Below are 57,327 nucleotides of genomic sequence, written 5' to 3' on the forward strand. Positions count from 1 at the left end.
CTGTCCGACTATGCGGGGGTGCCGGACTCCGCAGCTCCTGCCGGATCGCCGATCACCGCGTCGGCCGAGCTGTAGCGGCCTCCCACGATGTTCGGGTGACAGCGCGGGCTCGAGGATCGCTCCGCGGCTATTTCCTGAAGGTGAATGTGAGTCCGCTCTTGCCCGCGAGTTCGCCACCGGTCCCGAGCAGCGAGAGTTGACCTTTCGCGCTCACTTCGACATTCACCTGAACCTCGTGCAGGCTGTACTCGCCCGCAGTGGCGCCGACGCCTGCGATCACCTCACGAATCGAGTCCATGAACTCCACAACGCGCTCACGGAGCAGATCGGTGGGGATTTCGCTTCTGCCATAACGGAAGTCGTCACCCCTCTTGAACAGCGAACGTTCGACACGCCCGTCGGAGTCTTCACGCCCGAAGATGCCGATCGTCTTCGAGGCGTTGCCTTCGGGTGCGCTTCCGGTGGTTTCGGTCACTTGACCTTCCCTTTCGATTCGTTGATTGTCAGGTCGGTATTGCCGTATACGGTGTAGGCGAGGCCGATCGGATTGCCGAAGGCGTCGAGCAGATAGTTCCGCGCGCGATGCACCGCATCGCCGAGAGTGGCGCCGTCGAGCAGTTCTCGATAGAACGTCCGAGAGAACTCGGCTGCTTCTTCGTCGGGAATCGCGATCTCGGTGCCGATACAGCCTCGGTTTCCGTTCTGCATGAACATCTGTGGGAACGACACCGAGCTGAGCGGGTCCACTCGCGATGAGCCGCAGGCATTGAGAACGATCAACGGCATATCCGGGACATCTCGCACTCTGCTGGCACTCAGTCGAACGAGGTGCTCTCCGAGATCCCCCAAGGTGAGGTTGAGATCGCGGCCAGCTCCGCGGAGTTCGAGCTGGTAGTCGAGCGGATCTGTCGTGGTGGTGTCACAGTGGCACGAAAAGTGCTGGATCTGGTCGGCATCGGGATCGTAGATCCGCTCGGCGACATCCACACCGCGCTGTTCGGCATCCGGATACGGACCGAGCACCGACAGTTTCGCGCGGCCGTCGGTGGTGAACCATCGGTACTCGCGTTCGGCACCGACCAGGGACTCGTAGTGCAGGTAGCGCAGCACCACCTTTCCGTCCGGGTCCAGTGCCAGATAATTGCTGCCCGTCGAGAGCGGTATCGGCAGGATGCGCCGCCTCACGACACAGCTGAACCCCACGAAAGAGCGGCATTTCGTGACGAAATCAGCACGCCCTCGGATGTCGTCCGCGCACGCGCCGATATCGAAGAAGGGCAGGTACTCGAGCGGCAGCAAGCGGTCCGTATCGCCGAGACATTCGACGACGGCGGTGTAGTCGGGGTTGCGCCACGCAGGAATCGCGGTTGTCCAGAAAGCCTGCAACTCTTGAATCACGTTGGGCTGGTTGCCGATCAGTGCGAAGATCATGCGCCGTCCCATGCTCCCGAGCGCCTGAGCCAGGGCCGGGAGATCGGCATCGTCGACGCGCACCGCGGAAATCAGCCGTTTGACCTCGGTCAGGCCCTGATCGAGCTGGCGGCGGACAGCGGCGATCCGGCCCAGGTCGGGCAGCGTGAACCGGACGCTGCCGACCTGGCATCCCGGCGCTTCGAACTCGACCCGCAGTCCCCGGCGGGTGTGCACCAGCAGCACTCGGACGGCAGGACCGCGTAAGAAAGTCACTGTTCTCCTCTGGAAGACTGTTCCGACGCGCGGGTGTCGACCGCAATCGCGATAGCCTGCACCAGCCGCCCTGACTGGTACAGCTGCAACCATGCCTCGTGCACAGCTTCGATGTCCGGAAGTTCGAGCTCGACCACACCGCTCTGTTCGCCGTTCAGCCGCAACACTCGAAGGGTCTGGCGCCGCGGCGATGGCGTCATCGTCGCGCTGTCGAGCAGAATGTCGAAATGTGCGAAGGCTTCGGTTTTCCGGCCTTCTATCGTGATCGTCTCGAGAGCGACGAAACTGTGGGAACCGGCCGCGCCACGATCGGGGGCGGAGTTGCGAGCAGCTTGGTCAGCCAGGACCGAAACGGACAATCCGACGGCCGTGCCGGGGGGTGCGCAAATGACTCCCGCCGCGTTGCGACGAACGTTTTTGTCCTCGCCCTCGAGTTCGACCACCACGTAGCCGGTGAATTCGACCAGGGAAGGCCCAGCCATCGCTGCCCGCACGGCCTCGGCAATGGACGCGTCCATGCGCGTTTGCAGTGTCGCCAATGCCTCGGCGACCTGCGTGTCGAGGCGTGTGGCCGGGGCACGGGCCAGTTCTCGCAGTTCGGACTTCACCTCGGCGATGAAGGTTGACGTTAGTTGATCGGTGGCATTCGGTGTCGGGGCGTTGCTCGTGGTATTCGTTCCTCCTGCCGCTGCTCCGCGCCCCACATCGAGCGCCGCAAGCAGCAGACCGGTCGACGAGACACCTTCGAGCAGGTCACCCATCGCTACCAATTCCGCCTGGGTCGCCGGCACCTCCATGTGTAGCGCACGGAGGAGTTCCACCCGGTACACCCCGATCGCCACCGCTCGCTGAGCATAGGCGAGCTCCAGCCTGCTCCGCCCGGCGACCAGTGCGAACGCCAAAAATGTCAGCGACACAGCCGCATACGAGTACAGCGACGCGGCCACGAACGTGAGCGCCGCGGCGGCAGCGCTCGCCACGATGACTCGCGACAAGGCCACACCGCGGTCCAGCCATGCAATCCTTCCACGCACGAACGGCGGGACGACCAATTCGATCCCGGGCCAGATTCGATCTATCACAACGCCGGCGTCACGTGCCGTGGCGAGGTTGACCGCGATCGTCGCGGTACCGACCAAGAGCCGCGACATCCCCAACCCGGATCCCCGACGGATGACCGAGCGCGCCTGCATGTGCTCATCTCGCCGATTCTCTCGCCGTTCATAATCGTGTATCAATGAACGGATCTCGGCTTCACTGCCCAATCGCCCGGTGCGGTGCAACCGCGCCTCGAGTTCGCGGTATTCGGCGGCGGAACAGGTGCGCCGCACACGCTCGAGGAGGTCCTCGGCCGATCGCATCGCGGGTCTACCGTCGTCGGTGCGACGAGACCGTTCCAGGTCGCGAGCTACGGAAGCGGCGAGATCGGCCGCATCTGTTCGCGCATCACGGGCTAGTTCCTCGATGTCGATGACAGACTCGACGGTAGGTCGCAGCGTTCTCACGATAACGGATTGAACGACCCACTGGAGCACGGAAACCAGCGCGATGATCGATACCATCACTTCGGAGCCGGGATTCGGCACACCGAGCCGCTCGGTCAGCGGGCCGGCCGCGACTACCGATGTCGCGACAGCCACAACCGGTCCTATCCATCCGATTTCCATCGGAACGGGGATGCGACTCACCGGCCGCGTAAATGGCCACGACACCCGGTTGAACCAGCCCGGCCTGAACGATTCGAAAATATAGTCTCCGAGCGCGACTACGACCACAGAACCAATTGCTACGACGACACCTCCCCAGATGGCGCGCCCGTTGTCATTGAGCAGGGCCGCTCCGATGCTGCTCCCCGCCGACACCACGAGGATGCCGGACGCTGCGAGGACCAGTCGCACGGTGCCTTCCGGAGGCGACTCGAACCACACGGCCAAGAGTGTGACGACCAGTACCACCGTGCTGAAGATCCATGCGGGTACCACCGCGCCGACCGAGATCAATGCCCAGGGGCTCGTCGCGGCACCCATTATCGTCGGTGCGATCGTTGCCGCACGCCACGCCCGCGGATGTGCGGCGCTGTGACGGGACAGCAGCACCCACAGGGAGACAATGCCAACCAGTCCGGAAACACCGGCACACCACGCAAGCCATGTCAGGGTGGAGCCGGTCAGCAGCACTGCCCCACCCGCGGCCGCCGAACCGATGGCCACCGCCCCGGTCGCCACGGTGACCGGGGTGCTCCGTTCCATCCACCAATGAGATCACGACCGCGTGCCGACCGGAAGGGTGGTCGGCCCACGAATACCGCAGTGCCGCTCGGGTATTCGCTGCTGTCGGGCTCCGAGGGCTGCCGATCGCTACGGGGAGCATTCGAATCTCTCGTAGCGTCGCGATGATTTCTGACCTCCGGGGCCGTCTGATCATCATGGGCACACTCATCTATGGCTTCAACGTCTCGGTGGACGGATACATCGCCGACGCGCAAGGCAGCCTCGACTGGTCGGATCCGAGCGACGAGCTCCTTCAGTACTGGAACGATTTCGAGCGGGAGACCGCCCTGTCGTTCTACGGGCGGCGGCTCTACGAACTGATGTCCGCGTACTGGCCGACCGCTGACGAGGCTCCGGACGCCACCCCTCGGACCGTCGACTTCGCGCGCATCTGGCGCGACATGCCCAAGGTCGTGTTCTCACGCACCCTGGAGTCGGTCGACTGGAACTCCCGCCTGGAGCGCGGAGACCCGGTCGAGGTGGTGAGGAAGCTGAAAGCCGAGACCGACGGTCGACTGGAAGTGGCAGGCGCGACACTGGCCGCACCGATCGTGCGGGCCGGACTGGTGGACGAGTACCGGATCGTGGTCACGCCCACGGCCGTCGGCGGCGGCACGCCGTTCTTCCCGACACTGCCGTCATGGATATCACTGCGGTTGTTGGAGAACCGCACTTTCCCGGGTGGCGCGGTGCTGCTGCGCTACGAGGCGAAGCGCGACTGACGTAGCCGGGACTCGGTGCGCAGCCGGGCATGGACGCGGGCGGTGTCGGCGGGGATCGTCCACGCCGACACCGCGCCGTCGACGCAGTAGACGCGATGGCGTTGACACGCCCGGTCTTCGGCCCATGCGGCAGCGGGGATACTTACTTCGTTGCGCGACGGCGCTCGGTGATCGCGCCGAGCGCCCACGCCGCGACGACGGCGGCCAGGAACGACAGCAGCGACGCGCTCATCCACGGCTGCTTGGTGAAGTGCAGCCATTCCTGCACGCGCACCCAGAATTCGGTCCACACACCGGCGTCGCCGGGGTTGACCACCTGGTAGACCGACAGCCCGATGAGCCAGGCCGCGATCATGCTCCACCGCGACGGCGCGTCGGCGTCGGTGTTCCAGTCGCCGCGGGCGCGCAGGAAGAAGTCGGCCGCGAGCACGCCGAGCAGCGGCACGAACACCGAGCCGATGAGGCCGAGGAAGCCGAAGTAGTCGTCCATGTCCAGCCGCAGCGCGAGCAGCGTGATGAAGACGCCCAGCCCGATCGACAGCACCCGCCGGTCCATCCGCGGCGCCAGGTTCTGGATCGAGACGGCCGTGGAGTAGACGTTGGCGAAGGACTGATCCGCCTCGCGCACGACCAGGATGAGGAAGAACACCGCGCCGAGCGTGACGGTCAGGAAGGGCCCGTAGGTGCCGTCGCCGGTGGCCAGCGCCAGCGCGAACAGGCCGAGGATGTAGGCGAGGATCTGGGTGAGGGCGTAGGCGCCGCTCGCCGCGCCGAAGGCCGCACCTGTGCTGCGCGAATACCGGGTGTAGTCGGCGGCCACCGGCACCCAGGAAATCGACACCGCCAGCGCCGCGTCGGTGGCGATCCAGAACAGGTTCCAGTCGGATCCGAAGGGGCCGGACCCGCCGGGGCCGGGATCGGCGGTCAGATCGGGCAGGCCCGCCCGGAAGAACTGGACGTAGAACCAGATCAGGGCGATCGCGACTCCGATGGTGACGAATCGCCGCAGAATGCGCACGGATCCCAGCGGCCAGATGGTGAGCACCGTGGTCAGCACGCCCGCCAGGACCACATACAGCCAGTGCGGCCCGCCGCCGAACAACTCCTCGGCCGCGTTGCCGATGACGATCAACTCGAAGGTGCCCCACCCGATCAACTGGGCGATGTTCAACACCGTGGGCACATAACTCGGCTTTGCCCCGAACAATCCACGCAGCAGCATCATCGCCGGTTTGCCGGTGCGTGCGCCCGGTATCGCCGACAGCCCCAACATGAGCCCGCCGACCACCGTGCCCACGATCATCGCGACGATCCCCGCCGCGATCGAGATCTGCGCCGCCCCTTCGGCATCCGGCGCGAGCACCGTATACGCGCCGGAGAAGGCGAACAAGCTGACGCCGAGGTTGGCCCAGAACGCGCCCTGATCCCAGAACGACAGCACCCGGGGCGCGGGTTCGTCGAGGGTGAGCGGCGCCTCGTTTACGCCCGCGCCGACAGTGGACGCCATACCGCTACCTACTCCCTACGCCGGCATTACCCGGACAGGTTCTGCGGTCGGCGCGCTCGGGCGCACCCTCTCAGCCCGGCCGTTGTCCGAGCTCCCGCGGTGATCTACCGGGCGAATAGTACACACAAGCCGGCATCGAGGTCGGCGCGAAGTCGGGGCGGTGGCACCGTAGCGATGGAATCGGCCGTACGGTAACGGCCTTCGCCGTAGACAACCATCGAGGAGGCGAGCACCAGTCGACGGCACCGGGCTCGGGTCATGGCGGCGAGCAGCACCGCGGTGCCGAGGTCGTTGTGGCTGGCGTAGGCGGGTGCGTCCTGGGCACTCACGCCCGCGCCGACCACGCCGCCTGGTGGCAGACCGCATCGACGCCGACCAGGCGCGCGTCCAGCGCCTCCGGGTCACGCACGTCCACCAGGTCGACGCCGTCCGGCGGTTCCGCTCCGCGGCCGTGCGCGGCGGCCAGCACGAGATCGATCGCGACCACCTCGTGGCCGCTGTCCTGCAGCGTGCGCCGGATATGGGAGCCGATGAATCCGGCCGCGCCGGTCAGCAGAATACGCATCACAGAGCCGTTGTCGAAGGTGCGTCCATGATCATGATTCTGGTCCGCCACAGCCGGGTTCACAGCCGTTGCGAGCCGTTTCGACGGTTCGTAAGAATTCGGTCATATTTGCCGCGAGCAGTGCAAGCCGGTCATCGAGCGGTCATATTTGCCGGACGGATTCTGGGTGATACCGCCGAGCCGCGCGTGGACGCGCGAATGGTATCCGGATCCGGCCACCGCGCACCTCGACCGAACGTCGCGGGAATCTCGCGGGGCCACCCCGTCGGCGTTCGTCGACACGCCACGCCACTGCCGAACGGATTCCGCTGGGCACATCGCCGCCGCCGTCTCCGACGATCGGCAGATGAGCAGGCACGGGGGCGAATCCGGGCTCTGCGCCGACATCGATCAGCCGCAATACGAGATCACCGCTCTCGAGAAGGTGGCCGAACCGCGGCCAACCCGACGGCCGCGACCGAGAGCCGGCAGAGATCGAAACAGCTCACGCAAATATTCCGCCTCGACAGCGCGCACAATTTCTATCGAAACGTTATTGCAAATTCGACATACTCTTCGTCTGCGCCGACATCGGCGGATTCGCTACACGGAAGGATCCGGTCGTTCCGGCTCGCCAGGTACGTTATCGCAGGTCAGCGCGGTGCAGCCGCCGGGTGCGAAACCGAGACGAAGCGGACGTCGCAGGGGGTGTGGTCGGGAGTCGACCATTGCGGTCGTAGTGCGGAACGGCCGTATAATTCCGTCATGGCGGCTAAAAATTCCTCCACGGAATTGTCCGACTCGCCCGTTCTGGTGGTGCAGACGCGAGAACGCGTCTACCGATTACGCGCCGGGGGCGCATATAATATCGGCCGCGATCCCGACGCCGACATCGTCGTCACCGATCCGCGGGTCTCTTCTTTGCACGCGGTCCTGGAGCGCGGAGCGGATGGTTGGGAAATCGAGGACGCGCACAGCCGCAACGGCACATTTTTCGATGGTCGTCGCGTCGAGCGGATGGTGATCGATCACGACGAGACCTTCCAGCTCGGACACGCTATGGACGGTGAGCAGTTGGCCTGCTCGCTGGAAACTCCACCGGGCCACGAGTCGCAGACGGATGGCGATCGGGGCGGTGACACCATGGTCGTCCCTGATCCCGGTTACGACCTCGATGATGAGGCGACGGTCACCCAGTTCGACCCGGGTCTGCCTCGGCGTGTGTCGCGGTCGTCGCCTCCGGCGGCCCGTCCGAGTGCGGTGGTCCGGATCGTGTCGGGCACGCTGCGGATGGGGCGCGCCGCCGACAACGACATCGTCGTGCCCGATCTCATGGTCTCCCGCCATCACGCCGAACTGCGAGTGATCAGCGAAGGCCGGTACCGGGTGGTCGACCTCGACAGCCACAACGGCACCTACGTCAACGGTTCCCGTGTCGAGGCCGCGGACCTTTCGGAGTCCGACCTGATCGGCATGGGCCACACCAGTTACCGGCTGGTTGGCAACGAGCTGCGGGAGTCCGTCGACACGGGTGACATCTCGGTCTGCGTGCAGGATCTCATCGTGCGGACACCCGAGGGCAAAGTGCTGCTCGATGAGGTGACATTCCCCATTCCGCATCGCTCACTCGTCGGCGTCATCGGACCCAGCGGAGCGGGCAAGTCGACGCTGCTGGGCGCGGTCACGGGACTACGGCCGGCGACCGAGGGCACCGTCCGCTACGACGGACGCGACCTCTACACCGATTACGAAGAACTCCGGCACCGCATCGGACTGGTCCCGCAAGAGGACATCCTGCACAACCAGCTCCCGACCCGGCGCGCCCTGCTGTACGCGGCTGAACTGCGCTTCCCCGGCGACACACGCCCGGAAGAGCGCGAACAGCGAGTCGACGAAGTCCTCGCCGAACTCGGCCTGACCAAGCACGCCGACACCCGCATCGACCAACTGTCCGGCGGGCAACGCAAACGCGTCAGCGTCGCACTGGAGCTGCTGACCAAGCCGTCGCTGCTGTTCCTCGACGAACCGACCTCCGGGCTCGACCCCGGCCTGGACAAGACGGTCATGGAAATGCTGTCCGAACTCGCCCACGACGGACGCACCGTCATCGTCGTCACCCACAGCGTCGCCAATCTCGAGGCCTGCGACCGGCTCCTGGTGCTGGTCCCCGGCGGCCGGCTGGCCTACTACGGGCCGCCCGCGGAGGGATTGCAGCAGTTCGGGCAGCGCACCTGGGCGGAAGTGTTCCAGGCCTTCGACCGCGAGGAAGACCGCGACTGGGCCGGTGAATTCCGGGACTCTCCACGGTTCCAGCACTACGCGGCGGTCGGACCGATCGAGGAAGTCGGCCCGGGGCCGACCCACCGCCCACCGGCACCGCCGCCCGCGCCGCAATCCAAGCACAGCCAGCTCAGCACACTGTGCAGGCGATACCTCGCGGTCATCGCTTCGGATCGAAGCTATTTGGCGCTGCTGGGCGTGATGCCGCTGTTGCTGGGCGGGTTGATCGCCGCAGTGCCTGCGGGCGAAGGGTTCACCGGCGCGCCGGGGACCAACACCGATGCCCCCACCAAACTCATGATCCTGGTATTCGGCGCCTGCTTCGTCGGCACCGGCAACTCGATTCGCGAGATCGTCAAGGAACAGACGATCTACCGCAGAGAACGCGCGGCAGGACTGTCGCCAGGGGTCTATCTGATGTCGAAAGTCCTGGTCTTGGGCGTGATCACCGTCCTCCAGGCGGCGGTGTTGTTCCTGATCGGCACCATCGGCGAGAGCTTTCCGCCGAAAGGGATTTTCACCTCGGTCCAGCTGGAGCTGATCTCGGCGATGGCGCTGCTCGGCGTCGCGTCGCTGGCACTGGGCTTGCTGGTCTCGGTGTCGGTGAACACCTCGGAGAAGACGCTGCCACTGCTGATCGTGCTGTCCATGGCACAACTGGTGCTCACCGGCGGGCTGGTGCGGCTACCCGGCACACTCGTGCTCGAGCAACTGTCCTACCTCTCGCCGTCGCGGTGGGGCTACGGCGCGGGAGCCGCGACACTCGACCTCGACACCCTCTCACCGCACGATGGTGGACCGGACCCGCTGTGGAAACACACCCTCGGCACCTGGCTGCTCGACATGGGAGTCGTCGCCGGTCTCGCGGCCGTCTTCCTCGCGCTGGCCTGGTACCGCCTCTACCAGTTGCGGCCACGGCGGCGCGGTGCCCGACCGGCCAAGATCTGACGCCGACGACAGGCGTAGTTCAGCGGCAGCAGTGCAGGAGTGAGGACGATCCATCATGTTCGATCAAGACGTCCGCATACCGTGCGGCGGTCACGATCAGGAGGTGCTCGAACTCAACCGAGAAGCGGCGCGCACCATGCCCTGCGCGGTCACGGTGACGGTGGTGCCCGGCGCCACCCATCTGTTCAGCGAACCCGGCGCGCTGGAGCAGGTCGCCGAACCGGCCCGCGACTGGCTGGTCGCACAGTTGACTTCTCGGTGAGCGGCGGTGATGGTGACCGTCCGTGGGCACGACCGCCTTCGTGTCTCGGCGCACCACACTGATGCGAGTTCGTTCGGCGGCTGCGCTCCTCGGGCCGGCGTTCGTCGCAGCGATCGCGTATGCCGATCCCGGCAATGTCGCCGCCAATATCAGTGCCGGCGCGCGGTTCGGATACCTGCTGGTGTGGGTCATCGTGGTGGCCGACGCGATGGCGGGGCTGGTGCAGTTCCTGTCCGCGAAGCTGGGGCTGGTGACGGGCCGAACTCTGCCGGAGATGGTCAGGGCGCACACGAACAGACCCATGCGGCTGGCGTACTGGGCTCAAGCCGAAACCGTCGCCATGGCTACAGACCTCGCCGAAGTCGTGGGCGGCGCGATCGCACTGAATATGTTGTTCGGCCTTCCGCTCATCGTGGGCGGCGTTCTCACCGGGATCGCATCGATGTTGCTACTCGCCGTACAGAACAGGTGGGGGCAACAACCGTTCGAACGGTTCGCGATAGGCCTGCTGACCGTCGTCGCCTTGGGTTTTGTCGTCAGTGCGGTCATGGCGCGCCCGTCGATATCCGACGCGGTCGGCGGCACGGTGCCGCGTTTCCAGGGGACGGAGAGCATGCTACTGGCCGCGGCCATCATGGGTGCGACGGTGATGCCGCACGCGGTGTATCTGCATTCCGGTTTGGTCCGTGACCGCCACGGCCATCCGAGTAGTCGCTCGGACCGCACCCGGCTACTACGGGCGACCCGCGGTGATGTCGCTCTGGCCATGCTGCTGGCCGGTGCGGTCAATCTGGCTATGCTGCTGCTGGCTGCCGGTACTTTGCACGGCCACATGGAAGGCGCCTCGCTCGAAGCCGCGCACGCGGGGATCCGTGATGCGCTGGGCCCGGCGGCGGGATTGTTGCTCGCCATCGGCCTGCTCGCCTCGGGTGTGGCCTCGACCTCGGTCGGTGCCTACGCCGGCGCAATGATCATGCAGGGTCTGCTCCACCGGCGCGTCGCGCTGATCACGCGCCGACTGATCACGCTCGTTCCCGCATTCGTGGTTCTTGCCGCCGGCGCCGATCCGACCCAGGCGCTCATCATCTCGCAGGTGATCCTGTCGTTCGGTATACCGTTCGCATTGATCCCACTGGTGTACTTCACCAGCAATCGGACCTTGATGGGTGCCGACGCAAACCATCGGAGCACCACCCTGGTCGCCTGGCTGGTGGCCGCCGTCGTCACCGCTCTCAACGTTGTACTGCTCTCGCTCACGGTGGCCGGAAGCTGAACGTCTCCGACGACGCGTGCGACGAAAGGAGTTGGCGCGCCGGCATGCCGCGGGTGTGGAACCGGTCGACGAGTTCTAGCGGCAAGCGCAGACAGTCCACGCAAGGTTCGAGCGGTCGGGCGAGTATGGGAGCAAGTCAACAGAATTCGCGCTGCGCTCGGGACTCGACGAACGGGTGGCATCCGCGCGGCACGACGTGGCAATGGCGGATCGGGTTCGCAGATCGAGGGATGTGACTGATTCTTCCAGAACTCACCGAGGGAATTAGCCTTGTTGTGGGGCTTCGACGGCCCCGATGAACCGAACTCGAAGCGGGAGGCGACGATGGCGGTACGAGGCCTGAATCACGCGGTGCTGTACGTGTCCGATGTAGCGCGCAGCGTCGACTTCTACACCACGGTGCTCGGATTCGAGAAGCTTCCGATCGACTATCCCGGGGTGGCGTTCCTGCGCGGCGCGAATTCGGCCAACGATCACGATCTCGGTTTGTTCCGGGCGACCGGGGCGCGCGGCGCGGACGGATCGGTGGGGCTCTACCATCTGGCGTGGGAGGTCGAGACGCTGGCGGAGATGGTGGCCACGCGCGACCGTATGACTGCGGCGGGAGCATTGAGCGGTGCTGCGAACCACGCGGCCACGAAGGCGCTGTACGGGCGCGACCCGGACGGCATCGAATTCGAGGTGACCTGGCTGGTTCCGGATCATCTGGTGGAGGCCGAACTCGTCGTTCCGGTGCCGCCGACCCGCCCGCTCGACCTCGATGCCGAGATCGAGCGCTACGGCCTGCACACCCCTGGCGGTCCTCGGACGGACCGGAACCTTTACGCGCGTCTCGCGGCGCTCGTGAAAGGTGAATGAAATTCCCGACGATCCGCGCGCTCGGCTTCGCAGTACCGAGTCGCGCGCCACCCGGAAAACCTGTTGATGCTCCTGTAGTCGGCATGGAGTATCACTGTTGTGAACCAGGTCCTGGACAGCGCGGCGGTCGAGCGCTTCATCACCGATGGCTTCGTGAAGATCCCCGCGGCCTTCGATCGCGAGATCGGACAGCGGTGCGCGGTAGAGCTGTGGGATCGGATCGGTCCGCGCGCCGAGGATCCGGCATCGTGGACCGAGTCGTTGATCTGGGTGCCGGGCATGAGTTCGCCCGCGTTCACCGAGGTGGCCAACACCGATGTGCTGGTGTCGGCCTATGACGCGTTGGTGGGGCCGGGCCGATGGCGGCCGCGGCTCGGTATGGGCACGTTCCCGCTGCGGTTCCCCAGCACCGAACCCCCGGAGGCAGCGGGATGGCATGTCGAGGCGTCCTTTGCCGACGACGAGGGAGTTCCGCGGCTGAGTCTGCATTCGCGTGGTCGCGCGCTGCTGATGTTGTTCCTGTTCTCCGATGTCGGTGAGGACGATGCGCCGACGCTGATTCGTGTCGGGTCGCATCTTGCGGTGCCGTCGTTCCTGGCCGACGCGGGCCCGGAGGGGCGGGCGTGGATGGATGTTTGTACCGACGTCGTGCCTGCCACCGAGGACTATCGGGTGGTCTCGGCGACCGGCCGGATCGGCGACGTCTTCCTGTGCCATCCGTTTCTCGTGCATTCCGCGCAGGCTCATCGTGGTCGGGTGCCGCGTTTCATGGCGCAGCCGCCGCTGGAGCCGGTCGGCGAGCTCGAGCTCGACGGTGATCGGCTGACGCCGGTGGCGGAGGCAGTTCGGCGGGGTTCGACCGCGGTCGATCACTGACCCGACGGGTCGTGCTCGTGTGGTCTGGCGATCTCATCCATGGATAGGTTGGGTCGAATCGTGTCCGGGTAGCACTCTCAGGCGTCGCCGGCGGTGGGGTTCCGATTTACTCGAACGCTGTCTGCGCCCAGACCCGCGAGCAGGCGAAGCCCGTCTTCGGCGGGGCTGCCGGGGGCCGCGGACAGCACGATCAGCTCCATGCCTGATTCGTCCGGTAGGGCGAAGTTCTCCTGGTGCAGTTCCAGCAGCGCGACCAGTGGGTGCCGGTATACCTTGCGTCCATGCGTACGGGCGCGCACGTCGGCGCGGGCCCAGAGGCGGCGGAAGCGCTCGCTGCCCATCGCCAGTTCGCCGATGAGTGAGGCCAGGCGGGGGTCTTCGGGGTATTTGCCCGCGGCCAACCGCAGGTGCCCGACCACGTCGAGCGTGCATGTCTCCCAGTCCGCGTACAGGCCGCGCTCGGCTTTCTCGAGGAAGATGTGCCGCGCGGTGTTCAGGTCCGGTATCGGGCGGCTGAACAGGAGCTCGGCGAGTCGGTTCCCGGCGAGCACCTCCATGCGGTGGTCCATGATCAGCGCGGGTGCGTCGGCGACCAGGTCCAGGACACGCAGCAGATCCGGTCGGACCCTGCCGTTCGGTGCCTTCGTGCGGCGGCGGCGCTGCCGGGCGAGCCGGTAGAGGTGCTCGTGTTCGGTCTCGTCGAGGCCGAGGACGCGGGCGAGCGCGTCGAGGACTTGCTCGGAGGGTTGGGTCGCGCGGCCCTGCTCCAGGCGTACGTAGTAGTCGACGCTGACTCCGGACAGGTGTGCGACCTCTTCACGGCGTAATCCTTCGACCCGGCGGTGCCTGTCGATGGGGATGTCGACGGCCGCCGGGTCGACCCGGGAACGTCGGGTCCGCAGGAAGCCCGCGAGATCGTCCATGCCCCCAGTATGGCGGCGGTGGTGTCGATGAAGGTGGTCCTGCCGTTACCAGGAAGTCCGGTCCGATGGAAGAAGCGCCCGTGAATACCGGGCGCCGCGGCGTCCAGGATCGAAGGCACCTGATCCGAAGGAGTGCCCATGAAGACGCTGATCGTCTACGCCCACCCGGAGCCGAAGTCGCTCAACAGCTCCCTGAAGGACCTCGCGGTGTCCACCTTGGCGACCGCTGGGCACGAGGTACGGGTGAGCGATCTGTACGCGATGAACTGGAAGGCCGTGATCGATGCCGCGGACTACGGCCCGGATGCCTCGAGTCCGCTGCAGGTCGTCCAGGACTCGGGGCGGGCCTTCGACGCCGGGACACTCACCCCGGAGGTGCGCGCCGAGCAGGAGAAGCTGCTGTGGGCCGACACGATCATCTTCCAGTTCCCGCTGTGGTGGTACTCGATGCCCGCGATCCTGAAAGGCTGGGTGGACCGGGTGTTCACCTACCATTTCGCCTACGGCGTCGGCGAGCACAGCGACACCAGGTATGGCGAGCCGTACGGCGAAGGCACCCTCGCGGGGCGGCGAGCCGTGCTTTCGGTGACCATCGGCGGCCAGGGGTCGCATTACAGCGCTCGCGGAATCAACGGCCCCATCGACGATCTGCTGTTCCCGATCCAGCACGGCATCCTCTTCTACCCCGGCATCGAGGTGCTGCCGCCGTTCGTGGTGTACGGCGCCGACCGGATGACCGGCGAGGACTACCCGGACGTCGCCGAGGCCTGGGAGCAGCGCCTGCTCACCCTGGATTCGACCGAGCCGATTCCGTTCCGGCGGCAGAACTTCGGTGATTATCAGCTCCCCTCGCTGCACCTGAAGGAGGGATTGGAACCCATGGGGCGCACGGGCTTCGGGCTGCACGTGCGCGGCTAGCAGGATCGCCGAAGTGAACCGCCGTGCTCACCGAGGCGGGATCGACGCTTCTGTCGTTCCACCCGCATCCTCACGGCACCGGCGGCGAAGACTCTTGATCTTGACGGTTACGGTCCCGATCAGCGAGGCCGAAGAGCAAGAAAACGTCAAGAAGGTCGAAGCCGAGCCGGGAGAGTGATCCCAGCGAGACCACACGGGCGGAGGTGGCGTGATCTGCTATGTCGCTGCTACGCCCGCTGCGATGCGGGGCCCTTCCGAACTCCCGAGGCGCAGGGCCAGGCGCCTTCTCGGGGCGAACGTCACCTGCGGTGATTACCTTGGCATCTACGCATGTTCTCCGGCGTGGGCGAGGATTCCGGGTGACAGTGGCAATTTCTCGGAGGCGGGCAGTGGCCGCGGTGACTGCCGGGACAGGCGTTCACGATGACGAAATTGAGCCCGCTGGACGCGGGATTCATGGAGGTGGAAGACACCGTTCGCCATGTCGGTCTCGGGATCGGTGTCGTCGCGATCGTCGGGGGAGCGCCACCCACACGAGAGGAATTCCGTGTGGCCGTGGATCGCGGTCTGGAGCGTCACGGGCGACTGCGGCAACGGGTCCGTCGGACACCGCTCGACGTCACCGCGCCCGAATGGGAAGAGGACCCGAATTTCGATCTGGCACACCACATCCGATGGACGGCGTTGCCCGACCCGGGTGACGAGACGGAGCTGCGGGAGCTGGTGGCGACCGAGCTGAGCGAACGACTCGACCGCGACCATCCGCTGTGGAAGGTCGTCGTTGTCGAACATCTGGCCGGCGACCGTTGGGCGATGATCGTGAAGGCGCACCACAGTATGATCGACGGGATTTCCGGGGTCACGCTGTTCAAGAGCTTCTGCGACCCTGATGCCGGGCCGGGCATGGTGCTCGCAGGCGTCGGAGGCCGCGGCCACACGGGCCTGTTCGAATTGGCGGGCCGGGCGGTTCGATTGCCTTACACCATGCCTCGGTTGGCCGTCGGCACTGTGCGGGCTCTGGCTCCGGTGCTGCTGGCGGCGGTCGCGCCGGCGGCCGAGTCTTCGCTGAACGGTCCCATCGGGCAGCAACGCCGCTATGTGGTGGCGCGGGTGTCGTTGCCGGAGGTGCGTGAGATCGGTGCGGCATTCGGCGTGACGGTCAACGACGTCGCTGTCGCCGCCATCGCCGCCGCTTACCGGCGATTGCTGCTGTGCCGAGGCGAGCAGCCCACGGCCGGCAAGATGCGGATCGCGGTGCCGGTGTCGATGCGGACGGCCGAGGCGAAAGATGTGCTGGACAACCGGGTTGCGGCGATGATCGCCGAACTGCCGATCGAGATCGACGAACCGGTCGAACGCCTCATCGCTGTCCACGAGCGGATCGCACGGCATCGGTCCCGCAGCGAACCCGAGGCCGAGAAGTCGCTGCTGTCGCTGGCCACCCGGGTGCCGTCCGCGTTGCTGACGGCGATCTTCCGGATCGCGGCATGGTTCCCCCAGCGGGGGGTCAGCGCCCTGGCGACCAACATTCCCGGGCCGAAGCACCGGCTGACGTTGGGCGGCCGGGAAGTGCTGGAGATCTGGCCGTGCATTCCGATCGCGATGCGGGTGCGCACCACGGTCGCGATCCTCAGCTACGTCGACCAACTGACGTTCGGCATCACCGGCGATTACGACACCACACCCGATATCGAGATTCTCGCCTCGGGCGTCGCGACCGAAATCGCTGTGCTGCTGGCCCATGCGCGCGGACAACCGACGTAGTGCCGCGCGCGGAGGAGGTGTGTGCCATGGTGGACCGGCGCGACGCTGTGGACGACGATCTGGGGCTCACGCCAACCGCGATCGCGGTGCTGGCCGAACGGTGCCTGCGCCGCGATGCGGCCGGGGCGATCTGCGAATCGCCAGGGCAGATGATGGATCGCGTCGCGGTGCACATCGCGGCAGCCGAAGACCGGTATCTGCGGGGCAGTTCGGCCCGTTGGGCCGCGCGTTACTCGGCGCTGCTGCGCGCTCGGGAGTTCCTGCCCAATTCGCCCACCCTGATGAACGCGGGCACACCGTTCGGCGTGCTGTCCGGGTGCTTCGTGTTGCCGATAGCGGACTCACTCGAATCGATCTTCGATACCTTGGGCACCACCGCGCTGCTGCATCAGGCCGGGGCGGGTACCGGGTTCTCCTTCTCGCAACTGCGCAGACGCGGCGATCTCATCGCCTCCAGCGGCGGGCAGGCCAGCGGTCCGGTCTCCTTCATCGAACTGTACGACGCTGCCTCCCGGATAATCCGCCTCGGCGGGCGGCGCCGTGCGGCGAACATGGCAGTGCTCGACGCCCACCATCCCGATATCGAAGACTTCGTCACGGCCAAGGACACGCCTGGCCCGCTACCCACCTTCAATCTCTCGGTCGGTGTCACCGACGACTTCATGCTCGCCGCATCCGAGGACCGGCCGCACCCGCTGATCGACCCACGGACCGGGAAGGTACTGCGGACCATCCCGGCGCGCGCCCTGCTGGATCGGATCGCTGCGTCCGCCTGGCGCGGCGGTGAGCCCGGGCTGCTGTTCCTCGACGCGGTGAACCGCGCCAATCCGGTGCCCGGCCTGGGCAGGCTGGTGGCCACCAACCCTTGCGGCGAGGTGCCGTTGGCGCCCAACGAGTCGTGCAATCTGGGCTCGGTGAACCTCACCGGATTCCTGGCAGGCGACCGGCTCGATGAGCACAGACTGCACGAGACGGTCCGAGCGGCGGTGCGGTTCCTGGACGACGTGATCGACGTCGCCGACTATCCGACCCCCGAGTGCGCCGCCGCGGCCCGGGCGACCCGCAAGATCGGGTTGGGTGTCATGGGTCTGGCCGACACGCTGGCCGCCCTCGGCCTCCCCTACGACAGCGAAGACGCGGTGCGCTTCACCGAGCGGCTGATGACCCGATTCACCCGGTGGGCACACGCGGCCTCATCGGAACTGGCCGTCGAACGCGGCCCGTTCCCACTGTTCACGCGCAGCCGATGGACCACGGGGGTGCCGCTGCGAAACGCGCAGGTGACCTCGATCGCGCCGACCGGAACCATCTCGGTGCTCGCGAACGCCTCCGCGGGTATCGAACCGCTGTACGCCCTCACCTACACCCGGCACATCCTTGGCCGCGACTTCCGTCATGTCGATTCCCGCTTCCGTGCGCGCGCCAGCGAACTGGGCGCCTGGACAGCGGACGTCGAAGCCGAAGTCGCGGCCACCGGAACGATTTCCGCCTGCGCCGGGCTTCCTCAGGAGCTGCGCCGAACCTTCGTCACCGCCCACGAGATCGCCCCCAGCCGGCACATCCGCATGCAGGCCGCCGTGCAGCGGCACATCGACGCCGCCGTCGCCAAGACGATCAACCTACCCGCCGACACCGGCGCCGACGAGGTGCGAAACATTTTCTGGCAAGCCTGGAAAGCGGGTGTCAAAGGCATCACCGTGTACCGATCCGGCAGCAGGCCCGGCCAGGTCCTGCACTGCGTCGATCCCGCCTGCGCCGCGTATCCGGGAGTCGCGGTCGACGGAACTGCCTGATCCTCTGCCGCGGACGACACACCGATCCACGTCGGCCCCGTCTCGGCCGAACACCTCACCACGGAATCCGCCGAACTTCGATCCGTCGATGTCGATGGCGGTTCGTCGTGTTCTGCGACCGCGACGTAGCCGCGGCTGCGAAGGGGTCCAGCCCACACCGAACGAAAGTCCTGATGAGACGGCACCTGGACGATCGGCGACGGCGGCAGCGTGACCGGGTCGCCGCTGACGGGCAGGATACGCAGCGAGGTCAGGGCCTTTCGCCGTTCCTCACGAGTGTGAGTTGGTCGACGAACCAGTCGCGGGCGAGTTCGGCCGCCTTCTGCAGGGCGCCCGGTTCCTCGAACAGATGCGTCGCACCCGGCACCACCGCCAGCGCGGTTTCACACGACAGCGCCTTGGCGGCCTGGCGGTTGAGTTCCAGGACGAGATGGTCGTGACCGCCGACGATGAGCAGTGTCGGCGCCTGGACATGTGCCAGTGCGTCACCAGCCAGATCGGGTCGGCCGCCGCGTGAGACCACCGCGGCGATCCGCACCCGCGGGTCGGCGGCGGCCTGCAGGGCCGCCGCGGCGCCGGTGCTGGCCCCGAAGTATCCGATGCGCAGGCCCGCGACCTGGTCCTGATGGGTCAGCCACCCGGTGACGTCGACCAGCCGCTGTGACAACAGGCCGATGTCGAAGACATTGGCGCGGTGCAGTTCTTCCTCGGGAGTGAGCAGATCGAACAGCAAGGTGCCCAATCCTGCTCGCTCCAGGACCGTGGCGACGTAACGATTGCGGGGGCTGTGCCGGCTACTCCCGCTGCCGTGGGCGAACACCACCACACCGATCGGATCCTCCGGGATGGTGAGATGCCCCGCGAGTTCGACGCCCGCCGCGACCACCCGCACGTCGTCATCACGTAGCGGCGGATCTCCGGCCGCTGCTTGCTTCGCCGCCATCCCGGCCGCGGCGCGCTGCAGCAGGTCGGCCACCTCGTCGTCGGTGGTCTGCTCGAAATTCTCATACCACTGGCCGACCGCGAAGAATTGCTCCGGCGTGTCCAGGCAGATCACCTCGTCGGCGCTCTTCGCCAATGCCGCGAGCGTCTCTCGCGCCCCGACTGGAACGGCCAGCACGACCCGCGCCGCGCCGTGCGCCCGCGCGACCTGGCAGGCGGCACGGGCGGTGGCGCCGGTGGCGATGCCGTCGTCGACGATCACCGCGGTGCGGCCGGCGAGCGAAATCCGTGGCCGAATGCCCCGGAACCGGTCGACCCGCCGCGTAAGCTCCTCGCGCTGGCGGCGTTGCACCGTGGCCATCGCCTCGTCGGTGAGCCCGGCTCGCTCCACGACGATACTGTTGATCACCCGTACGTCGTCCTCACCGATCGCGCCGAACGCCAGCTCCGGCTGGTGCGGCACACCGAGTTTGCGCACCACGATCACATCCAGCGGCGCCTCCAGCGCCCGCGCCACCTCGAACGCGACCGGCACACCACCGCGGGGCAGTCCGAGCACGACCACGTCCCGGCCGCGGAACGGCCGTAACTGCGCCGCCAACCGGCGGCCGGCATCACTGCGATCAGCGAACATCGAATGCCTCCTGACGCGTGTTCTTGTCAGGTTGGTCGATGGCACCGCATCGACAACAGGTCCGATCGTCGCCGGGGCGAGTGCCGTTGGTCCCTGGCCTCGTGCCCGGCTGTGCGACCGACGGTGTGATCGGACGTAATGCCCGTCGTACCGGTGGTAAAGCGCGCTGCGGTCCGGACCGCGGGCGCCGCAGAATACGAATGCCGAAATTCTGCACCGCCGAAGTACCCGGCGGGTGGTGCCGTTCGGCACTGTGGAATCGGTGTACGGGGCCGCATTCTGGACGTTGGTGAGCCGCGATTATCGCGGGTATGCGCGTCGAGCGGCCCGCTGGTGGTCGCTGTGCCCGGCATTTGTCGGCAACTCCGTCAACCACCCCGTTTTCAGATGCCGACCCGGATTCGAGTCGATAGGGAGAAGTTGTGGATGCACTCGTGATTGTTGTCGTAGTGCTCATCGTGGCACTGATCGTGGGGTGGCTGTCGATTCGGGTGGTGACCCAGTACGAGAAGGGAGTGTTGTTCCGTCTCGGGCGGGTGATCGCGGTCAGGGAGCCCGGGCTGCGGTTCATCATTCCGGTGATCGATCAGCTGCGGAAGGTGTCGATGCGTATTATCACCATGCCGATTCAATCTCAAGGCATCATTACCCGCGACAATGTCAGCGTCGATATCTCCGCCGTTGCCTACTTTCGCGTCGTCGACGCCGAGAAATCGGTCGTAGCGATCGAAAACGTCTACGCCGCGATCGACCAGATCGCGCAAACCACGCTCCGTAAAGTCGTCGGGCAGCACACTCTCGACCAAGCTCTGGCCGAGACCGACACGATCAATGCCGATATCCGGCAGATCCTCGACACGACCACCCTCGAATGGGGTGTGGAAGTCACGCTGGTCGAGTTGAAGGACATTCAACTGCCCGAAACCATGAAACGAGCGATGGCTCGCCAGGCCGAAGCCGAACGGGAGAAGCGGGCCAAGATCATTGCCGCCGAAGGCGAGTCCATGGCTGCCGCGGCCCTCGGTGATGCCTCCGACACCATGATGGCCCACCCGCTGGCCCTGCAACTACGCAACCTGCAGACCCTCCTCGAACTGGGCGTCGACAAGAACACCACCGTCGTGTTCCCGGCACCACTGATGAGCGCGATCGGTGACGTCGGCGCCTTCTTCGCCCGCGAAACCACCGCCTCCACGGCCCTGACCCGCACCACCCAGACGTCGCCGACGACCCCGCCCGTGTCGACACCGATACGCCACGGGGCAGCGAGCGCCGCGGCCACAGCGCACACGTCGGACCGACCATGACGGAGGAAGGTACGAACGCGAAACGGTCACCACAGCACCGTTCCACGCGACTGCGGTGGCGGTCGATTCCGGTCGAGGGCCGCACCGCCCGCTACGCGGTCGGCGGGTTCGGTCCCAACGTGCTCTTCCTGCACGGGTGGGGACTGGGCGGGCCGGCCTATGCCCGCCCGCTCGAACAGCTCATCCGAATGGGAATGTGCGTGTACGTCCCGGCGCTTCCCGGGTTCGGCGGCACTGCCGGCCTGCCGGTCGAGCACCGAACCCTCGCCGGATACGCCCGGTGGGTCGGCCACTTCGCCGACGCGATCGGTCTACCCCTACCGGTGACCGTGGTCGGGCATTCCTTCGGCGGCGGCGTCGCGATCAAAACCGCTCACGACCTACCCGACCTCGCCGAGCGGCTCGTACTCGTGAACTCCATCGGCGGCTCGGCGTGGACCGACGGCCGTGGAGCGGTACGCGCGCTGCGCGAACGCCCGCTGTGGGACTGGGGCCTGCACCTGCAGGCCGACCTGCTGCCCCGCCGCCAGCTGACCCGGGTCCTGCCGGTGATCCTGCGCGATGCGGTGCCGAACCTACTGCGGAACCCGACCGCGGTGTGGGAAGTCGCCCACCTCGCCCGAACCGCCAACCTGGCCGACGAACTCGCTGCGCTCGCCGAACGCCGGCTCCCCATTTTCATAGTGTGGAGCAAGCGAGACACGGTCATCCCCGAGTCCACCTCGTTGTCGCTGCAGACCGCCCTGGGTGACCCGCAAACCATCACCGTGCCCGGCGGGCACACCTGGCTCATGCACGACCCCCACACCTTCGGCGAACTCATCACCAACGTGATCCGCGAACCGGTCACCGGCCCCGACGCCACCGACGCCCGACCCGCGGCTGACGACACCGGCAGACTCTGACGACACCGGCAGCAGACACCACAGCACTTCACGGGGCGAGGTCCTCGGCCGCTGGAACAAACGACCCGCGGGGGGAGCGGCGCGACAGCCTCCCGGCGGTCGGCACCGACTTCCTCGACTTCGGCACGCCGGAGAACCGGGAGCCGGCGTGCGCCCGGGAGTTCGAGTCGAATCAGCGCCTCGCACCCGACGTCCGGGATGTCCCGGTCTCCGGCCGCCGTCAGGCGTGGGTGAGCGGCTCGTGCAGCGGCTCATCGTTGTGGAGGCGGGCGATGGTTTCGGCGAGCAGCGGGGCGATCGAGCAGACTTCGATCGGCGCGGCCGCGTCCTGATGTGCGACAGTGTCGGTCACCACGACGCGACGTAGGCCGAGGCCACGGAGGCGCATCGTCGCGTCGGGCGTCAGGGGCCCGTGCGTGGCGGCCACGACGATGTCGCCGGCATGGTGATGCAGCAGTCGCACCGCGGCCTCGATGGTGGCGCCGGTGGAGATCATGTCGTCGACCACCACCGCCTGACGACCGCCGATATCACCGAGGACCTGCACGGCGGTGACGGTCGTGCCACTCTCACGGAACTTGCGCACAAGCGCAACCGAACCCGGTATAGCAGCCGCGTGCTGCTCGGCTAGCTTCGCCGCACCCAGGTCGGGTGCGATGACAACGGTGAGCTCGGATCGTGCTGAGGAAATTCTGCTCGACAGCAGCGGAACCGCGGTCAGCGTCTCCACCGGTATCGAACAGACCGCTTCCAGGCTGGGCGTGTGCGGGTCGACGACCACGAGCCGATCGGCACCCGCGTTGGCGATCGCGTCGGCGGCAACCCTGACTCCCAGTGCCTGCCCAGAGCGCGTGCGGCGATCTTGGCGCGCGTACCCGAAATACGGGACGACCGCGGTCACCCGGGCGGCGCGGGATCGGCGGCACGCATCGAGCAACAGCAGGAGCTCGACGAGGTGGTCGCCGACCGGCGGCGATGTCGGCTGCACTACGTATACGTCGTTGCCGCAGACACGGTCGACGATCGGCCGCACTTCACCGTCGGGAAAGCGGTCGATCACGCAGTCGGCCGGCCCGGCGTCGAGCAGGTCGGCGACAGCGGCGGCGAGCGGCGGGTTGGCGCCGCCGGACAGAACTCGCATCGATGTCATGACCGTGTTCCCGGCATCGAGCCGGTCCGGTCGTCGCCCGCGGGCGCGCCCGTGGCGATGCCATCCTCGCCCCGGAGATACTCCAGCCGCCCCGCCAGCCGATGTCCGGCGTCACGGCGATCGTCGAGCAACATCGCAGACCTCCTCGTGAACCCATCGTGGCCTTCGATGCTTCGTGTCGGCAGGTCCGATCGCCGCCGGGTCGAGAGCCGTTGGTCCCGCCGAGTCCAGGACAGAGGACCAGGGGCCTCGCCACAAGGGTCCTCGTCATGTGCCCGATACTCGCAGCGGAACCGAGCTGGATCCGGAGGAAGATCGTCCAACGGGACACTCGACTTCGCATCACCGGCTGTTGTCGGGTTCCCCGCAATGTCCGACAATCGCGGCGCGTGCTCCGCGTTCGAGCCCGATGGCGGCATCCCACCCGTCTCCGGCCGGGAGGATCGCTTCGCCGACGACGAGGTGGATGGCTCCGCGGCGGATGATCGTGCCGTGGTCGGGCCACATGATCGCGCGGGTGCCCGAGATCGCGACCGGCGCGACCGGGATGCCCGCTCTCGCGGCGATCACGAACGCACCCATGTGGAACGGCCGCACACCCGGCACCGGCGAGAGGCTGCCCTCCGGGAACACCACCAGGCCTTCGCCCCGCAGTGCCACTTCCATCAGGTGACGGGTGTCGGCCACGCTGTGTTCGCGTTCGACCCGCTCGACGAATCGGGTACCGATCCGCCGCAACACGAAGCCGATCAACGGCTTTCGCTCGAATACTTCACCGGCCACGAAGGTGTAGCGGCCGGGCAGGATTGTGCACAACGCGATGCCGTCGAGGAGGCTGGCGTGATTGGCGACCACGACGCAGGTCGTCAGCCGCGCGAGGCGCTCGGCTCGATCCACGGTGACGGGGGTGCCGGTGAGCCGGGCGAGGCTGCGGGCGGCCGCACGCACGACGGCCCGCCGTGCGCCGAGACCGGGCACCACCGCCACGACCATCAGCGTCGGCAAACCCACCGCGACGAGAACCGACCAGCACCACAGGGCGAATGCCCCGGTTGCGGTGAGCCGCCTCGCGCGTCGCAGGCCGGGGATCGCGCCCTTCGCTGCGAACCGGGCCAGCTGCCACCACACCGGCCGTGCGCGAGCCCGCACATCGCCCTTCTCGTAGCGTTCCCGGGTGGCTGCGCGCCGGAGCTTGCCGCTGGAGGTCTTCGGCACCGTCCCCGGTGGCGCGAGCACGATGTCATCCGGTGGTGTTCCGAGCAGGTCGACACTGACCCCGATGATGTGTTCCCGCAATCGGTCGAGCGGGGCAGCCGCGGTCTGGCGCGTCTCGGCGAACACCACCAGCCGCTCGGTGCCGCCGGCGTGCTCGGATGTGGCGAAAACGGCGACACATCCCTTCCGTATTTCCGGGATGTCGCCCACGGCCAGTTCGAGCTCCTCCGGGTGCAGATTGCGGCCTGCCCGGATGATGAGGTCCTTGATCCGGCCGGTCACATAGAGCTCTCCACCGTCGAGATAACCGAGATCACCGGTGTCGAGCCAGCCGTGCCGCAACAGCGCCTTGGTGGCCCGCGGGTTGCGGAAATATCCTGCGGTGGCCGAAGGGCCGCGGAACTCGATCCGGCCCTCGCGCCGGTCGCCGAGCTCGTTTCCCGCCGAGTCGACCAGGCGGATCCGGTGATCGGGGATCGGCCGGCCACAGCCGACGAAGCGCAGCGGATCCGGGTCGTCATCAGCGGCCGGGGCCGCCCTGCCGGTGCGCAGGAAACGGTTGCGGTCGACTCGGTCCACGATCGGCCCGCGGCCGACAGGCGGGAGCGTGAGGCCCACGCACGCCTCGGCCAGTCCGTAGACCGGGGCCTGGGCCTCGCGCCGCAGCCCATAGGCGGCGAATCGCTCGGCGAACCTGGTCACGGTGTCCGCGCTCACCGGTTCGGCGCCATTGAAGACCATCCGCAGCGACCCGAGGTCGAGCCCGTCGAGTTCGGTGTCGGCGATCTTGCGCAGACACAGCTCGTAGGCGAAGTTCGGGGCTGCGGACAGCGTGCCGTGGTGGGCGTGGATGGCCCAGAGCCACTGCGCTGGCCGTGCCAGGAAGTCCAACGGCGACATCACGGCCAGCGGCACCCCGAAGTACAGGCTGGACAACCAGGCTCCGATCAGACCCATGTCATGGTAAAGGGGAAGCCAGCTGACGAACACGTCCGAGGTGGAGACCTCGGCTGCCATGCCCATTGCCCGGATATTGGACAGCAGGTTCGCGTGGGTCAGGGTCACGCCCTTCGGGTCGCCGGTGCTGCCGGATGTGTACTGCAACAGAGCGATGTCGCCTGCCCCACGGACCGAGCCTTCCGCTTCCCCGTAACCGGCCAGTTCCTCCGGGGTCAGGACGTGGCGCACCGACTCCACCTGGCCGCGTACCAGCCGGGCCAGGCGCGCGGCCTCCGGGTCGGTGACCAGCACGCGGGCCTGTGCGTTGCCGAGGATATGCACCTGACGTCGCAGGTGCTCGGCGAGCTGCGACGGACGTGACGGCGGGTAGACCGGTACCGGGACGCCGCCGGCCAGGAGCACACCGAGGAAGGTGGTGAAGTAGGCCCGGCCCGTGGGCAGCATGATGGCTACCCTGTCGCCGGGGCGGAGGTCGCGAGCGAGCAAGGCGGCAGACACCGTCGCGGCGGCGGACCGCACCTCGCCGTAGCTGATCTCGTCCTGCCCCCCGTCCTTCGTCCCCCCGGACAGTATCCGCAGGTGCGTGCGATGGGGGTGGGTGCGGGCATGCCAGGACAGCGCCTCGACGAGGGTGGCGGTTGCCTCCGGGGTCCGGTCGATCCGCGGTGGCGCGGCGCGCCGTACAGGCATCGACTTCTGACGGGTCCGCGGGGGCGCGCAGTGGACGGCGGTCAGAAGGTCACGTGGCGTCGTCACGGTGCCGAGAACGCCGCGTTCCAGGCTCACCCCGAACGCGTCCTCGGCACGGGCGAGCAACTCGGTGATGCCGAGGCTGTCCAGCCCGAGATCGTGATCCAACCGGCTGTCGAGCATCGCGCGCGCGGCGCGGTCGACGGTGTGCCGCTCGGCCACGAGATCCCGGACAACAGCCATCAGCAGGGCCTCATCGTGCCCTGAGATCGTCATAGCTCATCCATCGATCGGACCGCCGTTCCACGTGCGAATGAGCAGGTCTTCCAGCGGCTCGTCGCCGCTCAGCCGGACGATCGCACCGGCCGGCCGAGGCGCGGGTGACCGCACCCGCATCGGCACCGCTGCATCACCTCACGCCACACTGTCGGTGACCAGCAGCTCGTGAGTAGCGACGACGACGATGTCGCATGAAGAATTATCGCACTGTGGGGTGTTCGGAACCGCCCGCGGTGCTGACCGATGTTTTTTCCGCGTCGTGCCGGTCCGTACATCGAGGACCGACCCACGGAAGGCAGACACTATGCGGAAACTGACGTTCGGCATGAACCTGAGCCTGGACGGCTACATCGCCGCGCCCGGCGACGACCTCGGCTGGAGTGAGCCGAACGACGAGCTGCTCTCGCCGCAGCGGCCATGCGGGCCGGGTTGATCGACGAGTACGCGATCGTCACCCATCCGGTCCTGGTAGGCGGCACGCCGTTCTTCGCGGCCCTGGACAACTGGGTGAACCTGACCCTGGTGGAGACCCGGACGTTCCCGGACGGCGTGGTCCTGACCAGGTACGAGACCAGGCGCTGAGTACTCGACCTCGGGTCGGCCCGGGCTTCGGGCCGATCCGAGGGATCGTGGCGGACCACTCCGGGCCTTCCCTCGGGGGCGGGAGCGGCGGCGAACTGTCGATCAGTGCTACGCGGGTGGGATGCTCTGCTCGTACCGGAAGACGTTGTGGGGGTCGTACTTCGCCGCCGTTGTCGAGGTTCGACCAGCCTTCGAGGGCGTGGCGGCCGCTGCGCACCCGCAGCGCGATGTCGTGCTGCCGGGCCCACGTGAGGGCGTTGACCACGTCCTGGGTCTCCTGCGCGAAGACGATGACCAGCGGGTAGTGCGAAAAGAGCTGGTCCCAGCCGAGTCGCGCGTCCGGGTACGCCGTGTCGTCGGGGCGGACGACAGTGCCCGTCAGAGTCGCGGGCGGGCATGCCGGGCCTTTCGCCGGGTGACCCGCGGGCTCGATTCCCCGGGCGCTCGCCGCCGCGATATCCGGCGTGTCTGCGGCTGTGAGGCCCGAGACGACAACCGCTCCGACGCCGATGGCTGCCGATGTCCTGAGCAGGTCACGGCGAGAAAGATCGCTCGAGGTCAGATCCTCTCCGTCGGGCTACCCGGTACCCGCCCGCTCTCGGCCGCCGCGGCCGGCACCCGCTCAGCGCCGACGCCCACCTACGGCGGGGTCCGCACCAGCGCGGTACCCGACCCCATCTCCTGCAAACCGATCCGCGATCGAGCAGGACAGACCCGCCATGCGAGCAAGACTGTGACGAGTTCGCTGTCCTCGCCCACCAGTTCAGTCGGTCTTCTCCGCGATGAAGGCGCGGATGGCGTTCGCGACCCCTGCCGGATCGAGTGAGTGCGCGAAGTGACTCTGTCCGCGCAGGACGGTCGTGGTGACCTCGGGCAGCGTCGCCTCCAAGTACGCGGTCGCGCCGGTCAGATGCGCGGGGCTGCGTTCGCCGACCAGGAGGTGGGTGCGCACCGGCAACGCGCCGTACTGGGGCAACACGGCGACGCTCGCATCGATCTCGGCCAGTTCACGCGTCCACGTGGGGACGAGGGCCAGATACCGATCCCACATCGGCGAGGCCGCGAGCATGTCGGTCTCCTCGTCCGAGATGCGTAGGAAATGCTTCGCCGCGATCCGCATGGCCGCATCGTGGTCGCCCGCCGCGACGGCCTCGGCATACTCGGCGAGCTGTTCGCCTGCGACCGGCGCGTCGACCGGAAGGGGCGGCTCGTACAGCACCAGCGACGCGATGTCGGCGCCGAGCCGGACGGCCTCGAGGCAGCAGATGGCGCCGAAGGAATGTCCGACGAGGACCGGTGCGGCGCCGGTGTCGTCGGCGGCGCGATCGAGCAGCGCGGTGATGTCGGTGGCTTCCGTGCCGAGTGTGTAGGTGCCGGAGTCGCCGCTGAGCCCGCGTCCCCGCCGGTCGAGGACGTAGACGGAGTGGTCGGCGGCGAGCTGTCCTGCCACCGGCAGCCATGCCTCGCCGGTGGAGATACTGCCGTGGACGATCACGATCGGCGTGCCCGCCCCCGCGAGGTGGAATCCCACCCGGACGCCGTCGGCGGACACGACTGTGTCGTTGGCGACGGGGGACGACGGTGCGGCCGGCGCGGTCACGTGAGCTCCGATGCGGTTGTACGGACAGGTGTGCGACGAGGTTACGGGAATGCCGTCGATTCTGTTCCATCCGGTTGCGCTCGGGGTGCTCGCCGCTCGAGGAGCTATCACCTCGGGCTGTCCGCGGAGCGAACACGACCCGGCCGACGAGGCGTGCGCGGGTGCGGGGCCCTTGTCCGCATGCCCGGTATCGAGAAGACAGGTGGCAGAGCCCCGATCGCAGTGCGCGAAATGCTGCGGCGAGCACGATCGGATCGACCGGCGCCACCATACTCAATGGTATGGTCAGCCCTCCGGCACAGGCGCCGGGGTACGGAGGGCGACAGGGATGAGCAGGCGGATCAGGCGCCGGAATGTGTTGCGCGGGGCGGGCATTGCCGCTGCCGCCGGGGCGTTGGGGGGATTCGCGGGGAAGGCGGGGGCGGAGCCGATCGAGGTGCAGAGTCCGCTGCTGTTCCATTCGCCGGAGGTGGAGAAGTTCGTCGACGAGCTGCCCCGGATTCCGGTGGTACGAGGGGCGCGGCTGGACATCGACGCGTCGACGACAACGCACAGGTTCCATCGGGATCTGCCGGAGTCGCAGGCATTCGGGTACAGCGGGCAGTCCTACCTGGGGCCGACGATCGAGCATCATCGCGACGAGCCGTTGCATGTGCGGTTCAGCAACAAGATCGGCTCACATCCGTTCGCGGCGGATCTGGATACGACCATTCACGGGGTGCAGGAGAGCTGGCGGAGCGCGCCGCCGACGTCGCTGCATCTGCACGGCGGTGTGACGCCGCCGGACAGCGACGGACATCCGGAGAACATGGTGATGCCGGGGCAGAGCATCGAGCACAACTATCCGTTGCGGCAGGACGCGGGGATGCTCTGGTACCACGATCATCCGATGGGCATCACCCGCACCAATGTGTATGCGGGGCTGGCGGGGATGATGCTGCTGCGCGACGAGTTCGACACGGGGGAGTCGGACAATACGCTCGGGCTGCCCTCGGGGGAGTTCGAGATGCCGTTGGTGTTGCAGGAGAAGGTTTTCCGGCCCGACGGGCAGCAGACCGTGCGCACCACTCTCGTTGTCCCGGAAGGGCTGTGGGAGGGTGGCGGCGCGGGGGACACCGGTGTGGTGAACGGGAAGGTGTGGCCGCGGATGTCGGTCGCGCGGGGGCTCTACCGGTTCCGGACGATCAATGCCGCGCAGTTCAGTACGTGGAATCTGTTCTTCAGCAATCGGATGCGGTTCTGGGTGATCGGCAACGAGCACGGGCTGCTGGATGCGCCGGTGCCGGTGCAGAATTTCCGGCTGGCGGCGGGGGAGCGGATCGATCTGCTGGTCGACTTCTCCGGGCTGGCGCCGGGGGAGAGCGTCGAGTTGTGCAACGACGAGGAGCCGGTGTTCCAGGCGCGGATGATCGGGCAGGTGGCGATGCCGGTGTTCTGCCGGTTCACCGCCGAGGAGCGGCGTGGGTTCACCGGGGCGGTGCCGGAGCGGTTGCGTGGGGAACGCAGGCAGCTTGCGGTGTTGCCGGGACCGCAGACGCCGACGGTGGTTCGCAATATCACCTTGAGTCAGCCGTATGAGTTGCGGTTGCCGCCGTCGATCATGACGTTGAACAATCTGCGCTATTCCGATCCGGATATCGAGATGCCGCGGCAGGGCACGGTCGAGCAGTGGAATTTCATCAACGTCACGCCCGATCCGCATCCGATCCATATTCATCTGGTGACGTTCCGGGTGCTGGATCGCACGCCGTTGCGCACGCTGGACTATCAGGCGGCGAATATTCAGCCGCCGATCGGTATCCGGTGGAATCCGTCGGCGGAGGGTTTCCTGGCGGGGCCGCCGGTGCCGGCGGCGCCGTGGGAGCAGGGGTGGAAGGACGTGGTGCGGGTCGACGGTGGCACGGTCACCCGCATTCTGGTGCGCATCCCGACGGCCGACGAGCTGGGGTTCGATCCGGACGCGTCGTTCACGCCGCTGAATCCGGCGGCCGGCGGTGGACACGGGTCGGGCGCCGGCGGTCGGCACGAGGTGCACAACGGGGTGGACCACAGCAAGGATCTGCGCGGTTATGTGTGGCACTGCCACATCCTCGATCACGAGGATCACGACATGATGCTGCGGCTGCGTTTCGTACCCTGACCACGGTGTCACGGGGTGCCGGAGGTGATGACCTTCGGCACTGTGCCGTGCGCGGTCGCGGATGGTGCCATGGAATCCGCAGCGATCAGGAGACGGCAGAAAGCGGGGCAGATCCATGAGTCAGCCCGAGTACGAGTCCGAACTCGCGCAGGCGCCACGCAGCACTGTCGATCTCGGTCGCGACGAGGCCATGCGGTTGCTGGCGAGTGTGCCGTTCGGGCGCATCGTGTTCACCCGCAATGCCCTACCCGCGGTGCGGCCGGTCAACCATCTGGTCGACCGGGATCTGGTCATCGTGCGCACGGGTCTGAGCACCGGGTTGTCGAATTCGGTGCGGTCGGCGCGGTCGGTGGTGGTGGCCTACGAGGCCGACGACATCGATGCGGTGCGCAGGCTGGGCTGGTCGGTGGTGATCACCGGGGCCGCGCGGCCGGTCACCGATCCGGGACTGCTCGAGGAATATCGGCGGCGGTTGCGGCCGTGGGTGGACAGTGCCGCCGACGAGGTGGTGGCGATCGAGCCGACGCTGGTCAACGGGGTCGAACTGGTCGCGGGGCGGACGCCGCGGTTGTCACGCCTGGCCACGCGCGGTGCGTGACCGGCCGTGACAGTGTGATCAGGGCGCGTTGATCAGGGCAGCGGCACCGACCAGTGGATGACGGTCCCGCCGCCGGGGCCCCGTTCGGCACTGAACTTGCCGCCGGCCTTCTCGGTGCGTGCGGCCATATTGGCCAGACCGCTGTGGCGCTCGAGGTGGTCGGGAAGGCCGACGCCGTTGTCGACGATCTCGAGTTCGACGTCGTCGCGGATGGTCAGGCGCACCGACAGCGCGGTGGCCTCGGCGTGACGGACGACATTGCTTACCGCTTCGCGCAGCACGGCCTCCACGTCGTCGAACATCGACGGCGCGAGCACCGACACCGGGCCGGACATGCGCATGCTGGTGCGCAGCTCGGTGTTCTCGGTCATCTCGGCGAGGATGGCATGCAGGCGTTTTCGCAGCGCGGGGGTTTCGGCGGCGGTGCTCGAGTGCAGGTCGAAGATGGAATGCCGGATGTCCTGGACGATGGACTGAACGTCGTTGACGGTGTCCATCAGCCGCGATTTGATCTCCGGCGAGCGGGCGCGCGAGACGGTGCTCTGCAGCGACAGCCCGACCGCGAAGAGCCGCTGGATGACGTGATCGTGCAGGTCGCGGGCGATGCGGTCACGTTCGGAGACGACATCGAGTTCGCGCATGCGGCGCTGCGTGGAGGCCATCTGCAGAGCCAGGGCGGCCTGGTCGGCGAACGCGCCGAGCATGGCTTGGCCCGTGGCGTCGACCGGGGGCATGCCGAGGGCGCGGATGGTGGTGAGCAGACCGACCACGGAGTTGCCGACGCGCAGCGGCAGCGTGAACACCGGGCCGTATTCGACGGAGGTCGCATAGGAGGGGGCGTCGGCGTTCTCGACGGCCAGCGGGCGACCGTCGCGGAAGACGATGCCGGTGTGGGTTTCGTCGACCGGCAGCCGGCGCCCGGTGAGGGAGGCGGCATCGGTGCCGGCCGCGGCGACGACGACGAGTTCGGTGACTTCCTCGGCGGGTACGTCGGGGTCTTCGGGCAGGGCGAGGAACGCGCAGGCCGAACGGGTCAGGGTGAGGGCGCGTTCGGTGATGACGGTGAACACCTCGCGGGGTTCGCCGCCCGCGAGCAGTTCGGTGGCGACTTCCTGGGTGGCTTCCAGCCACAGCTGCCGGATGCGGGATTCCTCGTAGAGGCGGGCATTGGCGATCGCGATACCCGCGGCGGCGGCGAGCGCTTGGACGACCACTTCGTCGTCCTCGGTGAACTCCTGACCGCCGGACTTCTCGGTCAGATACAGGTTGCCGAACACTTCGCCGCCGACCTGCACGGGGACGCCGAGGAAGGTGTGCATCGGCGGGTGGTGGGCAGGGAAGCCGACCGAGGACGGGTGGGTGGACATGTCGGCCAGGCGCAGCGGATGCGGGTCGGCGATGAGCAGGCCGAGCACGCCGTGTCCGCGGGGGAGGTCGCCGATGCGCACCCTGGTGCGGTCGTCGATGCCCTCGTAGACGAATTCGGCGAGTTCCTTGGTCTCGGGATCGCTTTCGCGCACGCCGAGCGCACCGTATTTGGCGTCGACGAGTTCGATGGCGGTGTGCACGATGGTGCGCAGGGTGTTGTCGAGATCCAGGCCGGAGGTGACCACGAGCATCGCTTCGATGAGGCGGTCCATCTGGTCGCGGACACCGACGATCTCGGTGATCCGGTCCTGCACCTCGGTGAGCAGCTCACGCAGCCGTGACTGGGCCAGGGTCTCGATCACCGGAGGCCGGTCGGACGCGCCGGAGTGCGGCGAGGAGCCTTGCATGTCCCGATCCTCTCACTTCCGCCCCGGGCCGCCGGTCGGACGGTCGACCGACAGCGCCCGCCGGATCACGGTTTGCGGGTGGGTTGTTCGAGCTTGGCAGCCAGAACCGCGGCCTGGGTGCGCCGCTCCACACCGAGTTTGGTGAGCAGGCGCGAGACATAGTTCTTGACGGTCTTCTCCGCCAGAAACATTCGGCCCGCTATCTGCCGGTTGGTCAAGCCTTCACCGAGCAGGGACAGCAGGGTGCGTTCCTGTTCGGTGAGGGTGGACAGCGGGCCGGTGTCGGCCTCGGCTTCGGCGCGCAGCTTGGCCATCAGGGCGGCCGCGGCGCGGTTGTCGAGCAGGGATTTGCCCGCGCCCACCGCGCGCACGGCGTCCACGAGGTCGGTGGTGCCGATGTCCTTGACGACGTAGCCGCTGGCACCGGCGAGGATCGCGTCGAGCATGGCCTGTTCGTCGGTGAACGAGGTCAGGATCAGGCACTTGAGTTTGCCGCCGTGGGAGAGCAGCTCCCGGCACAGTTCGATGCCGTTGCCGTCGGGCAGTCGCACGTCGAGCACCGCCACGTCGGGGTCGAGTGCGGGTATCCGCGCAAGTGCCTGCGCCGCGTCGGCGGCCTCACCGATCACTTCCATGTCGGCTTCGGCGTCGATGAGGTCGGCGACGCCACGCCGCACGATGGCGTGATCGTCGACCAGAAACACCTTGACCATCGCCTGATTCCCTTCTGTCGATGCGCTCAGCCTACGCAGAGCGAAACGATGCACGGAAGTGATGCCGGAGGTCAGGGAGATTCGGCAACGGAAGTCCCCGGCAGTGGTGTCATGGGGCCCTTACCGGGCGGTCGCCGGTGATGCGACGGTGGCGGGAACTTGCGACGAAGGACGGTTCATGCTGCGCGGACAGCCCGACGACACGACGATCGCCGCGGCGCTCGCGTTGGCCGGGCGGGCGCCGTCGGTGCACAACATCCAGCCGTGGCGGTGGCGGACCGACCGGCACGCGATCCAACTGTTCCTCGACACCGAGCGGGCCCTGCCGCACACCGACCCCGACCTGCGTGATGTGGTGATCAGCTGCGGGGCGGCGCTGCACCACCTCACGGTCGCGTTCGCCGCGATGGGCTGGGCGACGGTGGTGACCCGGATGCCCGATCCGGCCGATCCCGATCATCTGGCGTCGATCCGGCTGGTCGCGCATCGGGCGACCGGACAGGACGTGGAGATGAGCGCGATGATCCCGCGGCGGCGCACCGACCGGCGGCATTACACGGCGCTGCCGCTGCCGCCGGGATATCTGGGATTGCTCAGTGAGCGCGCCGGTGCGCTGGGGGCGATCGTGCGATTGGTCGACGACCGGGCCAGGGATCGGCTGGTCGCGGCGGCGCGAGCCGCGGCCGAGCGTCATGCCGGCGATCCGGACTACCGCTGGGAGCTGGCGCTGTGGTCGGGGCGCCACAGCAGTGACGACGGGGTACCCGCGCGCAACACGCCCGCGCCGCGCGCGATCGACGATCTGCCCGCGCGCCGGTTCGTCGCTCCGGGGCTACCCGATACGGCGACCGAGGCCGACCACGCGGATGTGCTGGTGCTGGGCACACCCTCGGATGATCGATCGGCGCGGTTGCGGGCGGGGGAGGCGTTGAGTTCGGTGTTGCTGACCGCCACCAATATCGGGTTGGCGACGTGCCCGTTGACCGAGCCGCTCGAGTTCGAGGATCAGCGCGACCACATCCGCCGCGGCGTGCTGAACGGGGCGGCGCATCCGCAGGCGTGTCTGCGGGTCGGCTGGGCGCCCGATACCGAGGATCCGTTGCCGCGCACGCCGCGGCGGGCGGTGACGGATCTGATTGCCGATGATCGGGAGCGCCCGGCGTGACCGATCTTCTCCCCGGTGACCGCGAGCGGCCGGGGGTGACCGACCGCTTCGCCACCTCCGGCTCGGGTCAGCCGCGGCGTTCGTACGGGATCTGTTCGCCCGCTTCGATCGCCACCGCGAGCCGGTTGCCTTCCGGCGGCAGCGGGCAGGTGGCGTAGTCGGTGTAGGCGCAGGGCAGGTTCACCGCGCGGTTGAAGTCCAGTACGACGGTGCCGTCGGCGGCGGGCGCGGGCAGGTGCAGGATGCGGTTGGCGGCGTAGGTGGTCTTGCCCGCGGTGGCGTCGGTGAACAGCACGGTCAGGCTGTGCTCGGTCTTGCCGGGGAAGGCGGTCAAGCGCACGGGCTGTCCGGCGACCTCGAATTCGACCTCGCCCGGTGCGTCGTAGACGTGCTCGAGGCCTTCCACGGCGGCGCCGACGGTGGTCGGTCGTGGTTCGGGGAAGGGCCGGTAGTGGCCGGTGAGCACCCAGGCGGGGTCGGGGGCGTAGGCGGGTGTGCCGCGGAATCCGATGCGCAGCGGGTGATCGGGGTGCCGTGGCCGGAGGATGTCGTGGCCGCCGCGCTTGGCGATCTCGAGGACGGCCTCGCCCCAGGTGGCCTCGATGCCGCCACGTTCGGGGATCGGGTCGAATCGGTGTGTGCCGCGGATGGTTTCACCGTCGACGACCAGTTCCTCGTCGTCGGTGAGTATGACGGTCACGCCGTTCTCGCCGGTCGACCATTCGCCGGGCGCGTCGGGGAAGCGTGCGGGGATGCTGTCCAGCCAGTGCAGGCCGGTGACGGCGAGGAACCCGTGCGGGGCGGCCAGGTTCGTCTCGTGCTCGCGGTGCCAGGTCTGCCAGGTCGCGGTGAAAGCGTCGAGTGCGGCTGCGGTTGTGGTCATGGGAGGTCCTTGCCTCGAGCGGCGCCGAGTGTTCGGCAGCGTCCGACCATTGCACCCGGATGCGGCGGGCGAGGGCAGGGTTGTGTTCACCGGGAAAGCAATTCGCGGCGGCGAGGTCAGTGGCCGGGCGCGGGCGGGGTGTCCCGGAAGGCGGGGGCGGCGCAGGATGCCGAGTGGCCCGGTGCGCGGTCGGGGACGATGACGCTGCCGGTGATGGTCATCGGCGGGTCGAAGGGCAGTGCCCGGATTCGGGTGGAGCCGATCTCGGCGACCTGGTCGGCGGGCAGGACCGTCCAGCTGACCGGATCGGAGCCGACTTCGATGATGGTGTCGCGGGCGGATCCGGCGGGTCTGCCCAGGCGGGGGTGGACGCCCGCAGCGTGGCAGGCGGTGACGACGGCGTCGTGCAGCGGTTGGTCGTGTCCGGCCGAGGGCAGACGCAGGGCGTCGGTGGCGAGTTCGGCGAGGGTGGCCGTCTGCCGCTGCGCGGCCCGGTGACGGCTGGAGACGATCGCGAGGAGTGGTTCGGTCCAGGTGGGCAGGACGGTGAGGCCGGGGGCGGAGACTTCGCCACGGGCCAGGGCCAGGTCGAGTTCGCCGCGGCGCAGGGCGTCGAGCCGGGCGGGCAGGGGCAGGTCGACCAGCGCGATGTCGAGGTGTTCGGTGTGTTCGCGCAGGACGTCGATGCCGCGTTCCAGTCGGTGGGTGAGCCCCGCGGTGGTGCCGATGCGCAGGGTGCCCGCGGAGGCGGCGGCGACGATGCGGACATGGTCGGCGGCGGCGAGGGTGGCGCGGGCGGCGTCGAGGACTCGGCGGCCCGCGGCGGTGAGTTCGACCCGGCGGGCGGATCGGTCGAACAGGCGCACGCCCAATTGTCTTTCCAGCCTTGCTATCTGCTGGCTGACGGCGGGCTGGGCGATGTGCAGGCGCTCGGCGGCGCGGCCGAAATGCAGTTCGTCGGCGACGGTGACGAAGTAGCGCAGCGCCCGCAGTTCCATCGCGCCTCCCACGACTCGGAAAATCCATCGTCCAGCGACGATAAGGTCAGCTTATCGCTGGGCATGGAGTCCGGATCTGGTTCACCGGCGCCGCCGGTGGTCGAGTGGATCCATGGGTATCGATATCGGGCGATGGGGCGCGAATGTGCGCGAACACGAGGTGACCGCGGCGGCGGTGGCACGGATCGAGCGGGCCGGTTACGGCACGGTGTGGTTGAACGCCTCGCCACCGGCGGATCTGGGGTTGGTGGAGCGCATGCTCGATGCGACGACGCGGATCGTCGCGGGCACGCGGGTGGTCAACATGTGGACCGCGGACGCGCGCATCGTTGCCGCCTCCTACCACCGGATCGTGGCGCGGCATCCGGATCGGCTTCTGCTCGGAGTCGGCGTCGGGCACCGCGAGGTCGATGCCGAGTATGCCTCGCCCTACCGGAAGCTGGAGTCCTATCTCGACGAACTGGCCGAGGCGGGGGTGCCCGCGGACCGGATCGTGGTGGCCGCGATAGGGCCGCGCATGCTGCGGCTGGCCGGGGAACGCACCGCGGGCGCCGCGCCCGCCATGGTGCCGGCCGGGCATTCGCGGCAGGCCAGGGCGATTCTCGAGCCGGACGCGCTGCTGCTGCCCGGTCATTTCGTCACCCTGGAGACCGATGCCGGGAAAGCGAGGGCGATGGCGCGGGTGCAGCCGCCCGGGGCGGCGCTGGGCATCGTGAACTACGCGCGGAATCTGCGGCGGCAGGGATTCACCGACGAGGATCTGGCCGGTGGCGGCAGCGATCGGCTCATCGACGCGCTGGTCGCCCACGGCGGCCCCGCCGCCGTCACCGCCGAGTTGCTCGCCTATTTCGAGGCGGGCGCCGATCAGGTCGCGATCAGTCCGCTCGGGGGCGATCCGATCGACACACTGTGCGATGTCGCGGAGTGGCTGGCCGCGGCCCGCGCCCTGTCCTGACCTGTCCTGACCGAACCGGCCGGGCTGCGTATCGATTCGGATCAGGTGGCGGTGGCGGCCAGGTGCGCTCCCCACGCCTGCGCGCGACGCAGTTCACCGTCGAGCAACGCCGTCGGATTGCCGACGACCAGGAAGTCGGCCGGCTCGGCGGCGAGCTCGTAACCCAACGTGCGCAGTCGTTTTCCGATGGTGCGTGCGGTCGAGCCGGGCAGTCGCCTGGTCGTGGCGAGTTTCGTGCCGAAGGCCGTGGCGCGGGCGTCCAGCGGTGCGGGCGCGGCCTGGGCCAGCCACGCACCGATCCCGGGGGCCTCGGTGTGTTCGAGCACGGTGGCGCCGCGACGGCAGGCGGTGCGAGCGAGGCCGAAGGCGTGGGCGGGGCCGCCGACGATCACCAGGTCGACGGCGGCTTCGGGGAGTTCGGCGGCATCGGCGGTGGAGAAGATGCGCACGATGGTGCGCGCGCCGAGTCCATCGGCGATGGCTTCGGCGAGGGCTTTGCCGAGGTCGGATTCGTAGACGAGGCGGGCGCGCACGGGTGTCACCGCGGCGGGAAGGTGTCCGTGTGCACGACCATGACAGGGCAGTGCGCCTGCTGGACGAGCGCGTTGCTGGTCGAACCGAGGAGCAGGCGTCGGAAGCCGCCGCGGCCCCGGCTGCCGACGACCACCAGCTGCGCGGGCTTGGACCATTCGATGAGGTGATGGCGCGGGCCCGAGAGATACGTCTTACGGGCGACGCGCACCTGCGGATACTTCTCGTCCCAGCCGGCCAGTTGTGCGGCGAGCAGCTCGCGGGAGGCGGTTTCGATCTCCCGGTCGTCGATGGTGTCGGGCAGGCCGGTGAGTTGTTCGAAGCGCAGGTCGCTCCAGCAGTGCACGGCGATGAGGGTGGCGCGGCGTTCGGCGGCTTCGGCGAAGGCGGCGCCGATGGCGGCCTGGTTGTGTGCGCCGCTGCCGTCGATGCCGACGACGACCGGGCCGGTGCGGCGGATCTGGAGTTCGCCGCCCGTGGATCGCACCACGACGACGGCGCCGTGCCCGTGCGCGACGACGGCGGACACCGTCGAACCGAGGTAACCGAGGACTCCGGCGTTGCCGGTGCCCAGCACGGTGCACAGCGCGGCGGCGGAACGTTCGGTGAGCACTTCGGCTGCTGAACCTTCGACGAGTTCGGTTTCGACCCTCACGCCAGGTGCGGCCTCGACGGCGAGTTGTTCTGCGGCGGCGAGGTATTCGACGCCCTGATCGCAGAGTTCGGTGACGACCGAGGGGATGAGCCGGTCGTAGGGGGTGAAGGCGGCGCGAGTGGCGGCCAGGTCCAGCGCGTGGACCAGATGTAGGCGCCTGCCGCGCGCTCGGGCGACTTCGGCCGCCCAGCGCACCGCCAGATCGCTTGCGGCCGAGTCGTCCACGCCGACGACCACGGGGGCGGTGTGCCGGTCCTGCTCACTGTTGTGCTGTCCGACCATGAGAGAGGCGCTTCCTAACCGAAGGCTGTGATAGTGCTCTCAGGCTAGGAACGTCGAGGGTTGCCGCACGGCTGCCGGAGGTCCCCGGGTCCGGGGCCGAAAGGCCACCCTTCCCAGGGATCCGGGGTCGTCCCGCTCAGGCGCGGCGCAGGGCGATGACCGGAATGGTGCGGATACCTTCGGTTTTGGTGGCGTAGTCGCCGAATCCCGGCATGCGCCTGACCTGTTCGGCGAAGATACGGTCGCGGTCGGCGCCGGTGATCTCGGTGACGGTGACCGGGTAGCGCTCGGTGCCGCGTTCGATCTCGGCCCGGCCCGCGGCCACCAGATTGTGGTACCAGTCGGGGTTGGTGGGGGCGCCGGCCTTGCTGGCGAAGATGTAGATCAGGTCGAGGTCGTGCTCGTCGGGCAGGCACACCAGCGGGGTGATCAGTTCACGTCCGGTCTTGCGGCCGCGGTGGTGCACCAGCACCATCGGCGCACCTTCGAACGGTCCGCCGACCCGGCCTTCGTTGGCGCGGAATTCCTCGATGATCCCGGTGTTCCAGTCCTTGGTGTCAGTCATGGTGTTCATCCTCCTCGCGCCGGCCGGCGAGGGCCACGGGGGTCGGTGGCGTGTCGTTCATGCGCGCGGCCCCAGGTCGGTGCAGGTTTCCGCGGCGGGTAGTTCGGGGGCGAGGAACACCGTCTGCGCCATCATCCGGTAGCCGGACATCTTTTCCCGGAACACCTCGATGGATTCCTCGGGATGGACCGAGTCGATGACCGCGTGCGGGCCGATGGCGTTGAACTGGTGGCTGACGCCGCGGGGGATCTGCATGTCGACGAACGAACACGGGGGGACGATCAGGTTGTAGCGGGTGCGCTGGACGCCGGGTGGGACGTCGGGGAGGTCGTCGGTGAATTGTTCGGGCTGGAAGGGGGTTACGCCGGGGACATCGGTGACGACGAAGGGGGAGAGGCTGCCGACGCGGATGTGGGTGTCGGGGCCGGTCATCATGCGCACGAACCGCAGACCGGTGTGCAGGTGCATGCGTGAGCAGATGCCGCGGTCGGCGGCGTCGTAGAAGTCCATGAGGTAGCGGTCGGCGAAGAAACCGTCGAAGGGCTTCTCGATCATGTAGACGTCGCCTTCCTCGAAGACCTGGGAGCGGACCACGCCGTCGGCGTCGGGAGTGGTCGCGGCGGCGCTGAGCTTGGCTGTGCGCACGATCTGCGCGAAGGCGTCGACGACGGCGGCGGCGATCTCCGGGGCGAAGCGGGCGACCGGGGTGACCGCGTTGCGGCCCGCGTCCGCGAAACTCGCGAGATCGTGGATCTCGTTCTCGTCGTCGGCGTGGTTCTTCAAGGGTGCTGTCACAGTGCGAGGCTCCGTCGGATGAACACAGTCGGTGGTCAGGCGGTCAGGTCGAAGGAACGCAGCCAGAGTTCCAGGGAGAGCACCAGCCACAGTTTGCCGCCCTGTCTGGGCAACAGCGCGCCCTCGCCGCGAGCCCAGGCGCGCACGGTGTCCCGGCGGAACAGTCCGCTCGCGCGGGCGTCGCGGCCCAGCAGCAGGTCGTCGGTGAGTTCGCGCAGGGGGCCGTCGAGCCACCGCTGCACCGGTACGCGCATGCCGCTCTTGGGGCGGTCGACGATGGTGGCGGGCAGCAGGTCGCGCACGGACTCCTTGAGGATCCATTTCTCGATGTCGCCCGCCAGTTTCAGGGTCGGCGGGACGGCGAAGGCGTGGTCGACGACGGCGCGGTCGAACAGCGGTGCCCGGCCTTCGATTCCACTGGCGGCGGTGAGGCGTTCGACCTTGGTGAGGATGTGGTGGGCGCCCTTGGTGCGCAGGTTGGTGTGCAGCAGCTGGTTGAGCAGGCTGGTCATGCGGCCGGGGCGCAGATAGGGGGCGACGTGTTCGGCCGGGGACGGTGCGTCGGCGAGGGCGGCAAGCGCGTCGGGGGTCAGCAGAACCGGCAGGTCGGCGTAGCACTTGCGGTAGCTGTCGAGGTAGGCGCGGGCGCGGGCGTCCGGACCGGGATCGTCGCGGAACATCTCGAAGATCAGCATGGGCAGGTTCTTGGGGCCGCCGAAGACCGGGTCGCCGCCTTCGCCGTTGAGGGCGACGGTGAGGCCGTCGGCGGCGACGGCTTCGGCGAGCATCAGATTCGGCACGGTCAGCGGGTCGCCGACGGGGCTGTCGAGCAGGCCGACGGTGTCGGCCAGGCGGGTGGCGACGGTGCCGGCCGGGACGGTGAGGACCCGGTGGCGAGTGCGGCAGTGGGTGGCCACCAGGCCGGAGTAGCCGAGTTCGTCGGGGGCGTCCGCACCGAAGCTGATCGAGTAGGTGTGCACGGGATGGTCGTGCAGTTTCGCGGCCAGGGCGGTGACCAGGCTGCTGTCGATGCCGCCCGACAGCAGCACGCCGACGCTCTCACCGGCGGGCAGGCGGCGGGTCACGGCCTGCTCGAGCAGTTCGCGCAGGGCGAGGGTGTGTTCGGCGGCGGTGCGGTCGTCGGTGGTCTCCTGCGGTTCCCAGTAGGTGTGCTCGGTGCGGGTGCCGTCGGGGTGCAGGCGTACGCAGCGGCCGGGCAGGACTTCGTGCACGTCGCGTAGCAGCGTTTCGCGGCCGGGCAGGTAGGCGAAGGTCAGGAAGGAGCGCACGGCGGGCAGGTGCAGGCCGGTGCGCAGGGCGGGCCAGTGGCGCAGGGCGCGCAGGGAGGTGGAGGCGGCCCAGCCCGCGGGCGATTTCGCGTGGAAGAGGGTGCGGGAGCCGACGTGATCGCGCAGCAGCACCAGGTCTTCGCCGTCGATGAGGGCGAGGGCGAACATGCCTTCGGCGGCGGCGATGCCGTCGAGGCCGAAGCGGGCGTAGAGGCGCAGCAGCAGTTCGCCGTCGGGGACGTGCGGGGGCGGCGCGTCGGGGCCGAGGCGGTCGCGCAGGCGGTCGGCGTCGAACAGGGTGACCTCGCCGACGGCGGTGAGGTCACCGGCGGTGAAGGGGCCGTGGGCGACGCCGGGGCCGTCGAGCAGGCCGAGCGCGTGCGGGCCGGTGACCGCGATCGGTTCGCCGCCGACTGCGCGCACGTGGGCGGCCGGGTCGGCGGGGTTCGCCGGGGCACCGGTCAGAAAAGCACACCATCGAGACATTCGCACTCACCCGAAATCGTCGTCGCCGCCACCGTATCCGTCGTCCCAGTCGTCGTAGGTTCCGGAGTCGCCCGCGCTGCTGCCGGAACCACTCGACGCGACCTGCCTGCGCAGTTCGTCTTCCTCCTCCGGGCTCAGCTGTGCCGGGGGCATCACGAGTGCGCCGAGCAGGGCACCGCCCGCGACGCCGGCCAGGACGGCGCCGAGTCTGCCGCCGAAGGAGGAACGGTTGACGGTGAGCACGCCGTCGCCCCACAGGGTCCGGCCGTAGCCGCATTCGCGGCCGTAGAGGACGCCGCTCTGGTGGGTGCGTTTGATCAGCCGGGGGCCCAGCGGTTCGTCGGCGCCGGTCTTCCCGTCGCTGTCGCGCCAGGAGACGAGGTCGCCGGGGCCGCGGGTGCGCCATTCCTCACGGCCGTCGCTGTAGCGGCGATGGACCGTGCCGTCGGCGAGCAGTTCATCGATGTACTCGAGCTGCCGGTGCTTGGGCACGGCGGGCTCCTTTCGTGCGCGGTGAGCCGGACGGGCGGACTCGGCTCACGCTGCGGGCCAGGTGAGAAAGCCCGCGGTGCGGGCGCGGCGGAGATCGAGCAGGGGTTCGCGGGTGGTGCGCACGCCGCGCACGAGGCGGTGCACGGTACGCAACAGGGCGGCCGGGCGCACCGCTTCGAGTTCGACGGTGTGGCCTCGGGCCAGCCAGCGGCGTTCGGCCGCGTCCAGGGCGGGCACCGACGGGGTTTCGGAAAGCGATGTCGCGCCAGCGGGTTCGGGTGCCGCGATCGCCGGGCCGCCGGGGGCCGGGGTCACGGTTTCGGGATATGGGCCGGTTTCGATTCGCGGGTCGCCGCTCGGAAGTGTCGAATCGCCGGCGATCGGCACGGCCTCGGAGGTGGGTGGGGCATCGGTGTGGAACAGGTGCAGCGCACGCGCCTGGCGGGGGCGCAGCCCGATCGGCACGATGCGCACGTTCTGTGGCAGGGCGGTGAGTTCGCGGATTCGGGCGGCGAAGCCCAGTCCGTAGGCGCTGGATTCGTGCAGGAGATACACCGTGCCGCAGACGCGTTCGAGCATGGCGGCCAGGCCGGGGTGCAGGGGGAGTTCGGCGGCGCTGAGGACCGGGCAGGCCGATTCCATCGGCAGGCCGTTGGCGCGCAGCATGTGCGCGATGGCATGGGAGGTGCAGATCAGCAGGCGGGGCAGGCCGTAGTCGAACAGGTCGGGCTCGCCGGTGTGGCGACCGATGTCGGCCGGGCGCGGTTCGATGGGCGCGAGTACTTCGGGGATCGGCCCGTGGCGGTCGAGAGCGGCGCGGAAAGTGCTGTAGCGCAGGGGTGCCGGCGTGGTGCGGGACAGGCGGCGGGGGAGCCGGTGGGTGGGGGCGAGCAGGCGACACAGTTCGTAGTAGAGCTGGCCTTCGGTGATGCGGATGCCGCTCGGTGCGGTAGCGGTGACCACGGCGCGCGACAGTGAACGGTCGAGGATCCGCTGGGTCAACTGGACGGCCACGTGAGAAAACCTACCTGGCGGGCGGTTCGGCGCTCGGGGTCGGCGGAGACCTCGATCCGGTCGACGCCGCGCCGCACCACGCCGAGCAAGCGGGCGGGCGGCAACGCGGACAGCGGTGTCCACCAGCCTTCGCGCAGCCATTGCCGGTCGTCCTCGGTCCAGGACGGGGGCAGTCGCGCGTCGGGTTCGGCGCGCTCGCGCAGCTTGGTCACCGAGGCCGCCTTGCGCACCATGGCCGGTGTCAGCCCGATGGGTACCGCACGCGGGCCGAGGGAGGCGCGTACCCGGTTCGCGTAGTCCACGCCGGGGACGGCGGCGTCGTGCAGGATCAGCACCGGCACGGCCGGGGGCAGCTGTTCGATGCGTTCGCACAGCGCCATACCCCACGCGCCCGCGGCATCATTGGCCGCTAGACAGGTCAGCGTGGCGCGATCCGGGCACAGCAGTGCCAGGCGCGGTCTCGGCACGGCGGGTAGGGGGAGATCGTCGGGGATCATGCCCGGCGGGCCGGCGCCGTAGTGCTTGCGCCAGACGTCGATGACGCCGCTGCGGAAGTCCCGGTATCCGCGCGTCATCCGCACCGTGGCCCGGCTGATGAACCACGGGCGGACCAGCACCATCAGCACCGTGAGCGCGAGCAGGGCGAGGCCGATGCCCGGCGCGCCGATTTTCGCCGGGACGGCGTCGATGGCCGCTACGCAGATGATCGAGAGGACCAAGACGACGAAGCCGAGCGTGATGAAGGTGGTGACCCACGTGGCGGTCGGCGACGGCAGGTGTTTGCGCCCGGCCGCGTAATACAGTTGCCGCCCGGTGTAACGGAGGTCCTGGTCGTCGCGGAGCTTGTCGACCAGCCTGCGCATCCGCTCGTCGTGCATGCCGAAGTGGTCTTCCTTCGGTTCCAGCGCGAAGGTCTTGTGGCAGCGGGAACATCGTCGGCCGGTGCGTTCCTTGCGCAGCAGATTCGTCCGGCAGTTCGGGCAGATCACCTCATCATGGTCACCCACGGACCGGGATCGCGCTGCGCTCCCGGGCAGGCCGGTGTTCTCGCCACATCCGCCTCTTCTTGTCACAGGGGTATCGGATCGAACCCCACGCTCTGCTCCGGGCCGTTCGGCGTGCCATGATGGGAACATGTGTTCGATTGCGGTGGTGTTGCGGGACGCGGGCCCGATGCGGGGTCGTGGGCCGGGGCCGGGTGGTCGACCATGAGCGAGGGCGAGGTTTCCGCCGTTCGCCGCCTGGCTCGGCCGCGGCCGGTGTTGATCGATCCGAAGCGGGTGTGGTTGCTGCCCGCGCGACCCGGCACGCAGCGACCGAGCCTCGGGGTGGCGTCGAACAGCCTGGACCCGCGACTGCAGGAGCCATGGGTGCCTGCCACGCAATTCGGTTGGGTACGACTGCATCTGGGGCATTACGTGGCGTGGTACGCGGAGGTGGCGGTGGACTACCGCACCCGCAACAAGCTGATGGAGACGACGTTGCGGCACTGGGTGCCGTGGGATGCGGTGCGTTTGCCGGATGACCGGTGACAGCGTGGCCCGGGAAAGGCGCCGGGAAGATCAGCTCGGTGCGGAGCGAGCTTGACATTCACACCGATGTGAAACTCTAGCCTTCCCTTCGCGAAGCGACGACGAGCGGAAGGAGCCGGGATGCCGGCGGTGATGGTGATCGGTGCGGGGCCGGGGATCGGCCGGGCGGTGGCCCGGCGCGTCACCGGCGGTATGCCGGAGCCGAAGTGGGAATACACGAGCCTGTCGCTGGGCAAGGCCGGGTTGCGGACCCTGGTGACGATGCTGTGCGACCGGTACGCGCCGGCCGGCATCCACGTCGCCGACGTGATCGTGGACGGGCCGGTCGCGGCGGGTACCGACTTCGACCCCGATCTCATCGCCGAGCACTACCGGCGGTTGCACGCCCAGCCGCGGGACGGCTGGGCGAACAGGGTCGTCCACACCGGGCGCAGCCCCGATGACGCCGCCCGCGGGTAGGGCGGCGTCATCGCGCAGGGCTGGACGTGACGAGCCGGTGAGCACGCCGGATTATCGAGATCGAAAACGTGACCGCGATACTTTGCGCTGAACGCAATCCATCAGCGGACCGGTGCGCCGAACCATCGGGTGAGTGGGCCGAGCAGGTCCTGCTGGTCCTCACCCACCCAGGCGACGTGGCCGTCGGGGCGCAGCAGGACCGCGGGCACGGCCAGTTCCTCGCTGACGTCGACCACGTGATCCACCCGGTCTGCCCAGCCGTCGGCCGAGAGGCGGCCGGTCTGGTCGAGCAGGAGTCCGCGCCCGGCGTGCATCAGCTCGTAGAGGCGGCCGTTCTTCAGCCGGACGTCGCGCAGTCTGCGGCCGAGGAGTTCGTGGCCGTCGCCGAAGTCGTAGCGCACCGACAGCGCGGTGACCTTCTCGATCAGGTAGCGGTTGACCTCCTCGAAGCGCATCAGCTCGGTCAGCAGTTTGCGGATCGCCTGCGGTCCGGGTTCGGTGGACATCAGTTCGATCTGGGCGCGGGTGTTGTGCAAGACCTCGGCGGCCACCGGATGGCGTTCGGTTTCGTAGGTGTCGAGCAGGCCGGGCGGGGCCCAGCCGCCGAGTTCGGCGGCGAGTTTCCAGCCGAGGTTGAAGGCGTCCTGGATGCCGAGGTTGAGGCCCTGTCCGCCGGTCGGCGGGTGGATGTGGGCGGCGTCGCCTGCCAGCAGGACGCGGCCGACCCGGTAGCGTTCGGCCTGGCGGGTGGCATCGCCGAACCGGGAGAGCCAGCGCGGGGAGTGCACGCCGAAGTCGGTGCCCGCGACAGCCCGCAGCTGGGTGCGGAAGTCGTCCAAGGTCGGCGGAACCGAGCGATCCTCGCTGACTCCCGCGGCGGGCACGACGACACGGTAGACGCCGTCCTCGAGTGGCATCAGCCCGAATCGCTTCTGGGTCCTGCGAACCTCGGCGACGACAGCGGCCACCTGCTCCGGCGAATCGGTGACCGCCATTTCGCCCAGCAGCGTCTCCACGGTGGCGGGTTCGCCGGGGAAGCCGATGCCGAGAAGTTTGCGCACGGTGCTGCGGCCGCCGTCGCAGCCGACGAGATAGCGGGCGCGCAGCCGGGAGCCGTCGGCGAGTTCGGCGTCCACCCCGTCGGCATCCTGGGTGAGCCCCGTCAGTTCACAGCCGCGCCGGATCTCGGCGCCCGCCGCGAGCGCGTGCTCGGCGAGCAGGCGCTCGACGACGGGCTGGGCGATGGCCAGCACGTAGGCGTGGGAGGAGTCCATCCGCTCGGGCCACAGCAGGTCGATGCCGGCGAAGAATCCGCCGACGGTGTACTTCCTGCCGAGTTCGAGGAAGGGGCCGAGCAGGCCGCGCTGGTCCATCACCTCGATGCTGCGCGCGTGCAGGCCGCCTGCGCGCACGATCTTCGTCGGCTCGAGCTCCTTTTCCAGGATCACGGTGCGCAATCCGTGCAGTCGTAGTTCGGCGGCCAGCATCAGGCCGGTCGGTCCGCCACCGGTGATGATCACGTCGATCATGAAACCCCCATCCGTCATAGCATCGCCTGTCGGCCGGGCGCCGCTCGTTCACCCTCGGGACCCGCTGTTTGCGCAGGTCCCGGCCGTGGCCCGACGATTCTGCGGCACGACCGGGGGCTTGTGGCAAGCCCCCGGGTGCGCTATATCTTGAAAAGGGGATGGGGGGTTCGTCGGATCTTCAGCGCCGGCGTTGCGGGGTGGGTGCTCCGATGTCGGACACGAGTCGCACTCCTTGGCTCATTCGCCGCGCACGCGCAGGCTGCGCGGGAGCCACATCATCACGTTGACCTCCGGGCCGCCGCGCCCGATCCGGACCCGGCCCACGCGCAGCGCGCCGCCGGTCTCGTAGTAGGCGGCGTTGCCGTCCTTGCAGAGTCCGAACATCGGGGCCTGGGCGCGCTCGAGCTCGGCCATGACGTACGCGAGCAGTGCCCGGCCCACGCCGCTGCGCTGCCGGTCGGGGGCCACGGCGAGGCTGACGCCGAAGAAGTGCGGCAGGCCGCGGGCGATGCCGGACATGGTGGCGTCCATGCGCAGTACCCGGGGGCCGGCCGAGCCCATCGCCCAGGCGAATTCGGGGACGGCGGCCAGGTAGCGCAGGGGGCCGAAGCGATGGCCGGGTTTCTGCCACAGGCCCGCGCCGACGACGCGGCCGCCGACGGTGGCCACGAGCGCCCCGTCGTTGGGCAGGTACTGGTGGCGCAGCATGGCGCGGTGCAGCCGGTGCTGGTGGCGTGGCCTGCGCACGGGGTCGGGGAACATGTACTCGCCGAACGGGTCGTCGCTGCCGAAAGCCTGGTCGAGCACCGAGACGATCTGGGGCACATCGGTTTTCACCGCGGATCTGACAACGATTCCGGCACTGGTAACGGTCACCGAACACCTCTGATCTTCATCGGCCCCTGACCCCCGTCGGCGACCGGCACGCCATTGACAAACAGCAACGTACACCAACAGTATCCGACGCGCACCAGAAAACTACTCACGGGTAACCCACGAAACGTCAACGGAGCATTACTCTTTCGCGTGCGCTGTGCGCCGCCGTCTTCGGTGGCCCGGGGCTACGGCTCGTGCGACGGGCCGCCCGCCCCAGACTCACCCCGATCACCATCGGCGCGCCGCTCGCGGGCAGATGGTAGGAAAGGAACGTGTCCGCAACTGGTCGAGAATCCGATTCGAAGAACTCACGCGCGGTTGCCGAGGTGGTGGAACTGGTCAGCAGGCTGATCCGGTTCGATACATCCAACACCGGCGACCTGGCCACCACCAAGGGTGAGCAGGAGTGTGCCGAGTGGGTGGGCGACCGATTGCGCGAGGTCGGCTACACCACCGAGTACGTCGAATCGGGCGCCCCGGGGCGCGGCAATCTCTTCGTGCATCTGCCCGGCGCCGATCCCAGCCGGGGCAAGCTGATGATCCACGGTCATCTGGACGTGGTTCCGGCGCAGGCCTCGGACTGGAGTGTGCATCCGTTCTCCGGCGCGGTGCGCGACGGCTATGTGTGGGGTCGCGGCGCGATCGACATGAAGGACATGGTCGGCATGATGCTGGCGGTGGCCCGCCAGTTCAAGGCCGAGGGCACGGTGCCGCCGCGCGATCTGGTGTTCGCGTTCCTGGCCGACGAGGAGAACGGCGGACGGTGGGGCTCGCAGTGGCTGGTGGACAATCGGCCCGATCTGTTCGAGGGAGTCACCGAGGCGGTCGGCGAGGTGGGCGGCTTCTCGCTGACGCTGCCGCGCCGCGACGGCAGCGAGCGGCGCTTCTACCTGGTGGAGACCGCGGAGAAGAGCCTGGGCTGGATGCGTCTTCGCGCCAAGGCGCGCGCCGGGCACGGTTCGTTCCTGCACGAGGACAATGCGGTGACGATCCTGTCGCAGGCCGTGGCGCGGCTGGGCACCCACACCTTCCCGCTGGTGCTCTCGGATTCGGTGGGCGAGTTCCTGTCCGCGGTGGCCGAGGAGACCGGGCTGCCGTTCGATCCGCACGGCCCCGACATCGAGGGCCAGCTGGCCAAGCTGGGCACGATCTCGCGGATCATCGGCGCGACGCTGCGGGATACGGCGAATCCGACGATGCTGCAGGCCGGGTACAAGGCGAATGTGATCCCGCAGACCGCCGAAGCGGTGGTCGACTGCCGGGTGCTGCCGGGGCGGCAGGCCGCGTTCGAACGCGAGGTCGACGAGTTGATCGGCCCGGATGTGGAGCGGGAGTGGATCACCAAGCTCGACTCCTACGAGACCACGTTCGACGGGCGTCTGGTGGATGCGATGAACGACGCGATCCTGGCCCACGATCCCGAGGGGCGCACGGTGCCCTACATGCTCTCCGGCGGCACGGACGCGAAGGCCTTCGCCCGCTTGGGGATTCGCTGCTTCGGTTTCGCGCCGCTGCAGCTGCCGCCGGACCTGGACTTCAGTGCGCTGTTCCACGGCGTCGACGAGCGGGTGCCGGTGGAATCGCTCGAATTCGGCACCAAGGTGCTGGAACACTTCCTGTTGAACAGCTGACCGGCTCCAACAGCTGACAGAACAGACGAATTTCTCCGCTCAGGAAGGAACCATGGCTTACAACCCTTACGACGCGCTTCCGAAGGTCCCCTCGTTCACGCTGACCTCCGAGGATGTCACCGACGGTCAGCCGCTGCGCAACGACCAGGTCAGTGGCGTGATGGGCGCAGGCGGTAAGGACATCTCCCCGCAGCTGTCCTGGTCGGGATTCCCGCCGGAGACCAAGAGTTTCGCGGTCACCGTCTACGATCCGGACGCCCCGACCGCCTCGGGTTTCTGGCACTGGGCCGTGGCCGACATCCCGGCCTCGGTGACCTCGCTGGCCTCCGGCGCCGCCGACGGCGGCCTGCCCGAGGGCGCGATCACCCTGCGCCACGACGCCGGCGGCGCCGGCTACGTGGGCGCGGCCCCGCCGGCCGGGCACGGCCCGCACCGGTACTTCATCGTGGTGCACGCGGTGGATGTGGAGAGCTTGGGCATCGACGAGAACACCACTCCGGCGGTGCTGGGGTTCAACCTGTTCGGTCACACGCTGGCGCGCGCCACCCTGGTGGGCACTTACGAGCAGAAGTAGTTCACCGTTCGAACGACGAAGAGGCCCAGGGCGTCCGGTGCCCTGGGCCTCTCCGCGTGCGGAGGTCAGACGTTGACGATGTGCTCGGCCGGGGTTTCGGCGTAGAGCTCCTCGATGAGGCTCGCGTACTTGTCGGCGATGGGCTTGCGCTTGAGCGACATCTTCGGGGTGAGTTCGTCGCCGCCGGGCTCCCACACCGAGCTCACGATGGTGAAGCGCTTGATCTGCTCGACGCGGGAGAGCTTGGTGTTGCCGGCCTTGACCGCGGCGTGCACCTCGTCGATGATCTCGCGGCGCCCGGTGAGGGTGGCGAAGTCGGCGTCGGTGGCGCCGAAGTCCTTGGCACGCAGGGCGAGGATGTCGGGGTCGAGGACCACGAGCGCGGTGATGTAGGGCTTGGCCTCACCGATCGCGACGACCTGACCGACCAGTGAGGACACCGCCTTGACGGCGTTCTCGATATTGCTGGGGGCGATGTTCTTGCCCGCCTCGTTGATGATCAGTTCCTTTTTGCGATCGATGATCGTCAGGTAACCCTCGTCGTCGATGGTGCCGACGTCGCCGGTGTGCAGCCAGCCGTCGGCGTCGATCGACTCGGCGGTCTTGTCGGGCATACCGCGATAGCCGGAGGTGACGATGGGGCCACGGATGAGGACCTCGCCGTCGTCGGCCAGCTTGATCTCGGTGCCGTCGACCACGCGGCCGACCGTGCCCGGACGCGGCTTGTCGAGTTCGGTGTAGGTGCCCACGCCGGTGGTCTCCGACATGCCCCACACTTCGCTGACCGTGAAGCCCAATCCGAGGTAGAACTCCAGGGTTTCGGCGGGGATGGGGGCCGCGCCGGAGGCGGCGACCTTGAGTTCTTCGAAGCCGAGCGCGGCGCGCAGCTTGGACAGCACCAGCTTCTCGGCCAGGCGGTGCTGGACGTCGAGCAGCACGGGGCGACCCTTGCCGGCGAGGTCGGCGCGGGCGGCGGCGATGCCGGTGTCCACGGCCCACAGGGCGAGCTTCTTCTTGACCGGGCTGGATTCGGCGGCGAGCTTGGCCTCGACGCCGCCCTTGATCTTCTGCCACACGCGCGGCACGCCGAAGAAGGTGGTGGGGCGGGCGTCGGGCAGGGCGGCGGCGATCTCGCGCGGGTCGGGCACGGTGGTGATCTGGATGCCGGTGACCAGGTTGATGGTGTGCCCGGAGATGCGGTCGGCGACGTGCGCGGCGGGCAGGTAGGACACCGCGCGATCGTCGAGACCGACCCGCAGCGGGCCGCTGATCAGCGCGGTGATCTGGGCCAGGGCGTTGGCGTGGGTGATCTCCACGCCCTTGGACGGGCCGGTGGTGCCGGAGGTGTAGATCAAGGTGGCCAGGTCGGAGTTGGTGACCGCGCGCCAGGCGGCATCGAAGTCGAAGTCGCCGGCGGGTTGAGCTTCCAGGTCGGCCAGGCTCAGGGTGCCTTCGGCGGGGCCGTCGACGAGGACGATGGCCTCGAGTTCCACGCCGGTGGCCTTGATGACGTCGAGGAAGGCCTGTTCGGTGACGACGATCTTGTTGCCCGCGTTGCCGAACTGGTGGGTGATCTGCTCCGGGGAGCTGGTGTTGTACACCGAGAAGGGGGTGGCGCCGACGTGCAGTGCGGCGGTGTCGACGAGGTTGAACTCGGGCCGGTTGGTGAGCATGATGCCCACCGTGTCGCCGCGCTTCACCCCGAGCCCGGCCAGTCCGGCGGCCAGGGACCGCACCCGTTCACCGTATTCGCGCCAGGTGATCTCGGTGGTGCCGCCGACGGTGCGCAGGGCGACCTGGTCGGGTCGCAGCGTGAGAGTCTCCTGGAATGCTTCGGGCACGGTGTAGACCGTTTTGCCCGTCTCGTGCGCGAATCCGATTGCTGAAGTGCTCATGTTTCCCTGTTCCCGATGTCGTTCGTGAACGCGACTCGACTGCCTCGTGCTCCGGCCGAGGCCGCCCCGGCCTTCGGCAAGAATCCGAAATGATGATGCAATTGCCATCGCATTATCTCACATAAGAGAGGTATTCGAGTGGCGTAGCTCACTCATCGTAGACATACCGGCGCTCGCGGGGAGTCCGTTACGTCCGAATCGGCAGCGGCTAGCTGCGGAATCCGGCGATCCGGTCGATGCGCTCGACCACGGGCATCGCGTCCGGGATGTCACCGAAGGATTGCGCCGCGGCCATCGCCGCGCTCGCCCAGCGGAAATCTTCGGGGCCCGCGACCCAATCGTGACCCGCGAGCCGGTAGGCCAGAGCGGCGGTGAAGGCGGCGGCCGCGCCCGGAGAATCCTCCACGCGGACCGCGAGCGCGGGGCCGATGTCGAGGCGGACCTGAGTCGAACGCACGTGACAGCGGAAGTGCTCGATGACGCAGACGCAACCGACGCCGAGGGCGCGCAGCCGGCTGATCACCTCGGCGTCGAAGACGGCGGGATCGTCGTAACCCTGGCCGGCGAAGTCCGTCGCGGGCGAGAGCAGCTGGGCCAGCTCGCGCCTGCTGCCGACGAGATAGTCGATGCGGTCGAAGAATTCGTAGTAGTACTGCGGCACCAGGACGGGGGGCGCGGCGTGCACGAACAGCCGGGGGCGTGGCGCGGCGCGCACGGTGCGCAAGACGTGCTCGAGCACCGAGGTGGGGTGCTCGAGGGTGAGGAAGACCGCGTCACTGCCGGTGATCGTCTCGAGCACCTCGGTGGCGGAGAGGTCTTCGACGGTCAGGCGGACGCTGTCGGCGTCGTGTTCGATGGTGGCGAACGAGCCGGTGGCCGTGACGATCACCGCGCCCACGGGGGTCGGCTCACCGGCGACGGTCTTGAGATAGCGGGCACCGACGCGATGGCGGTGCAGGTAGGCGGTGATGCGGCGGCCGGCCTGGTCGTCGCCGACGGTGGCGATCAGTTCGGTGCCGAACCCCAGCCGGGCGGCGGCGACGGCACGGTTGAGTCCTTTGCCGCCGATCTTCTCGGTGAAACTTCCCCGTGCGGGCGCGCTTTCGCGGGGCAGGTGATCGGTGCGGTAGATGTGGTCGATGACGGCATCGCCGATGACCACGACGGCGCCGCGCGACGGCGGGACGGCGGGGGTGTCGGCGGCGGCGGGGGAATCGTCGTATCCGGTTGCGCCCGGCGGGGTTCGGTCGTAGCCGGGGGCGGCGTCGAGCAGCGCGGCAAGGTCGGTGAACGCCCGGTGTTCAGGGGTGGTGCGCAGGTAGCGGGCGGTGAGCTCGGCGGGATCGGGTGTGGCGCCGACGAGTTCGTGCAGCCGGGTCCAGTGCTCGGCGAGGTAGGCGCGGCGCTCGCCGAGATCGGCGGCGTAGAGACGGTCCAGGTCGATCCCGCCGGGCGCGCGGTCGCGCCACCAGCCGAGCGCCAGCGCCGAGTCGACGATGAAACGTCTGCTGGGAGTAAGCTTTTCGGCGCATTCACGCACAACCGGAGCGACCACGAGACGGGGGTCGGCGACGCCGTCGCGGTGGGCGCGGCGGCGGATCACCGGTAGATCGAGCAGGGGTGAGATGTCGATTTCGGTGGTGCGCAGGCGATCCGCGCTCAGACCGGAGCGTTTGCAGAGTCTGGTGAGGATGTTGCGGACGGCGACGGTCCCCGGTTGCTGCGCCGTCATGGGCGATCGCCCCTTCGCTGGTGCTCACGTGAAAGCCGAGTGGCCTGCAGCCACTGTTGTTACGGTGAATTCTGCCAGTGTTACGGCAAATGCCGCGTCCGAACCGGCAACTGCCGAAAATGTTATGGCGATGAACGACCCCACCCGGCACACTGGTAGCAGGTGACGCATCGCCCGCACAGGGGAGGCACCCATGAACAGTTTGTTCGCGCATATCCCGGCCACGCGCATACGAATCGACCGGACGTCGATGACCAGCGAGGTGAGCCCGGAACGGGCGGCGCGTGAATCCAGGGCAGGGCCACGCTGCTGGCGGTTGAGCTGGCTACCGGACCGGTGGCTCTCGCGCAGTCAGGCGCTGGCGGGCATGGAACTGGATGTGCTGCTCAGCGATATGGACGCGGTCGACGACCGGATCGGGTTCGCGATGATGGAGACGCGCGCGGATCTGCTCGGGATGACCGTGCAGGAGGTGGCGACGACGATCTGGAATCGGATCGTGGCGCGCCGCTACGCCCAACACGGCCCGCCGGGGCCGGATGTGCGGGAATGGCTGGAGTTGCCGCCGGATTTCGACTCCGGCAGCAGCAGGAGGGTGTTCCCCGAGCACGCATGATCCTCCGCCGGTGAATCCGGCTCGGGTGGATCGGCTTTCCAGGCGCAGCATTTCCTCGAATGCTGCGCCTTCGTCGTCAGTGGGAGCCGGACTCCCGGTGGCCGAGCGCGGCGCGATCGCCCGCGCCGACCGCGTCGGCGATCGAGGCGTAACCGTCGCGGCGCAGCCGCTGGGCGAGGCCGCGGTGGATGCGGCGGGTCCAGAACGGGCCGCCGTAGATGAATCCGGTGTAGCCCTGCAGCAGGCTCGCGCCGGCCAGGATACGTTCGTAGGCCTGGTCGGGGGTTTCGATGCCGCCGACCGAGATCAGTGCCAGCCGGTCGCCGACGCGGCGGTACAGCCGGCGCAACACCTCGAGGGAGCGGTCCGCGACCGGCGGCCCGGACAGTCCACCGCCGCCGATCTCGGTCACGGTGGCGGCGTCGGTGCGCAACCCGGCGCGGCCGATGGTGGTGTTGGTGGCCACGATGCCCGCCAGCCCGAGTTCCACGGCGAGGTCGGCGACGGCGTCGATGTCCTCGTCGGACAGATCGGGGGCGATCTTGACCAGCACCGGCACCGGGCGCCCGGATTCGGCGACGGTGTCGAGCACGGTGCGCAGCAGCGGGCGCAGCGATTCGACCGCTTGCAGGTCGCGCAGGCCGGGGGTGTTGGGGGAGCTGACGTTGACGACCACGAAGTCGGCCAGCGGGCCGAGCAGGGCGGCGCTGGTGGCGTAGTCGGCGGGAGCGTCGGCGGCGGCGACAACTTTGGTCTTGCCGATATTGGCGCCGAGGGGAACGGTGGCGGTGCGGGCCCGCAACTGTTCGGCGGCCGCGGCGGCGCCGTGGTTGTTGAAGCCCATCCGGTTGATCAGCGCCCGGTCGGCGGGCAGTCGGAACAGGCGCGGGGCGGGGTTACCGGGCTGGGCGTGGGCGGTGACGGTGCCGATCTCGGCGAATCCCCAGCCCAGCGGCCCCCACACGTCGACGCCCTCGGCGTTCTTGTCGAAGCCGGCGGCCAGGCCGAGCGGCGCACGGAACCGGACACCGAAGACGGTGTTGTGCAGGATCTCGTCGTCGACGACGGCGATCCGGCTCAGCAGGACCCGCAGCGGCGCGATCCGGGCGGCCAGCCGCATCGCCGCGAACGCGAGGTGGTGGGCGCGTTCGGGCGGCAGCAGGAACATCAGTCGCAGGAGCAGCGCATACATCCGTCCCATCACATCCCCGGTTCGGGCTTGGGTAGTAGGGCGCTCTTACGACGGCGCAGCAGCACCTTGCGGCTGCCGTCGGTGTAGGCGCGCACCCGGGACAGCTCCCAGCCGCCGAATTCGGCTTGGATGGCCAGGCGCATCGAGGCGGTGACCCTGGTGACTTCCCTGGGCAGCCGCAGCGGCACGTACTCGTAATCGTCGCCTTCGCCGCCGGTCTCCCAACCGGCGGGGAAGGCGCGGGAACTGCTCGACGCCATCTACTGCCCTTCCTTCAGCTCGTCCGCCGGGATCCGCTGCAGGCCGTCACCGGCGGCGGAGCCGACGAACAGGTCACCGGTGCGTTCGTCGACGGCGACGGTGTCGGGTTGACGCACCGTCGGATAGCGCCCGACCTCCTGCCCTATCCCCGTCGACAGATCGAATCCGACGACCTCGTTGCTCTGCGTGCACGTCACCCACACGATCTCCGACCGGCGATCGTAGGCGAGCGCGTAAGGCGATGATCTTACCGGGAACCGCTGCCGCAGGACGAGCGGTCCGGTGGTGTAGACCAGCAGTTCGGATCCGGCGGTGTCGGCGACGAGGACCCGGCCGAAGTGGTCGGCGATCATGTTCGCCGCACCGTCACCGGCTCGCAGCGACAGCCCGAGACGGTCCCGACCGGGGGTGATCTCGGTCAGCGAGGTCTGGTGCCGGTCGAGGGCGGCCAGCCGGTCACCGGCGCGCACGACGACATCGGCGGTGACCAGTCCGGGCACGGTGGTGGCGACCTGCCCGTCGGCGGTGACGGTGCGGACCCGGCCCTCGGCATCGCCGACGATCAGGCCGCCGTCGCCGTCGGGCAGCGCCGAACGCAGGTCGCCGTCGAGCGCCACCTCGGTGACGGCGCCGGTGGCGGCGTCCACGCGCAGCACCCGGTTGCGGACGGGCACCAGGATTTCGCCGTCGACGCCCTGCGACAGCGCGAACGCGGGCGCGGGCAGGGTCACCGTGCGCACCACCAGTCCGTCGGCGGGATCGATGATCAGCAGGGTGGTGCCGGGGTCGGTGTCGAGTCCGGCGAG

At 68.5% G+C, this 57,327-nt stretch carries 49 protein-coding genes and 3 pseudogenes (1 of these 52 only partly in view); 21 read left to right on the forward strand and 31 right to left on the reverse strand.

Features of this window, described 5'->3' with window-relative positions:
• Positions 1-127: 127 nt before the first annotated feature.
• From ON26_RS13940 to ON26_RS13950, 3 genes are read right to left on the reverse strand one after another with little or no spacing between them, the layout of a single operon-like run.
• Entirely contained in the window at positions 128-475 is a 348-nt protein-coding gene (locus tag ON26_RS13940) for a Pepco domain-containing protein (protein ID WP_040796554.1), read from the reverse strand.
• Positions 472-1,656: a CHAT domain-containing protein gene (locus ON26_RS13945; protein ID WP_040796555.1), complete on the reverse strand. Its 1,185-nt coding sequence runs from the start codon at positions 1,654-1,656 to the stop codon at positions 472-474. The genes ON26_RS13940 and ON26_RS13945 overlap by 4 nt, the downstream gene beginning before the upstream one ends.
• Before the next feature lie 26 nt (positions 1,657-1,682).
• On the reverse strand, positions 1,683-3,935 hold the full coding sequence (locus tag ON26_RS13950) for a hypothetical protein (RefSeq protein WP_157171894.1): 2,253 nt from the start codon (positions 3,933-3,935) through the stop codon (positions 1,683-1,685).
• Between the two features lie 176 nt (positions 3,936-4,111).
• Between ON26_RS13950 and ON26_RS13955 the strand changes: the two genes are divergently transcribed.
• Positions 4,112-4,678 (forward strand): dihydrofolate reductase family protein, encoded by a 567-nt coding sequence (locus ON26_RS13955; RefSeq protein ID WP_040796631.1) that lies wholly within the window; start codon positions 4,112-4,114, stop codon positions 4,676-4,678.
• A 142-nt stretch (positions 4,679-4,820) separates the two neighbouring features.
• Here the strand turns inward: ON26_RS13955 and ON26_RS13960 are convergent, their stop codons facing one another.
• Together ON26_RS13960 and ON26_RS13965 are read right to left on the reverse strand one after the other, a co-directional pair.
• Positions 4,821-6,185: a purine-cytosine permease family protein gene (locus tag ON26_RS13960; protein WP_040796557.1), complete on the reverse strand. Its 1,365-nt coding sequence runs from the start codon at positions 6,183-6,185 to the stop codon at positions 4,821-4,823.
• 125 nt (positions 6,186-6,310) lie between these two features.
• Positions 6,311-6,750 (reverse strand): annotated as a pseudogene (locus tag ON26_RS13965) (NAD-dependent epimerase/dehydratase family protein); the annotation flags it as partial.
• A gap of 744 nt (positions 6,751-7,494) precedes the next feature.
• On the opposite strand from ON26_RS13965, the gene ON26_RS13970 reads away from it, so the two are divergent.
• The 5 genes and pseudogenes from ON26_RS13970 to ON26_RS13990 all read left to right on the forward strand — a co-directional run bounded on the left by ON26_RS13970 (position 7,495) and on the right by ON26_RS13990 (position 13,226).
• Positions 7,495-9,957, forward strand: a complete 2,463-nt coding sequence (locus tag ON26_RS13970; protein ID WP_051027056.1) for an FHA domain-containing protein — start codon at positions 7,495-7,497, stop codon at positions 9,955-9,957.
• 85 nt (positions 9,958-10,042) lie between these two features.
• Positions 10,043-10,219, forward strand: a pseudogene (locus ON26_RS13975) (phosphoribosyltransferase); the annotation flags it as partial.
• Positions 10,220-10,280: 61 nt separating this feature from the next.
• Positions 10,281-11,492 carry an Nramp family divalent metal transporter gene (locus ON26_RS13980; protein WP_040796632.1) on the forward strand — a complete coding sequence of 404 codons (1,212 nt, stop codon included), beginning with the start codon at positions 10,281-10,283 and terminating at the stop codon, positions 11,490-11,492.
• 324 nt (positions 11,493-11,816) lie between these two features.
• Positions 11,817-12,350, forward strand: a complete 534-nt coding sequence (locus tag ON26_RS13985) for a VOC family protein (protein WP_040796633.1) — start codon at positions 11,817-11,819, stop codon at positions 12,348-12,350.
• Between the two features lie 99 nt (positions 12,351-12,449).
• Positions 12,450-13,226: a phytanoyl-CoA dioxygenase family protein gene (locus tag ON26_RS13990; protein WP_051027057.1), complete on the forward strand. Its 777-nt coding sequence runs from the start codon at positions 12,450-12,452 to the stop codon at positions 13,224-13,226.
• Positions 13,227-13,303: 77 nt separating this feature from the next.
• On the opposite strand, the gene ON26_RS13995 is transcribed toward ON26_RS13990, so the two are convergent.
• Positions 13,304-14,149 (reverse strand): helix-turn-helix transcriptional regulator, encoded by an 846-nt coding sequence (locus ON26_RS13995; protein ID WP_051027058.1) that lies wholly within the window; start codon positions 14,147-14,149, stop codon positions 13,304-13,306.
• A gap of 138 nt (positions 14,150-14,287) precedes the next feature.
• On the opposite strand from ON26_RS13995, the gene ON26_RS14000 reads away from it, so the two are divergent.
• The 3 genes from ON26_RS14000 (at position 14,288) to ON26_RS14010 (ending at position 18,624) form a co-directional block, all read left to right on the forward strand.
• Entirely contained in the window at positions 14,288-15,067 is a 780-nt protein-coding gene (locus tag ON26_RS14000; protein WP_040796560.1) for an NAD(P)H-dependent oxidoreductase, read from the forward strand.
• A 423-nt stretch (positions 15,068-15,490) separates the two neighbouring features.
• A complete protein-coding gene (locus ON26_RS14005; RefSeq protein ID WP_040796561.1) occupies positions 15,491-16,831 on the forward strand; it encodes a wax ester/triacylglycerol synthase family O-acyltransferase in 1,341 nt (446 codons plus the stop codon).
• A gap of 26 nt (positions 16,832-16,857) precedes the next feature.
• Positions 16,858-18,624, forward strand: a complete 1,767-nt coding sequence (locus tag ON26_RS14010) for an adenosylcobalamin-dependent ribonucleoside-diphosphate reductase (RefSeq protein ID WP_083884085.1) — start codon at positions 16,858-16,860, stop codon at positions 18,622-18,624.
• Positions 18,625-18,874: 250 nt separating this feature from the next.
• Here ON26_RS14010 and ON26_RS14015 read toward each other — a convergent pair whose 3' ends face one another.
• On the reverse strand, positions 18,875-20,200 hold the full coding sequence (locus ON26_RS14015) for a phosphoribosyltransferase (RefSeq protein ID WP_040796562.1): 1,326 nt from the start codon (positions 20,198-20,200) through the stop codon (positions 18,875-18,877).
• Between the two features lie 422 nt (positions 20,201-20,622).
• On the opposite strand from ON26_RS14015, the gene ON26_RS14020 reads away from it, so the two are divergent.
• Positions 20,623-21,507, forward strand: coding sequence for a slipin family protein (locus tag ON26_RS14020; RefSeq protein WP_040796563.1), 885 nt, complete (start codon positions 20,623-20,625; stop codon positions 21,505-21,507).
• Positions 21,504-22,412 (forward strand): alpha/beta fold hydrolase, encoded by a 909-nt coding sequence (locus tag ON26_RS14025; protein WP_051027060.1) that lies wholly within the window; start codon positions 21,504-21,506, stop codon positions 22,410-22,412. Before ON26_RS14020 ends, ON26_RS14025 begins: the two co-directional genes overlap by 4 nt.
• 220 nt (positions 22,413-22,632) lie before the next feature.
• On the opposite strand, the gene ON26_RS14030 is transcribed toward ON26_RS14025, so the two are convergent.
• The 3 genes from ON26_RS14030 to ON26_RS14035 all read right to left on the reverse strand — a co-directional run bounded on the left by ON26_RS14030 (position 22,633) and on the right by ON26_RS14035 (position 26,703).
• Positions 22,633-23,562, reverse strand: a complete 930-nt coding sequence (locus tag ON26_RS14030; RefSeq protein WP_051027061.1) for a ribose-phosphate diphosphokinase — start codon at positions 23,560-23,562, stop codon at positions 22,633-22,635.
• A complete protein-coding gene (locus ON26_RS33370) occupies positions 23,559-23,696 on the reverse strand; it encodes a hypothetical protein (RefSeq protein WP_157171895.1) in 138 nt (45 codons plus the stop codon). The genes ON26_RS14030 and ON26_RS33370 overlap by 4 nt, the downstream gene beginning before the upstream one ends.
• A 208-nt stretch (positions 23,697-23,904) precedes the next feature.
• Positions 23,905-26,703 (reverse strand): AMP-binding protein, encoded by a 2,799-nt coding sequence (locus tag ON26_RS14035; RefSeq protein WP_040796564.1) that lies wholly within the window; start codon positions 26,701-26,703, stop codon positions 23,905-23,907.
• Between the two features lie 307 nt (positions 26,704-27,010).
• On the opposite strand from ON26_RS14035, the pseudogene ON26_RS32295 reads away from it, so the two are divergent.
• Positions 27,011-27,288: pseudogene (locus ON26_RS32295) on the forward strand (dihydrofolate reductase family protein).
• Positions 27,289-27,396: 108 nt separating this feature from the next.
• Here the strand turns inward: ON26_RS32295 and ON26_RS35075 are convergent.
• A complete protein-coding gene (locus tag ON26_RS35075) occupies positions 27,397-27,660 on the reverse strand; it encodes a BBE domain-containing protein (RefSeq protein ID WP_373280941.1) in 264 nt (87 codons plus the stop codon).
• A gap of 391 nt (positions 27,661-28,051) precedes the next feature.
• The gene (locus ON26_RS14045; protein WP_051027062.1) at positions 28,052-28,888 is read right to left on the reverse strand and encodes an alpha/beta fold hydrolase; all 837 of its coding nucleotides are present in this window, start codon (positions 28,886-28,888) and stop codon (positions 28,052-28,054) included.
• 328 nt (positions 28,889-29,216) lie between these two features.
• Between ON26_RS14045 and ON26_RS14050 the strand changes: the two genes are divergently transcribed.
• Positions 29,217-31,028, forward strand: a complete 1,812-nt coding sequence (locus tag ON26_RS14050; RefSeq protein ID WP_040796565.1) for a multicopper oxidase family protein — start codon at positions 29,217-29,219, stop codon at positions 31,026-31,028.
• 115 nt (positions 31,029-31,143) lie between these two features.
• Positions 31,144-31,626: a pyridoxamine 5'-phosphate oxidase family protein gene (locus ON26_RS14055; RefSeq protein ID WP_040796566.1), complete on the forward strand. Its 483-nt coding sequence runs from the start codon at positions 31,144-31,146 to the stop codon at positions 31,624-31,626.
• Between the two features lie 32 nt (positions 31,627-31,658).
• Here the strand turns inward: ON26_RS14055 and ON26_RS14060 are convergent, their stop codons facing one another.
• Both ON26_RS14060 and ON26_RS14065 read right to left on the reverse strand, forming a co-directional pair.
• A complete protein-coding gene (locus tag ON26_RS14060; RefSeq protein ID WP_040796567.1) occupies positions 31,659-33,401 on the reverse strand; it encodes a sensor histidine kinase in 1,743 nt (580 codons plus the stop codon).
• Positions 33,402-33,466: 65 nt separating this feature from the next.
• A complete protein-coding gene (locus ON26_RS14065; protein WP_040796568.1) occupies positions 33,467-34,114 on the reverse strand; it encodes a response regulator in 648 nt (215 codons plus the stop codon).
• Positions 34,115-34,292: 178 nt separating this feature from the next.
• On the opposite strand from ON26_RS14065, the gene ON26_RS14070 reads away from it, so the two are divergent.
• Positions 34,293-35,279 (forward strand): Acg family FMN-binding oxidoreductase, encoded by a 987-nt coding sequence (locus tag ON26_RS14070; RefSeq protein ID WP_040796569.1) that lies wholly within the window; start codon positions 34,293-34,295, stop codon positions 35,277-35,279.
• Between the two features lie 67 nt (positions 35,280-35,346).
• Here ON26_RS14070 and ON26_RS14075 read toward each other — a convergent pair whose 3' ends face one another.
• Both ON26_RS14075 and ON26_RS14080 read right to left on the reverse strand, forming a co-directional pair.
• Positions 35,347-36,162 (reverse strand): DUF1684 domain-containing protein, encoded by an 816-nt coding sequence (locus ON26_RS14075; RefSeq protein ID WP_040796570.1) that lies wholly within the window; start codon positions 36,160-36,162, stop codon positions 35,347-35,349.
• 116 nt (positions 36,163-36,278) lie between these two features.
• Complete coding sequence (locus tag ON26_RS14080) at positions 36,279-37,160, reverse strand: LysR family transcriptional regulator (protein WP_083884074.1); 882 nt, start codon at positions 37,158-37,160, stop codon at positions 36,279-36,281.
• 112 nt (positions 37,161-37,272) lie between these two features.
• On the opposite strand from ON26_RS14080, the gene ON26_RS14085 reads away from it, so the two are divergent.
• The gene (locus ON26_RS14085; RefSeq protein WP_040796571.1) at positions 37,273-38,115 is read left to right on the forward strand and encodes a TIGR03620 family F420-dependent LLM class oxidoreductase; all 843 of its coding nucleotides are present in this window, start codon (positions 37,273-37,275) and stop codon (positions 38,113-38,115) included.
• Between the two features lie 41 nt (positions 38,116-38,156).
• Here the strand turns inward: ON26_RS14085 and ON26_RS14090 are convergent, their stop codons facing one another.
• The 8 genes from ON26_RS14090 to ON26_RS14125 form a co-directional block, all read right to left on the reverse strand.
• Positions 38,157-38,648, reverse strand: coding sequence for a flavodoxin family protein (locus ON26_RS14090; protein WP_040796641.1), 492 nt, complete (start codon positions 38,646-38,648; stop codon positions 38,157-38,159).
• 5 nt (positions 38,649-38,653) lie between these two features.
• Positions 38,654-39,583: a universal stress protein gene (locus tag ON26_RS14095; RefSeq protein WP_040796572.1), complete on the reverse strand. Its 930-nt coding sequence runs from the start codon at positions 39,581-39,583 to the stop codon at positions 38,654-38,656.
• Positions 39,584-39,719: 136 nt separating this feature from the next.
• Positions 39,720-40,148 (reverse strand): nitroreductase/quinone reductase family protein, encoded by a 429-nt coding sequence (locus ON26_RS14100; protein WP_040796642.1) that lies wholly within the window; start codon positions 40,146-40,148, stop codon positions 39,720-39,722.
• A 57-nt stretch (positions 40,149-40,205) separates the two neighbouring features.
• Positions 40,206-40,943 carry a hypothetical protein gene (locus tag ON26_RS14105; RefSeq protein ID WP_218000583.1) on the reverse strand — a complete coding sequence of 246 codons (738 nt, stop codon included), beginning with the start codon at positions 40,941-40,943 and terminating at the stop codon, positions 40,206-40,208.
• A gap of 35 nt (positions 40,944-40,978) precedes the next feature.
• The gene (locus tag ON26_RS14110; protein WP_040796574.1) at positions 40,979-42,718 is read right to left on the reverse strand and encodes an asparagine synthetase B family protein; all 1,740 of its coding nucleotides are present in this window, start codon (positions 42,716-42,718) and stop codon (positions 40,979-40,981) included.
• A gap of 6 nt (positions 42,719-42,724) precedes the next feature.
• On the reverse strand, positions 42,725-43,210 hold the full coding sequence (locus ON26_RS14115; RefSeq protein ID WP_040796575.1) for a hypothetical protein: 486 nt from the start codon (positions 43,208-43,210) through the stop codon (positions 42,725-42,727).
• A 45-nt stretch (positions 43,211-43,255) separates the two neighbouring features.
• Positions 43,256-44,224 carry a hypothetical protein gene (locus tag ON26_RS34045; protein ID WP_083884075.1) on the reverse strand — a complete coding sequence of 323 codons (969 nt, stop codon included), beginning with the start codon at positions 44,222-44,224 and terminating at the stop codon, positions 43,256-43,258.
• On the reverse strand, positions 44,209-45,231 hold the full coding sequence (locus tag ON26_RS14125) for a hypothetical protein (protein ID WP_040796576.1): 1,023 nt from the start codon (positions 45,229-45,231) through the stop codon (positions 44,209-44,211). Before ON26_RS14125 ends, ON26_RS34045 begins: the two co-directional genes overlap by 16 nt.
• 201 nt (positions 45,232-45,432) lie before the next feature.
• On the opposite strand from ON26_RS14125, the gene ON26_RS14130 reads away from it, so the two are divergent.
• Together ON26_RS14130 and ON26_RS34550 are read left to right on the forward strand one after the other, a co-directional pair.
• Positions 45,433-45,756, forward strand: coding sequence for a hypothetical protein (locus ON26_RS14130; protein ID WP_040796577.1), 324 nt, complete (start codon positions 45,433-45,435; stop codon positions 45,754-45,756).
• 120 nt (positions 45,757-45,876) lie between these two features.
• Positions 45,877-46,215: a Rossmann-fold NAD(P)-binding domain-containing protein gene (locus ON26_RS34550; RefSeq protein WP_245545851.1), complete on the forward strand. Its 339-nt coding sequence runs from the start codon at positions 45,877-45,879 to the stop codon at positions 46,213-46,215.
• 101 nt (positions 46,216-46,316) lie between these two features.
• Here the strand turns inward: ON26_RS34550 and rox are convergent, their stop codons facing one another.
• Positions 46,317-47,744: a rifampin monooxygenase gene (rox, locus tag ON26_RS14140; protein WP_040796578.1), complete on the reverse strand. Its 1,428-nt coding sequence runs from the start codon at positions 47,742-47,744 to the stop codon at positions 46,317-46,319.
• Between the two features lie 237 nt (positions 47,745-47,981).
• The gene (locus ON26_RS14145) at positions 47,982-48,620 is read right to left on the reverse strand and encodes a GNAT family N-acetyltransferase (protein WP_157171896.1); all 639 of its coding nucleotides are present in this window, start codon (positions 48,618-48,620) and stop codon (positions 47,982-47,984) included.
• Between the two features lie 272 nt (positions 48,621-48,892).
• Between ON26_RS14145 and ON26_RS14150 the strand changes: the two genes are divergently transcribed.
• Both ON26_RS14150 and ON26_RS14155 read left to right on the forward strand, forming a co-directional pair.
• Positions 48,893-50,251, forward strand: coding sequence for a M20/M25/M40 family metallo-hydrolase (locus ON26_RS14150; protein WP_083884076.1), 1,359 nt, complete (start codon positions 48,893-48,895; stop codon positions 50,249-50,251).
• 52 nt (positions 50,252-50,303) lie between these two features.
• Positions 50,304-50,825 carry a YbhB/YbcL family Raf kinase inhibitor-like protein gene (locus ON26_RS14155; protein WP_040796579.1) on the forward strand — a complete coding sequence of 174 codons (522 nt, stop codon included), beginning with the start codon at positions 50,304-50,306 and terminating at the stop codon, positions 50,823-50,825.
• Positions 50,826-50,890: 65 nt separating this feature from the next.
• Here ON26_RS14155 and ON26_RS14160 read toward each other — a convergent pair whose 3' ends face one another.
• Positions 50,891-52,720, reverse strand: coding sequence for an AMP-dependent synthetase/ligase (locus tag ON26_RS14160; RefSeq protein ID WP_040796580.1), 1,830 nt, complete (start codon positions 52,718-52,720; stop codon positions 50,891-50,893).
• A 208-nt stretch (positions 52,721-52,928) separates the two neighbouring features.
• Positions 52,929-54,452 carry a carbohydrate kinase family protein gene (locus ON26_RS14165; RefSeq protein WP_040796581.1) on the reverse strand — a complete coding sequence of 508 codons (1,524 nt, stop codon included), beginning with the start codon at positions 54,450-54,452 and terminating at the stop codon, positions 52,929-52,931.
• Positions 54,453-54,645: 193 nt separating this feature from the next.
• On the opposite strand from ON26_RS14165, the gene ON26_RS33390 reads away from it, so the two are divergent.
• A complete protein-coding gene (locus ON26_RS33390; protein ID WP_157171897.1) occupies positions 54,646-55,068 on the forward strand; it encodes a hypothetical protein in 423 nt (140 codons plus the stop codon).
• A 76-nt stretch (positions 55,069-55,144) separates the two neighbouring features.
• On the opposite strand, the gene ON26_RS14175 is transcribed toward ON26_RS33390, so the two are convergent.
• The 3 genes in view from ON26_RS14175 to ON26_RS14185 are tightly spaced (at most 8 nt apart) and all read right to left on the reverse strand, a layout consistent with a single transcriptional unit that may run on beyond the window.
• Positions 55,145-56,260, reverse strand: coding sequence for a quinone-dependent dihydroorotate dehydrogenase (locus ON26_RS14175; RefSeq protein ID WP_051027065.1), 1,116 nt, complete (start codon positions 56,258-56,260; stop codon positions 55,145-55,147).
• Positions 56,261-56,268: 8 nt separating this feature from the next.
• Positions 56,269-56,520: a DUF5703 family protein gene (locus ON26_RS14180; protein WP_040796583.1), complete on the reverse strand. Its 252-nt coding sequence runs from the start codon at positions 56,518-56,520 to the stop codon at positions 56,269-56,271.
• Positions 56,521-57,327 carry the 3' portion of a YncE family protein gene (locus ON26_RS14185; protein WP_040796584.1) on the reverse strand. The gene runs 216 nt beyond the window's last position, so the window shows 807 of its 1,023 coding nt (coding positions 217-1,023); its start codon lies beyond the right edge, outside the window; the stop codon is at positions 56,521-56,523. It lies immediately after the preceding gene.

The organism is Nocardia higoensis NBRC 100133 (genome assembly GCF_000308595.1).
GTDB lineage: Bacteria > Actinomycetota > Actinomycetes > Mycobacteriales > Mycobacteriaceae > Nocardia > Nocardia higoensis.

Excerpts from the sequence above, each read along its gene's own strand:
- ON26_RS13950 (WP_157171894.1), bottom strand. The coding sequence starts at position 3,935 with ATGGAACGGAGCACCCCGGTCACCGTGGCGACCGGGGCGGTGGCCATC.
- ON26_RS13955 (WP_040796631.1), top strand. The coding sequence starts at position 4,112 with ATGGGCACACTCATCTATGGCTTCAACGTCTCGGTGGACGGATACATC.
- ON26_RS13960 (WP_040796557.1), bottom strand. The coding sequence starts at position 6,185 with ATGGCGTCCACTGTCGGCGCGGGCGTAAACGAGGCGCCGCTCACCCTC.
- ON26_RS13970 (WP_051027056.1), top strand. The coding sequence starts at position 7,495 with ATGGCGGCTAAAAATTCCTCCACGGAATTGTCCGACTCGCCCGTTCTG.
- ON26_RS13980 (WP_040796632.1), top strand. The coding sequence starts at position 10,281 with ATGCGAGTTCGTTCGGCGGCTGCGCTCCTCGGGCCGGCGTTCGTCGCA.
- ON26_RS13985 (WP_040796633.1), top strand. The coding sequence starts at position 11,817 with ATGGCGGTACGAGGCCTGAATCACGCGGTGCTGTACGTGTCCGATGTA.
- ON26_RS13995 (WP_051027058.1), bottom strand. The coding sequence starts at position 14,149 with ATGGACGATCTCGCGGGCTTCCTGCGGACCCGACGTTCCCGGGTCGAC.
- ON26_RS14000 (WP_040796560.1), top strand. The coding sequence starts at position 14,288 with ATGAAGACGCTGATCGTCTACGCCCACCCGGAGCCGAAGTCGCTCAAC.
- ON26_RS14005 (WP_040796561.1), top strand. The coding sequence starts at position 15,491 with ATGACGAAATTGAGCCCGCTGGACGCGGGATTCATGGAGGTGGAAGAC.
- ON26_RS14010 (WP_083884085.1), top strand. The coding sequence starts at position 16,858 with ATGGTGGACCGGCGCGACGCTGTGGACGACGATCTGGGGCTCACGCCA.
- ON26_RS14015 (WP_040796562.1), bottom strand. The coding sequence starts at position 20,200 with ATGTTCGCTGATCGCAGTGATGCCGGCCGCCGGTTGGCGGCGCAGTTA.
- ON26_RS14025 (WP_051027060.1), top strand. The coding sequence starts at position 21,504 with ATGACGGAGGAAGGTACGAACGCGAAACGGTCACCACAGCACCGTTCC.
- ON26_RS14030 (WP_051027061.1), bottom strand. The coding sequence starts at position 23,562 with ATGACATCGATGCGAGTTCTGTCCGGCGGCGCCAACCCGCCGCTCGCC.
- ON26_RS33370 (WP_157171895.1), bottom strand. The coding sequence starts at position 23,696 with ATGTTGCTCGACGATCGCCGTGACGCCGGACATCGGCTGGCGGGGCGG.
- ON26_RS14035 (WP_040796564.1), bottom strand. The coding sequence starts at position 26,703 with ATGACGATCTCAGGGCACGATGAGGCCCTGCTGATGGCTGTTGTCCGG.
- ON26_RS14050 (WP_040796565.1), top strand. The coding sequence starts at position 29,217 with ATGAGCAGGCGGATCAGGCGCCGGAATGTGTTGCGCGGGGCGGGCATT.
- ON26_RS14055 (WP_040796566.1), top strand. The coding sequence starts at position 31,144 with ATGAGTCAGCCCGAGTACGAGTCCGAACTCGCGCAGGCGCCACGCAGC.
- ON26_RS14060 (WP_040796567.1), bottom strand. The coding sequence starts at position 33,401 with ATGCAAGGCTCCTCGCCGCACTCCGGCGCGTCCGACCGGCCTCCGGTG.
- ON26_RS14065 (WP_040796568.1), bottom strand. The coding sequence starts at position 34,114 with ATGGTCAAGGTGTTTCTGGTCGACGATCACGCCATCGTGCGGCGTGGC.
- ON26_RS14070 (WP_040796569.1), top strand. The coding sequence starts at position 34,293 with ATGCTGCGCGGACAGCCCGACGACACGACGATCGCCGCGGCGCTCGCG.
- ON26_RS14075 (WP_040796570.1), bottom strand. The coding sequence starts at position 36,162 with ATGACCACAACCGCAGCCGCACTCGACGCTTTCACCGCGACCTGGCAG.
- ON26_RS14080 (WP_083884074.1), bottom strand. The coding sequence starts at position 37,160 with ATGGAACTGCGGGCGCTGCGCTACTTCGTCACCGTCGCCGACGAACTG.
- ON26_RS14085 (WP_040796571.1), top strand. The coding sequence starts at position 37,273 with ATGGGTATCGATATCGGGCGATGGGGCGCGAATGTGCGCGAACACGAG.
- ON26_RS14095 (WP_040796572.1), bottom strand. The coding sequence starts at position 39,583 with ATGGTCGGACAGCACAACAGTGAGCAGGACCGGCACACCGCCCCCGTG.
- ON26_RS14100 (WP_040796642.1), bottom strand. The coding sequence starts at position 40,148 with ATGACTGACACCAAGGACTGGAACACCGGGATCATCGAGGAATTCCGC.
- ON26_RS14110 (WP_040796574.1), bottom strand. The coding sequence starts at position 42,718 with ATGTCTCGATGGTGTGCTTTTCTGACCGGTGCCCCGGCGAACCCCGCC.
- ON26_RS14130 (WP_040796577.1), top strand. The coding sequence starts at position 45,433 with ATGAGCGAGGGCGAGGTTTCCGCCGTTCGCCGCCTGGCTCGGCCGCGG.
- ON26_RS34550 (WP_245545851.1), top strand. The coding sequence starts at position 45,877 with ATGCCGGCGGTGATGGTGATCGGTGCGGGGCCGGGGATCGGCCGGGCG.
- rox (WP_040796578.1), bottom strand. The coding sequence starts at position 47,744 with ATGATCGACGTGATCATCACCGGTGGCGGACCGACCGGCCTGATGCTG.
- ON26_RS14155 (WP_040796579.1), top strand. The coding sequence starts at position 50,304 with ATGGCTTACAACCCTTACGACGCGCTTCCGAAGGTCCCCTCGTTCACG.
- ON26_RS14160 (WP_040796580.1), bottom strand. The coding sequence starts at position 52,720 with ATGAGCACTTCAGCAATCGGATTCGCGCACGAGACGGGCAAAACGGTC.
- ON26_RS14165 (WP_040796581.1), bottom strand. The coding sequence starts at position 54,452 with ATGACGGCGCAGCAACCGGGGACCGTCGCCGTCCGCAACATCCTCACC.
- ON26_RS33390 (WP_157171897.1), top strand. The coding sequence starts at position 54,646 with ATGAACAGTTTGTTCGCGCATATCCCGGCCACGCGCATACGAATCGAC.
- ON26_RS14175 (WP_051027065.1), bottom strand. The coding sequence starts at position 56,260 with ATGTATGCGCTGCTCCTGCGACTGATGTTCCTGCTGCCGCCCGAACGC.
- ON26_RS14180 (WP_040796583.1), bottom strand. The coding sequence starts at position 56,520 with ATGGCGTCGAGCAGTTCCCGCGCCTTCCCCGCCGGTTGGGAGACCGGC.